The sequence below is a fragment of the Halorubrum sp. GN11_10-6_MGM genome (genome assembly GCF_005435165.1).
Lineage (GTDB): Archaea > Halobacteriota > Halobacteria > Halobacteriales > Haloferacaceae > Halorubrum.
Genome location: NZ_SGUC01000001.1, coordinates 55,183 through 111,681, shown reverse-complemented (window position 1 = coordinate 111,681; position 56,499 = coordinate 55,183). Strand labels below are relative to the sequence as shown.

The window sequence follows — 56,499 nt, the reverse complement described above, 5'->3', positions numbered from 1 at the left end:
GGTCCACTCGTAGATGTCCTCCGGCGGCTCGTAGTCCGGGTTCTCCAGCTCCCCGCCTTCGACCGCGCGCGACCAGATGTTCTCGTCGATGGACCAGACGCCGCCGTCGCCGGCCTCGACGGGCAGGTCCTTCTCGGCGGCGTAGTCGATCTCCCACTCGCGGGTGAGGCCGAGCTCGCGCACGGGGGCGATCACTTCGAGGTCGGAGCCGCGCCAGACGGCCTCGAAGCGGAGCTGGTCGTTGCCCTTGCCCGTACAGCCGTGGGCGATGGCGTCACAGCCCTCCTCCTCGGCGACCTCCAGAATGGCCTCGGCGATGACCGGGCGCGCGAGGGCGGTGCCGAGCGGGTAGCCCTGATAGCTGGCGTTCGCTTTCACCGCGTCGAAGCAGAGGTCCGCGAACTCCGCTTTCGCGTCCACGACGTGGATGTCGAGCCCCAGCGCCTCGGCGGTCTCTTCCGCCTCGTCGAACTCCTCCGTCGGCTGGCCGACGTCGACGTTGACGCCGATGACCTCGTCGTAGCCGTACTCCTCTTTCAGTAGCGGTACGCAGACCGTGGTGTCGAGTCCCCCGCTGAACGCGAGTGCAACGCTCGTCATTACCAGTGTACACCCGGCCTACGCCCTTAAATTCAGCGGTTTAGATTTTGTAACAAAATGGCGGCGCGGCCGCTCGCGGAACGCGGAGTCGAGACTCTTCGGAACGAAACGGCGCGAACGCGACGAGAGGTGAAAGATTACTGGCCCGAAGGGCCTCGTCGTCGCGCCGCGCCGGAAGCCGGTCGCGGCGGTCGGACGTCTCGTCGCGGTCGCAGGGCTCGTCGGCCTCGGAAGAGGGCGGCGTCGAGACGAGCCGCTGCGGTCATCACCTCTACGTACCGATCTCCGATATAAAACTGTTGCGCACCGCCCGGCGCGCGCAACACTTGCCGAGCGGTTCGCGGGACGGCGCCTGCGGGGGTTACAGTGCCTCGCGGTACGCCTCCAGCGTCTCCTCGACGTCCTCCTCGGTGTGCGCGTAGGAGGTGAACTGGCACTCGAACTGGTTCGCGGTGAGGAACACGCCGCGGTCTTTCATCTCCTGCCAGAACACGCGTTCCCAGCGGTCGGTCGCGGCCGCGGCGACGTCGGCGCCCGTCTTCGGACACGAGTCGTACCGGTCGCAGTCGGGGTCCTGTCGACAGCCGCCCGCGCAGCAGGCGTCGACGTCGTCGGGCGCCTCGCGGGTAAACACCGTTTTGAACATCGAGTCGGTGCCGACGACGGTGTACTCCGGCGCGCGCTCCGCGCAGATCTCGGCGATCCCCTCGCGGAGCTTCCGGCCGAGCCGGTTGACGTGTTCGTACACGTCGTTCTCGGCCGCGTACTCCAGTCCGGCCTTCCCGGCCGCCATCGTCACCGGGTGGCCGGAGAACGTGCCCGACTGGAACACGTCGCCCGCGGGCGTGAACCCCTCGATGATCTCCGCTTTCCCGCCGATCGCGCCGACCGGGAAGCCGCCGCCGACGATCTTGCCGAACGTCGTCACGTCGGGGGTGACGCCGAACTTCGACTGCGCGCAGCCGAGCCCGCCGACCCGAAACCCGGTGATCACCTCGTCGAAGATCAGCAGCGAGCCGTGATCGTCACAGAGGTCCCGGAGCGTCTCGTGGTAGCCGTCGATCGGCATCACGATCCCCATGTTGGCTAAGATCGGCTCGACGAGGACGGCCGCGATCTCGTCGCCGTGCTCGGCGAACACCTCCTTGGCCGCCTGCGGGTCGTTGAACGGGACCGGCAGGGTGTGTTCGGCGAACGCCTCCGGAATCCCCTTCGTCGAGGGGTGGTGGTCCTCGGGCGACCCCTCCACCAGCGTCGACTCCTGTGCGCCGTGGTAGCCGCCCTGCATCACGACGATCTTGTCGCGGTCGGTGTGGCCCCGCGCCAGCCGCACTGCCGATACGGTCGCCTCCGTGCCGGAGTTGACGAACCGGATCGACTCCACGCTCGGGACGTGTCGCGCCACGAACTCGGCGTGTTCGACCTCGACCTCCGTCGGCGCGCCGTACATCGGCCCCTCCGCGACGTGCGACTGGACCGCCGCCTCGACCGGGTCCGGGAGGTCGTGGCCGTAGAGGAGGGGTCCGTACCCCATCACCCAGTCGACGTAGCGGTTCCCGTCGGCGTCGATCACGTGACCGCCGTCGCCGCGCTCGATAAAGAACGGATGCGGCATCGTCGCCCGCACCGAGGAGTTGACGCCGCCCGGCATGACCGACAGCGCGCGGTCGTACAGGCCGCGCGAGCGCTCGTGGTTCATACCGACCGGTTGGAGCGTCGGGCTGAAAGTAGTTGCCGAACCGCCGCCGGTTCGGACGGTGAAAAACTGACCGCGTTCGTTCGTTCCGTCGCGTCCGTTCGCTACCGCTGCGTCCGTCCGCTTACACTGCCTCCGGGCCGGTCGTACCCGTGCGCACTTGGAGCGCGTCCTCTACCGGCATGATGAACACCTTGCCGTCGCCGGGCTCGCCGGTCTCGGCGGCGTCGGCGATCGCCTCCGCCACCTCGTCGGCCGGGATGTCGGCGACGACGACGTCGATCTTCACCTTCTGGTGGAGGTCGACGGTGAACTCCTCGCCGCGCCACTGGCCCTTCTTGGCGGGCTGGCTGCCGCGGCCGGAGACGTTCGTCACCGTCAGCGAGGGCGCGTTGATCTCCGCGAGCGCCTGCTTGATGGCCCCGAGCTTGTCGGGGCGGACGACCGCGGTGACCATCTTGATCTCCGCGCCCTCCTCCTCGCCGCCGTCGGCGCGGGGAGAACCCTCGTTCGCGTCGCCGACCACGCGACCGCCGTCGGTGGTGACCGAGGGCTTACCGAACTCGGGGTACGTCTCGACGCCGTGTTCGCTGACGTCGAGGCCGTCGCGCTCGTGTTCGGGGGTGACGCGGGCCTGTCCGGCTGCCTTGAACAGGCCGAAGACGACGGCCGTCGCGACCACGGTCCACGCCGCGATGACGACCACGCCGATCACCTGCGAGACGAGCAGGTCGACGGAGAAGCCGTTGATGCTGACGAACGGCAGCGCGAGGACGCCCAGTACCCCGGCCGAACCGTGGACGGGGAACACCGCGCAGACGTCGTCGATCTTCATCCGGTCGGCGACGAACTCGAAGACGAGCGGGAGCTGGAGACCGCAGACCAGCCCGACCGCGATGGCGCCCCACCATGTGGCGAGGTTCGCGATGCCGGTCACGCCGACCAGCCCCGCGAGGAGCCCGTTCGCGACGTACAGCGTGTCGACCTTCTTCGAGAGCCCGACCGAGGCCAGCGCGGCGCCGACTCCGCCCGCAGCCATACCGAGGGTCGTGGTGAGCGAGACGCGGCCGACCGACGCGTAGCCGCCGAGCGCGAGCTCGCCGGACTCCGTGACCGAGAACACGGTCGCGGTCGTGCCGACGTTGAACCCGTACCAGCCGAACGCGAGGATGAGGGTGCCGAGCACCGCGAACGTCATCGAGTGACCGGGGATGACGTTCGTCGAGCCGTCCTCGGCGTAGCGGTCCATCCGCGGACCGAGCACGTACGCCGCCGTGAGACCGGCGATACCGCCCATGCCGTGGACGATCATCCCGCCCGCGAAGTCGGAGAACCCGAGGCCGGCCCCGCCGAGGAAGCCGCCGCCCCAGGTGATCCCCGCGACGACCGGGTAGATGACCGCCGAGATGGCGATCGTGTACGCCACGTACGCGCGGAGCTTCGCGCGTCCGGCGACCGCGCCGGAGACGATCGTCGCCGCCGTCATCGCGAAGACGGCGCCGAACAGCCAACTGTTGACCCAGCCGCCGTCACCGAGCGCGGCGGCCGCCGAGAAGCCGGCACCGCCGGCGATCCCTTCGACGCCGAACCCGACCAGGAAGTAGAACAGCACGCCGACGCTCCACGTCAGCAGGTTCTTGGTGAGCTGGTTGGCCACGTTCTTCGCGCGCACCTGGCCCGCTTCGAGCATCGCGAAGCCGGCGTGCATGAAGAAGATGAGGAAACACACCACCGCGACCCACATCAGGTTCACGCCCTCGGCGAGGACGCTCGGATCGATCGAGGCGAGGATGCCGCCCGTCACGCGTTATCCACCTCTACTGAACGCTCGTCCGATTCGTACCGCGCTTCGCTCGTGTTCATGTGCTGAATCACGTTTCGACACCGGGGAACGACTATACATAAACGTTAGAGTTGAGTTTCACAAAAAACACGCTTGATAATACGGCGGTCGTCCGATATAAGGACGTGGCTATGGAATATAAGGACGTTTTCCCGGGTATTTCGCGGCAATCGTTGCGACCGAAGCGCACGATCGTTGTGTAAGTATTCTGTCTGTTTTGTCGTTAATCCCGGCCGACGCCGGTCCCTGCGCCGTGCGCGGCCCGGATCGGCGAGTATTGCCGCCCCGTTTTCGGGGGATCGATCGACAGACGGCCCGTTACTGTCGAATTCGGACGTTTCCGGGTTCGTCGAGAGAAATTGACGTTCGTCAACCGGTGTCGCGGTCGAGCGCTCCGTCCGTCAGTTTGCCGACCGATTCCACCCGGATCGCCGAGCGAGGCCGCGTCGATCGGTCGGTTACTCCGGCTTCAGTCCCTCGTTCTGGACGCGCATCACGGCCTCGCCGTCGGCGAGGTTCGGCGCGTCGACGAGCCGGACGATCCGCTTGTTCCCCTTCGACTTCCGGAGGTAGATCCGGAAGGTGGAGGCGTGCCCGAGGATGTTCCCCCCGATCGCCTGCGTCGGATCGCCGAAGTAGGAGTCGGGATTCGACGCGACCTGGTTGGTGACGAGGATGGCGGTGTTGTACAGGTCGCCGAGCCGCATCAGGTCGTGGAGGTGCTTGTTGAGCTTCTGCTGTCGCTCGGCGAGCTCGCCCCGGCCGACGTACTCCGCGCGGAAGTGGGCGGTCAGGGAGTCAACGCAGACGATCCGGATCGGCCACTCCGTCTCCTCGTGTTCGCCCGCCAGCTCCTTCGCCTTCTCGGCGAGGAGGATCTGGTGATTGGAGTTGAACGCCTTCGCGACGTGGATCTGGTCCAAGAACGCCTCGACGAGCTCTTCGAGCGCCTCTTCGTTCGAGGGCGTCCCCTCGATCTCGCGCCGCTCCATCTCGTCGGCGAGGATCTCGTCGTCGAGCCCGCGGACCATGTCGTCGATCCGCTCCGGTCGGAACGTGTCCTCGGAGTCGACGAAGATACAGCCGCCGTCGAGGCCGCCGTTCTCCGGCTCCAGCTGGACGTTGACCGCCATCTGGTGGGTGACCTGCGACTTCCCGGACCCGAACTCGCCGTACACCTCGGTGATCGACTGCGTCTCGATACCGCCGCCGAGCAGGTCGTCGACCTCGTCTATCTGCCAGGAGAGCTTGCCGATCTCTTGGCGGCGCTCCAGCACGCTCGCGCCCGTCTCGAACCCGCCCACGTCGGCGGCGTCGCGGGCGGCGTTGATGATGTCCGCGGCGGACGACTCCCCGATGTCGGCGGTGTTCGACATCTCGCCGGGGCTCGCGACCGCGATCGACTGGTAGCTCTCGAATCCGTTGTCCACGAGCTTGTCCGCGGTCGCCGGGCCGACGCCGGGGAGGTCCTCGAGTTCGTCTTCAGGCATGTACACGACCCTTGTTCGCCATCGGGTATAAAGACTGGTTTACACCCTAGTGAAAGTGAAATCCGATCCGCGTCGGCGCTCGGTCGCGGCTCGTTATCTCTCGAAGGGATCTGCCGGCACGCGCGGACAGACCGCGCGGTGAAACTGATCGACGGACCGCCGCCGCGACGGGAGCGCGAGCCGACGCGGCGGGGATTCTGAGGGGAATGCGACGGGGCTCAGAAGGGGATTCGGTGAGGCCTCAAAAACGGATGCGACGGCGGTTCAGAAGCCGACGCGGCGGACGTAGTCGAGCTCGCGGATCTCGACGAGTAGGTCGCCCGACAGCTCGGCGTCGGTGATCACGTACAGCTTGGGGTCGTCGGTGAACTCGGGGTCCTCGCTCAGCACCTGCCGGATCGAGACGCCGCGGTCGGCTAATATCGAGGTCACCTCGGCGACGATCCCGGTCTCGTCGGCGGCCGCGACCTCGATGGTGAGGACCGTGAGATCGAGGACCGGTGCCAGATCCATCAGGCTCGGGATCGACGAGATGTTGGTGAAGATGCGCTTCAACTCGGGGTCGGCGAGGATCGCGTCCGTCGTCGAGTCCACGACGCGCCGGTCGACGTCGAGTTCGCGCGCGATCCCGGTGTACGGGATCTCGATCCCGCCGGAGACGACCCGTCCCTCCTCGTTGACGGAGAAGCCGCGCTCTAAGAACAGCCGGATCACCGCCTGCTGGCTGGGTGACCCCTCGAACTTCTCGAGGATCTCGTCGAACATTCGTCTCCGGATGCTCGCCGCGCGCTGTTAAATTAGCGGGTGCGTCGCGGGCAGTCGCGTCTCGGGAGAGTGCGTCGCGGGTGACAACGCCTCGAACGGGTCGCGCCGCGCCCCTCCGTGACGGCCGTCGACGCGGACCACTTCCGCCACGCCACCCGACTCCTTTTAGCCGACGCCGTCGAACCTCTCCCCGTGTCAGAGCCGCCGCACCTGCGGTTCTTCCCCTACGAGGAGCCGTACCCCAACCAGCGCGAGGCGATGGACAGGGTCGCCAACGCGCTGGACCGCGGACAGGACGTGCTGTTCGAGGGGGCGCCCGGCACGGGGAAGACCCTCTCCGCGCTCGTGCCAGCCCTCGAACACGCCCGCGAGCACGACCGCACGGTCGTCATCACGACCAACGTCCACCAGCAGATGCGGCAGTTCGTCGAGGACGCCCGCGCGATCACCCGCGAGGAGCCGATCCGCGCGGTCGTCTTCAAGGGGAAGTCGTCGATGTGTCACATCGACGTCGACTATCAGGAGTGTCAGACCCTCCGCGACACCACCCGCGAGATGGTCGAGACGGAGAGCGAGGTCCGCGAGCTGGAGTCGCGCCAGCGCGAGCTGCTGGCCGAGAGCCGCGAGGGCGACGCGGGCGCGGCCGAGGCCCGCGAGGCGATCATGGAGGAGCTCGACGAGCTGGAAGCAGAGATCGACGAGTACGAGGCCGCAAACGTCTGTGAACACTACCGGAACAACCTCACCCGCGACACCGACGAGTTCTTCTCGTGGCTCTTCGAAGACGTTCGGACGCCCGAGGACGTGTACGCGTACGCCGACGAACGGGAGCTGTGCGGCTACGAGCTGCTGAAGGAGGGGATGGAGGGCGTCGACCTCGTCGTCTGTAACTACCACCACCTCCTCGACCCGAACATCCGCGAGCAGTTCTTCCGCTGGATCGACCGCGACCCGAGCGAGATAATCACCGTCTTCGACGAGGCGCACAACATCGAGGACGCCGCCCGCGACCACGCCACCCGGACGCTGACGGAGAACACCCTCGACGCCGCGCTCGACGAACTGGACGACAGCGACGACTCCCGCGCCGAGCCCGCCGAGAACGTGCTCCGTGCGTTCCGCGACGCCCTCGTCGAGACGTACGAGGACGCGCTCGGCTTCGGGGGCTCGGAGTCGGTGACGGAGAGCTGGGAGGACGTCTCGATCGCCAACGACGACCGCCGCGACGACCTCACGCTGGCGTTCCTCCGCAACTACGAAGGGAAGGGGATCGACACTGAGACCGAGCTCGCCGTCCAGCTCGGGCAGGCGATAGACGAGGAGTACGAGCGCCGCTACCGCGACGGGGAGGCGACGACCCGGTCGGAGTCGCAGACGCTCGCGGCCGCCCGATTCGTCGCGACGTGGATGGACGAGGGGGCCGAGTTCGGCCAGTACCCGGTGGTCTCCGTCCGGCGCGACGCCGGCACCGACGAGGCCTACGGGCGGGCGGAGCTGTACACCTGTATCCCCCGGAACGTCACCGGCGAGCTGTTCGACGAGGTGGCCGCCTCCGTCCTGATGAGCGCGACGCTGCGCCCGTTCGACGTGACCGAGGACGTGCTCGGGCTGGAGGACGCGGCGTCGATGGCCTACGGGATGGGGTACCCCGAGGCGAACCGGCGGACGTTCGCGGCCGACGTGCCGCCGCTTTTCGCCTCGGACCGCAACGACCCGGAGACGCAAGAGGCGGTGTCCTCGCTGCTCCGCGACGCGATCCGGTTTACGCCCGGCAACATGCTCGCCTTCTTCCCCTCGTACGCCGAGGCCGAGCGCTACCACGAGCGGCTCACGGGGTCGGGCGGAGGCGTCGACCCCGGGGGCAGCGGCGCCGGGGACGCTGCGGGGCGACCCGACGCGGCCGCCTCCGACCTCGGCCCGATCTACCTCGACGGCCCGGGCAAGGACGAGGAACGCCTCCGCAGCGAGTTCGTGGAGAGCGACGGCGCCGCGCTGTTCACGTCGCTGTGGGGCACGCTCGGCGAGGGGGTGAGCTTCGACGGCGACGACGCCCGCACGGTCGTCGTGGTGGGCGTCCCGTACCCGCACCTCTCGGACCGAACCGAGGCGGTTCAGGACGCCTACGACCGGGCGTTCGCGGACCGCGACCGCGCCCGCGACCCGGGGTGGACGTACGCGGTCGAGATCCCGACGATCCGCAAGACGCGGCAGGCGCTCGGCCGGGTGATCCGCGGCCCGGACGACTTCGGTGTGCGGATCCTCGCCGACCGCCGCTACACGACCGCCGACATGGGGAAGTACTCGGTCCGGTCCGCCTTCCCGCCGGAGGAGCGCGAGGAACTGCTGGACGTCGCCCCCGAGAAGCTGAAGTTCGCGACCCTCAACTTCTATCAGGACCACGACGCGTACGACGGACCGCCGCCGTCGCCGTGACCGGAGGGCGCGCCGAGGACCGTTCCAGTCGGCCTACCCCGGCATCGACGCGAGCAGAACCGAGATCAGGAGCAGAAGCCCGCTGAGCAGCGTCGTGACCACGGCGTGGATCAGCGTCATCACGGCGACGACCCGCCGCGGCTGCTCGTAGCTCCACCAGAACATCGTCCCGTCGATGAGGAGCGCGGCGAGGAGGATGAGCGCCCCCGAGAGGTCGAACGCGTTGCCGACGACGCTTATCACCGCGGGCAGGGGCCCGACGTAGAGGGCGCGCCGCGGGTCGACGTCGCCGAGGACGTTTCGGGCCGCGACGTGTGCGGTGATAGAGAGGAACAGCGCCAACAGGACGGTCGTCCCGAGCACGGAGACCGGCGTCACCGTCTGTAAGAGCATGGTTCACCTACGGGGGCGGGGATAAAAGTGGCCGCGGAACGCGCCCGGGTCGAACGAGCGTCGCAGCGCCCCGTCCGTCGCGTCAGTCCAACAGACCGAGCCCGTTCAGCTCCTCGACGATCACGTCGACGGCGGCGGCGGCGTCTTCGGGGGTCGTGCCGCCGGTGACGACGACCTTCCCGCTGCCGAACAGGAGCGCGACGACCTCCGGCTCGTCGAGCCGGTAGACGAGGCCGGGGAACTGCTCCGGCTCGTACTCGATGTGTTCCAAGCCGAGGCCGATCGCGATCGCGTTCAGATTGAGGCTCTCGCCGAGGTCGGCCGACGTGACGATGTTCTGGACCGTCACCTCCGGGTCCTCGATCGGGATCTGAAGCGCGCGGAGCTCGCCGAAGACGATGTCGAGGCTCTCGTGGACCGCCTCGATCGAGTTCGCGCCGGTACAGACGATCTTCCCCGAACGGAAGATCAGCGCGGCCGACTTCGGGTCCGTGGTGCGGTAGACGAGGCCGGGGAACTGCTCGGGGTCGTAGTCGGCGCCTTCGAGGTCCATCGCGACGCTCTGGAGATCGAGCTCCTGTCCGATCCCCGTGGAAGCGACGACGTTCTCTACGGTGATCGTCTCCTTCGGGTCGGCCGTCATCACCTCGATTCTCGCCCGGACGCACTTAAATGGTAGCCGGTCGGAACCGCCACGCTATTGCCGCCGCCGCGCGGAGCGGTCGGCGTGTACTGGCTCGAACTCGCCGGCGAGACCGACGCCTTCGCCGCCCGCGAGGCGGCGACCGCCGCGACCGGCGTCGACCTCCTCGCACCGGGGGTCGCGCGTACCGGCGGCGTCGACCGGTCCGGGATACGGCGGCTCGCCTACACCCGCGCCGCGCACGAGGCGGTCGCGCGGACGGACGCCGACGTCGACGCCGCGGTCGCCGCGCTCCGGGCCGCGTCGCTCGACCGCTCCGGGACGGTCGCGGTCCGCGCCCGCGACGTCCGGGGCACGTCCGGCGTCTCGACGGAGGAAGCCGAGCGCGAACTCGGCGGCGTCCTCGTCGACCGCGGGTTCGACGTCGACCTCGACGACCCCGACCACGTCCTCCGCGCGCTGTTTTCGGCCGGCCCGCGCGCCGACCACGACGCCGTCGCGGGCGCGGACGGCGGCGACGCGGACCTGTGCGCACTCGGCTGGGTCGCCGTCGAGGCCGCCCGCGACTTCGCGCCGAACCCCACCGAGCGCCCCTTCTTCCAGCCCGGGAGCATGGCGCCGGCGGACGCCCGCGCGTACGCCAACCTCGCCGGCGCCGCTCCGGGTCGGACGCTGCTCGATCCGATGTGCGGCACCGGCGGACTCCCGCTGGAGGCCGGCCTCGTCGGCGCCGACGCCGTCGCCTGCGACGCGCAGGCCAAGATGGTCCGCGGCGCGCGGGAGAACTTCCGCGAGTATCTGGGAAGCGAGGGATCCCCGGAGTGGCACGTCGCTCGCGCGGACGCGACCGCGCTCCCGCTCCCGGACGACGCCCTCGACGGCGTCGCGTTCGACGCGCCGTACGGCCGGCAGTCGAAGATCGCGCGCCACGAGCTCGCGGACCTCGTCGCGGGCGCGCTCGCCGAGGCGGCCCGGGTCGCGCCGCGCGCGGTGCTGGTCGCGGATCGCGACTGGCGCGGGCCGGCGCGCGAGGCCGGCTGGACGGTCGACGCGGCGTTCGAGCGGCGCGTCCATCGGTCGCTGACGCGCCACGTGCTGGTGTTGCGCCGCGGAGACGCGTCGGGGAACGCGGGGGCCGATCGGCCGGACGACCCCGCCTCTCCGCCGGACCGAGAGTGAACGAGCGATCGGCGTAATCGCTTCCATCGGGCGCTCGTGCGACACGTTTCAGTTTCGCCCCGGCGCCGGGCAACGGTTAAGTGCGCGGCCTCTCGTGGTACTCGCATGACCGGGGACGGCGGGGACATGCTCTCGTGGGACGAGTCCGTGTTCCGCGACGAGTCGGTGTTCGAGATCGACCACGTCCCCGAGACGTTCCGCCACCGCGAGAGCCAGCTGGAGAACCTCAAGTACGCACTCCGCCCCGCCGTCCGCGGCTCCCGCCCGCTCAACACGATGGTCCGCGGCCCGCCGGGAACCGGCAAGACCACCGCGGTCCAGAAGCTGTTCGGCGAGCTGGGTGCCCGCACGGAAGTCCGGACGGTGCGCGTCAACTGTCAGGTCGACTCGACGCGCTACGCGGTGTTCTCCCGGCTGTTCGAGGGGATATTCGAGTACGAACCCCCCTCGTCCGGCATCTCGTTCAAGAAGCTGTTCGGCCAGATCACCGACCGGCTCGTCGAGGAGGACGAGGTGTTGGTCGTCGCCCTCGACGACGTGAACTACCTCTTCTACGAGAACGAGGCGTCCGACACGCTGTACTCGCTGCTTCGCGCCCACGAGGCCCACTCCGGCGCGAAGATCGGCGTCATCGTCGTCTCCTCCGATCTGGGCCTCGACGTGATCGACGACCTCGACACCCGCGTCCAGTCCGTCTTCCGGCCCGAGGAGGTGTACTTCCCCGTCTACGACGCCACCGAGATATACGACATCCTCGCCGAGCGCGCCAAGCGCGGCTTTCACGAGGGCGTCATCGGCGACGTCGAACTGGAGCGCGTCGCCGACCTCACCGCCGACAGCGGCGACCTCCGGGTCGGCATCGATCTCCTGCGCCGGGCCGGACTCAACGCCGAGATGCGCGCCTCGAAGACGATCTCGGATGAGGACGTCGAGGAGGCGTACGACAAGTCGAAACACGTCCACCTCTCGCGGTCGCTCCGCGGGCTCTCCGACTCCGAGCGCGACCTCGTCCGCGTCCTCGCCGAGCACGACGGCGAGCGCGCCGGGACGGTGTACGACGCGTTCAACGACGAGACCGACCTCGGCTACACCCGCTACTCGGAGATCATCAACAAGCTCGACCAGCTCGGCGTGATCGACGCCGAGTACGCCGACGTCGACGGCCGCGGCCGCTCCCGCGAGCTCACCCTCGCGTACGACGCGGAGGCGGTGTTGGACCGACTGGAGTGACGCCACCGGGCGCGTCCCGCCCCGCCGCCGCTCGCGCGCCGACGCCTTTTCAACCGCCGCGCGCGCACTCGGTCTCATGAAGACCAGCGGCGGGAGCGACGCGGCGAAGCGCCGGGCGGGCGAGTCGGCGGCCGAGGCGGTGACCGACGGCGACGTGGTCGGCCTCGGAACCGGCTCGACCGCGGCGCACGCGATCCGGCGGCTCGGCGATCGAGTCGACGCGGGTCTCGACGTCCGCGGCGTCCCCACCTCGTTCGCGAGCCGCGAGCTCGCGGCCGAGGAGGGGATTCCCTGCCTCGACCTCCCCGAGGCGGTCGGCCCCGACGGACCGGGGATTGACCTCGCCATCGACGGGGCGGATCAGGTGGCGACCGGGCGCGACGGATCGCCGGGTCCCGTCCCCGGCGGCGCGCTGATCAAGGGCGGCGGCGCGGCCCACGCCCGCGAGAAGCTCGTCGACGCCGCGGCCGACCGGTTCCTCGTGGTCGCCGACCCCTCGAAGGAGTTGCCGCGGTTGGACCGCTCCGTCCCGGTCGAGGTCCTGCCGGCGGGGCGGACCGCGGTCGCCGCGGCGGTCCGGGAGGCCGGCGGAGAGCCGACGCTGCGGCGCGCGGAGCGGAAGGACGGTCCCGTGGTGACGGACAACGGGAACCTCGTGCTGGACTGCGCGTTCGGCGCGATCGACGACCCCGCGGCGCTGTCGACGACGCTCGCCGAGGTCCCCGGCGCCGTCGAACACGGCCTGTTTGTCGGGCTCGCGGACGAGGTCCACGTCGGCACCGAGTCGGGGGTCCGAGTCGAGGATATCTGACACCGCCGGAAGAGACGGAGGTGGCCGACAGCGCCGCCGCTCGGCGGGTAACGCGGAAATAAAACGGAACGGAAACGGGTCCGCCTTACAGGTCGCGCGGCTGGACCGTCTTCCGGTCGTTAGCCTCGGCGCGGCGCGCGGCGTCTTCGAGCAGCTCGTCCACTTCGTCGTCCAGCGCGTCGTAGAAGTCCGAAGCGACGTTCTTGTCGTCCAGGGCTTCCTTGACGGCCGCTTTGACAATGAGGTCTGCCATGCGACCGGCTCTACCCGGTGATGGTTAATAAGAGTTCCTGAATTCGACCGCGAGGGGCGCCGTGGCGCCGGTTCGCGGGGGGCCGCGAAGATAGTGACTTATAAATCTTGTGAGATTCACGTCGCCGCGCTGTTCCGAACGCGCTCCGACCCCGTCCCGCACTCGCTTCGCTCGGGCGGCGGCACCGTCGCGTGACGCTCACCGGTGCGCTCGGGCCTCCGGTCGGCGTCGCGCGCGCCGGCGACCGCGTCGCGGTCGGCGCCGGCCGTGCCGAACCGACAGGTACGACTCGGCTCGCCTCTCACGACTGCCCATGCGAGAGACGTTAGCGGCGCTCGAAGCGGGCGAGATCGGCGTCGAGCAGGCGGAGTCACGGCTCGCGGGCTACGCGACCACCGACGCCGGGCGGTTCGACGCCGACCGGGAGCGGCGACGCGGGATACCCGAGGCGATCCTCGCGGAGGGGAAGACGCCCGCGGAGGTCGCCGCGCTGGCGACGACGGCGGTCGAGACCACGGGGCGGGCGCTGGTGACGCGCGCGGACGGGGCGACGGCGTCGGCGGTCGCGGCGGCGGTCGGCGACCTCGACGCCGACGCGACGGTCGACCGCGACGACCGCACGGGAACGGTGGTCGCGCGCGCCGCCGACTTCGAGCCGCCGTCGCTCGACGCCACGGTCGCGATCGTGGCCGCCGGCACCGCGGACGCCCCGGTCGCCGGCGAGGCGGCGGTCGTCGCCAGCGAGATCGGCGCGACGGTCGACCGGGTCGACGACGTCGGCGTCGCGAACCTCGACCGAATCCTCGATCAGATCGACCGGGTCCGCGAGGCCGACGCCGTCGTCGTCGCCGCGGGCCGCGAGGGCGCCCTGCCGACCGTCGTCGCGGGGCTCGTCGACGCCCCCGTGATCGCCCTCCCCGTCTCGACCGGCTACGGCGTCGGCGGCGACGGCGTCGCGGCGCTGGAGGGCGCGCTCCAGTCGTGTTCCGTGCTCGCGACCGTCAACGTGGACGCCGGCTTCGTCGCCGGGGCGCAGGCCGGGCTGATCGCTCGCGCGGTCGACGCGGCGCGCGCCGAGTGAGCGGCCCGGTTCACGGCGGTCGCGGACCCGGCTCGGCGGCCGCGATCGACCCGGCCGTCTCGGGGGGCCTCCGATCCGCTTAAACCCGCGAACACCGGCAGTCGACGGGGCCGAGAAAGGGTATTAGTTTGTCGAGTTCCTACCGATCTTGCCGACGTACACGTCGGTACCACATGCCACGCTGTGACCACTGCGGGTCGCACGTCTCGGACCGCTTTGCGCGCGTCTTCGCGGACGAGCGCGGCGACCTGAACGCGTGCCCGAAGTGCTCCGCGAACGCGGGCATCGCCGAGGTGTCTCGCGAGCGGACTCGAACCGGGGACTGACCGGCGAAACGCCGTTCGAATGCCGAGCGCACGGAGAGCCGCTGCTCCGTCTCGCCCCCGCCTCGGGCACATCCGCACACATTTTGCGCTCGCGCTCGCACGCACCCCCGTGGCCGACCACCACGTGTACGTGATCGAGTGCGCCGACGACACCCTCTACACCGGGTATACGACCGACGTCGAGCGACGCGTCGCCGAACACGACGCGGGCGAGGGCGCGAAGTACACCCGCGGCCGGACCCCCGTCGCCCTGCGCCACGTCGAGTCGTTCGACTCGAAGTCGGCCGCGATGTCGCGGGAGTACGCGATCAAATCGCTCTCGCGAGCCGAGAAGGAGAGCCTGATCGGCGATGATAAAGTCCGCGACGGCGGTCCCGAACCGCGGTGAGTCGGCCTCACTCCACGAGGCGTTCGATCTCCGTGACGAGGATGCCGGTCGCGCCGACCGACCGCAGCTCGGAGATGGTTTCGAACACGTCGCGCTCGTCGACGACGGCGTGGACCGCGACCATCCCGTTGCCGTTCTCGTCGGCCTCGACGTCCATCACGGTCGGCCCGCCGAGCCCGGGGATCACGTCCTTCACGTCGTCGAGCCGCGCCGTCGGCGCGTTCATCATCAGGTAGCGGCGGCCGTCCGCCGCGAGCACGGACTCGAAGGCCGTCACCACCTGCTCGACCTTCGGGTCGCCGACGACGTCGGGACGGGCGAACAGCCGGACCGAGGAGGCGAGCACGTCGTCGATCACCGCCAGTCGGTTCACCTTCAGCGTCGTCCCCGTCGAGGTGATGTCGACGATGGCGTCGGCCATGTCGACGTGGGGGGTCAGCTCCGTCGCGCCCGTCACGGTGACCACGTCGGCGTCGACCCCCACGCGGTCGAGGTAGTCGCGGGTGACGTTCGGGAACTCGGTGGCGATCGTCTTCCCGGCGAGGTCCTCGACGGCCTCGATCCCGCCGTCCTCCGGCGCGGCGAGGACGAGTTTACAGGAGCCGTACCCCAGATCGAGCAGGTCGACGAGGTCGTCGCCGGCGGCCGCGCTCGCGTCGTCGGCGACGCCGCCGGACTCGGCCGCCTGATCGAGGCCGGTGACGCCGAGGTCCGCGGCGCCGTCGCGGACGTACTCGGGGATGTCGGCCGCCCGCGCGAACAGCACCGTCACGTCCTCGTCGACGGTGTCGGCGTACAGCTGGCGGTCGGCGGTCTCCTCGACGTGGAGCCCGGCGCGCTCTAAGAGCGAGAGCGTCGGCTCGTGTAGACGACCCTTGTTGGGGACGGCGATGCGCATACCGAGAGCGTCGCGGGGATAGGGGGAAACGTTTTCGTCCGGCGAGCGGCGGGGTCGTCGATGCGGACACGCGAAACGATGAAAATGCGGTGGCGCGTGCCGACGAGCGGCCTGAGGCCGCGAGTCGCACGCGCGAGGGACGCCGCGAACGCCCGCTAGGGCGTGAGCGGCGAGGCTGGGGGGGCGTGAGGTGCGGTCGCCGTGCGGGGATTCGGTGGTGCTCGTCACCGCGCCGATCGCTGCGGACTTTACTGAACGTCGGACTCGGAGTCTTCCGCGCCGAATCTCTTCCGAACCCCCCAGTACGCGACGGGGAGACAGCCGGCGAACGCGATCGGCCACGTGGTCAGCTGTGAAGCCGGGTCGGGCGGCGACACGAGACTTCCGACGAGCAGCCCGCCGAGTCCGGCGACGACGACGACCGCCGTGGCCCGCTCCACTCGTCCCGGCGGCCACTCGCGGGGGCGCCCGCGACGCCACCACAGGAGGTAATAGAACAGCACGAATCCCGAAAGCGGCGTGAGAATGCCCCAAATCGTGGGGTGGCGGCTGCCGCGAGCACGCGAGTCGAAGTTGACCCAGACGCCGGAGGCGATCCAGACGAACAGCACGAGGGCCGCGCCGACCGCGACGCCGGGCGTGAGGGCGGGGAACACTCCCGGGCGTTCCACCGCACCGGTTGTCAGTCTTCTCCCGCCGCGGCCGGCGGGTCAGGCGAGGACGAGGATTTCCGCCGACCCCGGTCGACCCGAAGACATATTACCGCCCCGCGAGCAGCCCGCGGCATGCTGACAGCCCTCCTCTCCCGCCTCTGGGAACACTACGACCCGGACCTCCGAGCGGCGGCAATCTGCCTGTTCGGGTCCGCGTTCACGCTGGCGATGATGCTGCCGATCGCCGACCTCGCGAACCCGTACCACGCGTTCGGCGCCGCCGGGACGACGCTGGCGCTCCTCGGTTCGATCGCGACCCTCGTCGACCACCGGCGACGGCGGGAGACGCCGGCCGACTGATCGCCGGGGTCACCGACGAACCCCGCGCGCGCCGCGCCGCTCAAGTGTCTCGCCGCCCAACGACGGGTATCGTGAGCGACGCCGACTCCCCCCTCTCGGAGGACCGCCCGACCGTCGACCGCCCCCTCCGCGTCGACGCCCCGTTCGAGCCCGCGGGCGACCAGCCCGAGGCGATCGAGGGGCTCGTCGAGGGGTTCGAGTCGGGCGCGAAAAAGCAGACGCTGCTCGGTGTCACCGGGTCCGGGAAGACGAACACCGTCTCGTGGGTCGCCGAGGAGCTCGATCAGCCGACGCTCGTCTTGGCCCACAACAAGACGCTCGCGGCCCAGCTGTACGAGGAGTTCCGCGAGCTGTTCCCGGACAACGCGGTGGAGTACTTCGTCTCCTACTACGACTACTACCAGCCGGAGGCGTACGTCGAGCAGACGGACACGTTCATCGACAAGGAGATGTCGATCAACGAGGAGATCGACCGCCTCCGCCACTCCGCGACGCGCTCGCTGCTGACCAGAGACGACGTGATCGTCGTGGCCTCCGTCTCGGCCATCTACGGGCTGGGTGACCCGGGGAACTACCGCGACATGGCGCTCCGCCTCGAAGTCGGCGAGGAGGTCGGCCGGGAGGAACTGCTCACGCGGCTCGTCGACCTGAACTACGAGCGCAACGACGTGGACTTCACGCAGGGCACCTTTCGCGTGCGCGGCGACACCGTCGAGATCTACCCGATGTACGGGCGGTACGCGGTGCGCGTCGAACTCTGGGGCGACGAGATCGACCGGATGATCAAGGTCGACCCGATGCAGGGCGAGGTGGTGAGCGAGGAGCCCGCGGTAATGCTCCATCCCGCGGAGCACTACTCGATCCCGGACGACAAGCTCGAACAGGCGGTCGCGGAGATCGAGGACCTGATGGAGAAACGCGTCAGCTACTTCGAGCGGCAGGGCGACCTCGTGGCCGCCCAGCGCATCGAGGAGCGCACCACCTTCGACCTGGAGATGCTTCGAGAGGCCGGATACTGCTCGGGGATCGAGAACTACTCGGTCCACATGGACGACCGCCAGTCGGGCGACGCCCCCTACACCCTGCTCGACTACTTCCCGGACGACTTCCTCACGGTCGTCGACGAGTCCCACCAGACGATCCCCCAGATCAAAGGGCAGTACGAGGGGGACAAGTCGCGGAAGGACTCGCTCGTCGAGAACGGGTTCCGGCTGCCGACCGCCTACGACAACCGCCCGCTCACCTTCGAGGAGTTCGAGGAGAAGACCGACCGCACGCTCTACGTCTCGGCGACGCCGGGCGACTACGAGCGCGAGACCTCCGACCGGATCGTCGAACAGATCGTCCGCCCGACCCACCTCGTCGACCCGAAAGTGGAGGTGACGGGCGCGACGGGGCAGGTCGACGACCTCCTCGAACGCGTCGACGACCGGATCGAGCGCGACGAGCGCGTCCTCGTCACCACGCTCACGAAGCGCATGGCCGAGGACCTCACCGAGTACCTCGAAGAGGCGGGCGTCGACGTGGCGTACATGCACGACGAGACGGACACCCTCGAACGCCACGAGATCATCCGGGACCTCCGCCTCGGCAACATCGACGTGCTCGTCGGCATCAACCTGCTGCGCGAGGGGCTCGACATCCCGGAGGTCTCGCTCGTCGCCATCCTCGACGCCGACCAGGAGGGATTCTTACGCTCCACTACCACCCTCGTCCAGACGATGGGACGGGCCGCCCGCAACGTCAACGGGGAAGTCGTCCTCTACGCCGACGAGACCACCGACTCGATGCGGGAAGCGATCGAGGAGACCCAGCGCCGCCGCGAGATCCAGCTCGAATACAACCGGGAACACGGCTACGAGGCGACCACCATCGACAAGCCGGTCAGCGAGACGAACCTCCCCGGGTCGAAGACGGACACCTCGAACGTCAGCGTCGGCGACGTGGAGAGCGAAGACGAGGCGAAAGCGCAGATCGAGGCGCTCGAAGACCGCATGGACGAGGCCGCGAGCAACTTGGAGTTCGAGCTGGCGGCGGACATCCGCGACCGGATCGCGGAGCTGCGACGCGCCTTCGAGATCGACGCGGGCGACGACGGCGTCCCGGCGCCCGCGATGGAGGAGTAGCGGCCGGGGGTCCCGGCGCCGTCGCCCGCACCGCGACCGTCGCCCGCACCGCGACCGCCGCTCCGATTCTCAGTCCGCGTCACCGTGACGGCGGGGTTTTTACGTCGGTGCGTCACAGTCGAGGCCGTGTACCGTCGCGCGGTGGTCGCCGGCGCGCTCGCACTCGCCACCGCCGGGTGCGTCGACCGCCTCCACGACGTCGCCGCCTCGACCCCGCGCGATCTCGGCGTGCGGAGCCGGTACGTCGACGGCAATCCGATGGTCGACGCGCGCAGCGTCCTCGCGCGCCCCGAGGAGCTACTGACGCACGCGGCCTCCTTCCAATCGGCCGCGTCGGCCCTGGGCGCGCTCAAGCCCGACGCGACCGAGTCCCGCGAGTTCGTCGAGCGCACCGACTTCGTCGACGACGGCGGCGATGCGATCCTCGTGATCGCCCAGCGGCTCACCGCGCCCGAGGTCGAACTCCGCCTCGGCGGGGTCAGCCGCACCGGCGACCACTCGCTCCGGATCGCCGTCGATCAGGCCGGCGTCCGCGGCGAGATCGAGACCGACGACCCGGTCGTGAAGACGCTCCTCCTCCGGCTCACCGACGAGCGCGGGCCGCCGGAGCGCGTGATCGTCACAATCGGCGGCCAGCGCGCCGGAATCACGGTGTGAGGGCGGCCGCTCCGGGACACCTCACCCCACTCCGTCCCGCGATCGTTTTGTGATCGGAACGCGTCCGACCGCCCATGGCACTCCGCAGTCGTCTCCTCGGATCGGCCCTCCTCGTCGTCGGCGTTGCCGCGATCGCTCTCGCCGGAACGGTCTCCATCGGACTCGTGCCCTCGTCGTCCGCGCCCGACGGAATCGCGTTCGTTACCCCCTCGCCCGTCTCGCTGCTCGCCACTCCCGCGCTCCTCGCGGTCGGTTCGGTCCTGCTCGTCGGCGGTACGGCCGCCGCGGGCGGCACCGACGCCTCCGCCCGCGCCGCGCTGGTCGCGCCCGCACTCAGCATCGTGGCCGCGCTCGCGTTCGGCGCTGGTCTCTTTCTTGCGCCCGAATCCGTTCCCGAAACGGTGACGAACCCGGCGGCACGGACGGCGCTCCTCTCCGAATTTTCTCCCCGGATCGTCGCCGGCGCGGTCGTCGGTAGCGCCGTCGCGCCGGTGGTTCAGGCGACGGTCACCGAGGACACCCCAGTCCTCCTTGCGGGATCGATCCTGCTCCTCGTCGCGCTGGCGCTGGGAGCGTCTAATCCCCTCTCGCTCGCCGCCGGCGGGGTCGGCGGCGCGGTCGCCGTCGCCCTCCTCTGGGCGGTCGACCCCGAGCGCTGGCGGCCCTGAGTGGATTCTCTGCCGTCGTCCTTTCCGCGCCCGATCGCTCGACGCCGATCGGCTCATCGGCTTCGCGCTTCTCGCCGAACCGCCCGACTGAGCCCCCGCGATTGGACCCGCGTGGAGCTTGACGCCGTCAGTTGGGCACCGTAGCGACCACTCGTAACCGGAGATCACCGCTCAGCCCCCGCCTCGGAACCGTCCGTTCGCGGATCGGAGGGACGGCTCCGAACCCCCGCTATGAAAGTGAATTTGCCATACTACAACTTTGTTGGTAATACTTATACCAGTGGAGTCTGTGTGGTCCGATACGGTTCACACGGCTACACTCGCACTACGCTGTAAGACCGTCTCCCGAGCGACACGACTGCGGCCGGACTCACTGGACTGATGCGAAACAGTGGCAGCGGCGATCCAAGCGATCGGTCACGTTCGAGCTGACCAACGATGAGTGAAAGCGAAAACGCAAAGACGAACGCGAGTACGGGAACAGAGGCAGAGACGGACATCTTCTCGGAGAGAACACAGCTGAAGCCCTACGAGTACAGCGAGTTCCTCGACTACGTCGAGGCGATCCGGAACAGCTACTGGGTACACACGGAGTTCAACTTCGACGGAGACGTCCAAGACTTCAAGGTCAACACGACTCCCGCCGAGCAGACCGTCATCAAGCGGACGATGCTGGCTATCGCGCAGATCGAGGTGCAGGTGAAGACGTTCTGGTCGGACATCTACGAGGAGATGCCCAAAGCCGAGGTCGGGAACGTGGGTATGACCTTCGCGGAAAGCGAAGTGCGGCACATGGACGCCTACAGTCATCTGCTCGACGTCTTAGGAATCACGGACGATTTCGAACAGGTGACTGCGGAGCCGGCGATCGAAGAGCGGATCGAGTATCTCGACGAGTATCTGGAGAAGAGCGAGAGCGACGACGAACGGGAGTACGTGATGAGCATCCTGCTGTTCAGCACGTTCGTCGAACACGTGTCGCTGTTCAGCCAGTTCCTCATCATGACGAGCTTCGACAAGCACGAAAAGAAGTTCACGGGGATAGCGAACGCCGTCGAAGCGACCAGCAAGGAAGAGCAGATACACGGGCTGTTCGGGGTCGAGCTGGTGGAGACGATCAGAGCGGAGAACCCGGACCTCTTCGATGACGGTTTCGAGGAAGAGGTTCAGGATGCCTGTCAGCGCGCCTACGAGGCGGAGACGGAGATCCTGGACTGGATATTCGCTGACGGCGAACTGGAGTTCCTTCCCCGGGCGCACGTCGACGCGTTCCTGCGGGACCGGTTCAATCGGAGTCTCGAAAACGTCGGCGTGGAACCGATATTCGAGACGGACGACGACCTGCTCGAAGAGACGCGCTGGTTCGACGAGGACATCATGATGACGAAGGATAACGACTTCTTCAGCAAGCGGTCGACCACGTACAACAAACACACGCAGAGCGTTACCGCCGAGGACATGTTCTAACAATGGCACAAACAGCACTCGACAGCGTCGCGGAACGACACGACGAACCGTTCTATTGGCTGAACGAGGACAGCAGGGAGTTTCTCAGAGAGGGATACCTGATCGACGGCGTCGACGCGGAGGAGAGAGTCAGACAGATAGCGGAGCGCGCCGAGGAGATTCTGGGCGAAGAGGGGTTCGCGGACAAGTTCTACGAGTACATGAGCCGCGGCTACTACAGTCTCGCGAGCCCGGTCTGGTCCAACTTCGGACTGGACAGGGGCCTCCCTATCAGCTGCTTCGGCAGCTACATGGAGGACAACATCGAGAGCATCCTCTACACCCAAGCCGAGGTGGGCGAGATGACCAAGCAGGGCGGGGGCACGAGCGGGTACTTCGGCGAGCTGCGGCCGCGGGGCAGTCCGATAACGAACAACGGCAAGAGCAACGGGAGCTACAGCTTCACGGAGCTGTTCGATACGATCATCAACGTCATCAGTCAGGGCGAAACCCGTCGGGGGCAGTTCGCGGGCTACATCGACGTCGAACACGACGACTTAGAGGAGTGGCTCAACATCAAGACCGAAGGCGATCCGGTTCAGGATATCTACTACGGCGTCATCATCGGCGACGACTGGTTTCAGGCGATGATCGACGGCGACGAAGAGAAGCGAGAGACCTGGGCGGACATCATCGAGACCCGGATCAACATCGGCGTCCCGTACATCATCTTCCGGGGTAACATGAACGAGGGGAAGCCACAGGTGTACAAGGACAAGGGGTACCAGATAAACGCGTCCAACCTGTGCACCGAGATCGCGCTGCCGGCCACGGCCGACGAGAGCTTCGTCTGCTGTCTCTCGAGCATGAACGCGCTCCACTACGACGAGTGGAAGGACACCGACGCGGTGGAGACGCTGACGCGGTTCCTCGACGCGGTGATGGAGGAGTTCATCCAGCGCACGGAGGGCGTCCGGTTCATGGAGCGGGCCGTGCGGTTCGCGAAGCGACACAGGGCGATAGGGATCGGCGTCCTCGGGTGGCACAGCTACCTCCAGAGCAACATGATCCCCTTCGACAGCATGGAGGCGATGGAGAAGAACGAAGAGCTGTTCCGGACGATCAAAGAGCGGAGCTACGAGGCGAGCGAGGCGCTCGCCGACGAGTTCGGGGAGCCGGAGGTTCTCGAGGGGTACGGCAGGCGGAACGCGACGACGATGAGCGTGGCGCCGACGAAATCGAGCAGCGTCATTCTGGGTCAGGTCAGTCCGAGCATCGAGCCGCTGAAATCGAACTACTTCGTGCGAGACGGGGCGAAGCTGAAGTCGACGCAGAAGAACAGGTTCCTTCAGGCGAGACTGGCGGAGCGGGGCAAAGACACCCGCGAAGTCTGGGACAGCATCGCGAACAAAGACGGGAGCGTCCAACATCTCGACTGTCTGACTGACGAAGAGAAGGACGTGTTCAAGACCTTCGCGGAGATCCCGCAGATGGCGATCATAAATCAGGCGGCACAGAGACAGAAACACATCGACCAGGCACAGAGCGTGAACGTCTCGATCGACCCGAGCGAAGTGAGCGTCAAGGAGATCAATCAGCTCTACATAGAGGCTTGGAAGAAGGGAGTCAAGAGCCTCTACTATCAGCACAGCGTGAACGCCGCACAGAAATTCAGTCGAGACATCCTCGACTGTCGGGCCTGTGAGAGCTGATCGCTACTCGTAGTCGAGTCGCCGGCCCCGACCGCTGGCGGCCCTGAGAATACGCGCCGTCGCGCGCCCGCCACCCCGACCGCGGCCTAGTCGCTCGGCCGCTCCGTCTCCGTTTCGAGGTCGATGTCGGCCTCGTCGACCTCGAACTCCTCTATCTCGGCGTCCGGGACGTCCTCGCCGTCGCGGCTCGCCGAGAGGTTCCCGTCGGAGTAGCTGTCGAGCTCCTCTAACGCGGACTCGATGTCCTCCAAGCCGAGCAGCTGTTCCGTCTCCTCGTCGAACTCCTTGCCCTCCAGTCCCTCCATCTGCTGGACGTCGGAGCCGGAGAGCGCCTTGCCGTAGCGCCCCACGAGGCTGGTGAGCTCCTGCGGGAGGACGAAGGTGGTCGATTCGCCCTTCCCGATCTCCTCTAAGGTCTCCATGCCGCGCTCGATGATGGCGCGCTCGCCCATCGACTCGGCCGAGCGGGCGCGGAGAACGGTGGAGATCGCGTCCCCCTGCGCTTCGAGGATCTGGGACTGCTTTTCCCCCTGCGCGCGGATGATGTTGGACTGCTTGTCACCTTCCGCCTGCTCGACGGCGGAGCGGCGTTCCCCCTGCGCTTCGAGGATCATCGCGCGCCGACGGCGCTCGGCGCCCGTCTGCTGCTCCATGGCGCGCTGGACCTCCTGTGAGGGGCTCACCTCGCGGACTTCGACGGCCTCGACGCGGATCCCCCACTCGTCGGTCGGCTCGTCCAGCTCCTCGTTGATCCGGTCGTTGATCAGCTCCCGCTTCGAGAGCGTGTCGTCGAGCTCCATGTCGCCGATGACCGCGCGGAGGGTGGTCTGCGCGAGGTTCGAGACGGCGTTCTTGTAGTCGTCCACTTCGAGGAACGCCTTCTTGGCGTCCATCACCTTGATGTAGACGACCGCGTCGGCGGTCACCGGCGAGTTGTCTCGCGTGATCGCCGACTGGCTCGGCACGTCGATCGTCTGGGTCCGCATGTCGAACGCGTACGTCCGGGAGACGAACGGCGGGATGAGGTGGACGCCGGGCTGGAGGAGCTTCCGGTACTCGCCGAAGACGGTGAGCGCCTCCTTGTCGTAGGCGTCGACGATCTCGACGGCGCTGACGACCGTGACGGCCGCCACCAGCACCGCGAGCGCCGCGACGCCGTAGACGAGGCTCTGGCTGAGGAGGGCGAAGCCGACGAGGAGAGCGACGCCGAGCGCGAGGTACTGCCAGACCCCGTCCGGGATCGCCGCCAGCAGCTCCTCCATCTCGGCGGATTCGCCGCGCGGACCTTGTGTTCCCATACGCGAGGTTACGGCCCGACGCTGTTAACCGTTGTCACGAGCTCGGCACCGCGGCGCGTCCCGCGCCTCGCCCCGCCCCCCGCGAAGGCGATATCAGAGATACCGGAAACGTCCGCGTACGCCGGTCGGCTTTAAATACGCGGCGACGGAATGCCGACGTATGCCATCCGACGAGGGGGACGACGGGCCGAAGTTCAGCACGCGAAGCGTTCACGCCGGGTCGGACCCGGACCCGGCGACGGGCGCCCGCGCGACGCCGATCTATCAGACGACCGCCTACCAGTTCGACGACGCCGACCACGCCGCGGATCTCTTCGCCCTAGAGGAGGCCGGCAACGTCTACTCCCGACTGATGAACCCGACGAACGCCGCCCTCGAAGAGCGGATCGCCTCGCTGGAAGGGGGCGTCGGCGCGGTCGCGACCGCCTCGGGCATGGCCGCGCTCGACGTGACGACGTTCCTGCTCGCCTCCGCGGGCGACAACATCGTCACCTCCTCCGCGCTGTACGGCGGCACCTACACCTACCTCACCCACTCCGTCGAGCGCCGGGGCGTCACGACGCGGTTCGTGGACCCGCTCGACTACGAGGGGTACGCCGAGGCGATCGACGAGGACACCGCCTACGTCCACCTCGAAACGATCGGGAACCCCGCCCTCGTCACGCCGGACATCCAGCGGATCGCCGACATCGCCCACGACCACGGCGCCCCGCTGTTCGTCGACAACACGTTCGCGACGCCGTACCTCTGCCGGCCGCTCGAACACGGCGCCGACCTCGTCTGGGAGTCGACGACGAAGTGGCTCACCGGCAACGGCACCACCGTCGGCGGCGTCGTCGTCGACGGCGGCTCGTTCCCGTGGGCCGAGCACGCCGAGAAATACCCCGAGATCGCACAGGACAACCCCGCCTACCACGGGATCAACTTCGCCGAACGGTTCGGTGACGCCGCCTTCACCTTCGCCGCGATCACCCGCGGGCTCCGCGACCTCGGCGACCAGCAGTCGCCGTTCGACGCGTGGAACACGCTCCAGCAGACCGAGTCGCTCCCGCTGCGGATGGACCGCCACTGCGAGAACGCCGGGATCGTCGCCGAGTACCTCGACGACCACGACGATATCGCGTGGGTGAACTACCCCGGCTTGGAGAGCCACGAGACCCACGAGGAGGCGAGCGAGTACCTCGACGGCGGCTACGGCGGGATGCTCACCTTCGGACTCGAGGCGGGCTACGAGGCCGCGCGCGCGACCGTCGAGGAGGCGGACCTCGCCTCGCTCGTCGCGAACGTCGGCGACTCGAAGACGCTCGTCATCCACCCGGCGTCGACCACGCACCAGCAGCTGACGGAGGAAGAACAGGAGGCCGCGGGCGTCACCGCCGACATGGTCCGCCTGTCGGTCGGCATCGAGGACCCCGCGGACATCGTCGCCGACCTGGAGGCCGCCATCGAGGCGGCGACGGCGTAAGGAAACCGGCCGTCTCTCAGTCCGCTTCCTCGAACCCCTCTTCCCACCGGAACGTCCCGTTCCGCTGAACCACGTCGCCGTCGACCTCCATCCGAGAGTCGGCGCTCACGTCGGTGATCATGTCGACGTGGACCGCGCTGTCGTTGCCGGTCTCGCCCTCGGGGAGGCAGGCGTCGTAGGCGCGGCCGACCGCGAGGTGGACGGTGTCGCCCATCTTCTCGTCGAAGAGGATCGAGTCGGTGAACCGGTCGATGCCGCGGTTCATCCCGATCCCCAGTTCGCCGAGCCGCCGCGCGCCGGGGTCGGTGTCGAGGATGTCCGCGAGCGCGTCCTCGCCCGCCTCGGCCGAGAAGTCGACGACCTCGCCGCCCTCGAACGTGAGGTGGACGTTCCGGACGCGGGTCGCGTCGATCGTCATCGGCACGTCGAAGAACACCTCCCCTTCGGTGTCGTACGGCGCCGTGAACACCTCGCCCGATGGGAGGTTGTGCGAGTCGTACGCGACCGAGGCGGCGGAGTTGACGGCGGTCCGGCCCGCGATCGACATCCGAACGTCGGTGTCGGGCGCGCCGTCGCGCTCGGTGACGATCCGGACCTCGTCGCCGTCGTCGAGGACATCCTTCATCTTCGCCATCTCCTCGGCAAGCGCCTCCCAGTCGCGGAGGACGGCGTCGTAGACGAAGTCGGCGTACTCCTCGTAGGCCATTCCCGCCTGCTGGGCGAGGCTCCGCGTCGGATGGACCGTCGACACCCAGTCGGTGTCCATCCGCGCCTCGCGGACGCCCTTGCGCGCTTTCGCGTGCGCCTGTCGAGTCGCGCGGTCGACGTCCGCGGTCGCGGTGGTGTTGCGCCCGCCGCCGATCCGGAGGTAGGCGTCGGCGGCCTCGAACATCGCGCGCTCGACGTCGGGGGCCGAATCGAAGTCGTCGGCCTCCACGTCACCGTCGGTTCCGGCCTCGACGCCTTTTAAATATGCGCGGGAGACCTCGTCGGAGCCGTACAGCGTCGTGACGTTCGCCCCGCGCTCGCCGAGCGCCTCGGCGACCGCGACGCCCAGCTCGTGGGCGTCCTCCGCGACGCTGACGACGACGTCGTCGCCGGCTTCCACCCGGGCGCTCCAGTCGACGAGCACCTCGGCGTGCTCGCGTACGCGTTCGTCCATCGTCCGGTGTGTCGTCGGGGAGCGGTAAATCGGTGCCGGGACGGTCGAACCGGTCATTCCGGACCGGTCAGATCAACACCTCGGCGTCGGTGAGGAGGGTTCGCTTCGCTCGTTTCGCCTCCGGCCCCTCCGAGACGATGCTTGGCCTCGCGGCCGGTTCGTCGAACCGGTCCGGATCCGGAGCGCAGGAGTCGAGCAGCTCCGCGAACGTCGGTCCCTGCCGTCCGGTGAGATGGACGAACCCGCCGTAACGCCGCCGTTCGACCGACGTCGTGTCCGGGTCCGGGAACGCCTCGCGGATGCTGCCGACCCTCTCGCGGAGGTACTCCGCGGCCTCGTGCTGGGAGTACTGGCTGTCTGCGTAGTACTGTTCCCGACCGCGGTCGGTGAGGTCCGCGTCCGCGAGCGCGGGCGACTCGTACCGAACCGCGTCTCCCTCTATCCCGCCGCTGAGGAAACTGAGGTTCACCGTGAAACAGTCCGGGTATCGCAGGATCAACAAGAAGAATATCTGCTCGTCGACGGTGTACCGCTCCTGTAACCGGTAGTAACACTCCAGGTAATACGCCGCCAACGCCCCGACCCAGTCGTCGCGTTCCCCGTCGAGATAGGCGGTCGCGACCTCGTAGTACTCCTCGCCGGCGACCTGCTGGAGGCGGTACTCGAAGCTCCGTCGCATCTCGTCTAACTCGTCCTCGTACACCTCCGTCAGCGGGACGTCCGGGTCGTCGAGTAGCCGGCTCTTTCGCTCGCCGGCGTCCGCGATCCGCGCCATGTTCTCGTGGAGGTCCCGCTCCGCCTCCGTGTCGGGGAGCGGAATTCGAACCGCCTGCCGACGCAGCATGTCCGCCCCGACGTCTAATCGGTCGCGCCATTCCATGCCGTCGCCATCGGGGCAGACAGATAATAAAATCGGAGGGTGGGTGGGTCGAACCGTCTACTCCAGGTCGAGCAGGGCCGCGATCTCACCGAGGTACTCGTCGTAGACGCCGACGGCGGACTCGATCGGGTCGGGCGACGCCATGTCGATGCCGGCGAGCTCGACGACGTCGAGCGGGTACTCCGAGCCGCCCGCCTTCAGCATCTCGCGGTAGTCGGCGGCGGCGGACTCGCCCTCGTCGAGAATCCGCTCGACGATGGCGGCCGCGGCGGAGATGCCCGTCGCGTACTGGTAGACGTAGAAGTCGTAGTAGAAGTGCGGGATGCGCTGCCACTCGCGCTCGATGCCGCCGGTGAGCTCCGCCGGCGCGTAGTAGTCGCCCTTCAGGTCGGCGTACATCTCGTCGAAGGCGTCGGGCGTGAGCGCGTCGCCGGCCTCCACGCGCTCGTGGATACGCTGTTCGAACGTCGCGAACATCGTCTGCCGGAAGAGGGTGGAGCGGAAGCGTTCGAGGTACTCGTCGAGGATGTGCGTCCGCAGCTCGTCGTCCTCGACCGTGTCGAGCAGGTGGTGGGTGAGGAGGGTCTCGTTGACGGTGGAGGCGATCTCCGCGACGAAGATCTCGTAGCTCGCGTCGTGCCACGGCTGGGCGTCGCCCGCCAGCTCCGAGTGCATCGAGTGGCCCAGCTCGTGGGCCAGCGTGAACATCGAGGCGATGTCGTCCTGGTAGTTCATCATGATGTACGGCTGCGTGTCGTACGTGCCCGAGGAGAACGCGCCGGAGCGCTTCCCGCGGTTCTCGTACACGTCGACCCACCGCGAGTCGAGCCCCTCGGCCATGCGCTCCTGATACGCGTCGCCGAGCGGTGCGACCGCCTCGATCACCCACTCGCGGGCCTGCTCGTACTCCACGTCGGGGCCCTGATCGCCCGTCAGCGACATGTAGAGGTCGTGGCTCTGGAGCTGGTCGACGCCCAGCGCCGCCTCCTTCAACTCGGCGTGCCGGTGGAGCACCCCGAGGTTGTCGTCGACCGCCTCGACGAGCGTGTCGTACACCTCGACGGGGACGTTCGAGCCGTCGAGCGCGGCGGCGCGCGCCGAGTCGTAGTCGCGGATCTCGGCGCTCGTGACGTGTTCGCGGACGGCCTTCTCAAGCGAGGTGCCGACGGTGTTGCGCACGCTTTCCCACTCGTCGTAGAACGTCTCGTGGACGCGCTCGCGGAACTCGCGGTCCGGGTTCGTCTGGAGCTTCGTGAAGTTCGACTGCGTGATCTCCACCGCCTCGCCGTCGGGGTCCTCGACGACGCCGTAGGTCATGTCCGCGTTCGTCAGCATCGAGTAGATCTCGCTCGGCGCGTCGGTGACCTCCGAGAGGTCCGCGAGCACCTCCTCGACCTCGCTCGACCGCGTGTGCGGCTTCTTTCGCAGGACGTCGTCGAGGTAGTGCTCGTACTCGGCGAGCGCGGGCTCGTCGTCGACGAAGGCTTCCACGTCCGACTCCGTCAGCGACTGGATCTCCGGTTCGAGGTAGGAGACCGCGCTCGACGCCTCGGAACCGAGCGACGACGCCCTCGCGGACATCGCCTGATACTCTTGGTTCCGGGTGTCCTCGGCGCTGCGCAGGCGGGCGTACGTCATCACCTGTCGGAGTTCGCGGAAGATTTCCTCGCGAAGCTCCAGCAGTTCGAGCAGGGTGCCGGCGTCCTCGACGGCCCGCCCCTCGTAGGCGGCCAGCTCGTCGATCCGGCCGGCCACCTCCTCGTAGGCCGACTCCCACGCCTCGTCGTCGGCGTAGATGCCGTCGAGGTCCCACTTGTACTCGGCGTCGATCTCGGACCGCTCGGGAACCGAACTCATACCACTTGAGTGGCTCTCGCTCACACTAAGCCTTGTCAAACCCCGCGCCGCGGGCCGATAGGCGTGCGGCTCGTTATCGTTCTCCACTGACGCCGCCGTCGCCGCCGCTCGACGCCTCTCCATCGGCCCACGCCGCGAGGTCGACGACCAAGACGAGCGCGTCCTCGCCGTCGCGGTAGTACCCGCCCACGCGCCGGATCGGCTCGAACCCCTCGTCGGCGTACAGCGACCGGGCGGGGTCGTTCCCCTCGCGCACTTCCAGCCGGACGACGGCCACGCCGGTCGAGCGGAGCCGGACCAGCGCCGACCGCAGGAGCGTCCGTCCGATCCCCTCGCCGCGGGCGTCGGGGTGGACGGCGAGGTCCTTGACGTGGCCGATGTCGCGCCCGTGGTTCGGCGTCCGGTCGGCGACGACGAACCCGACGACCGCGCCCGCCCGCTCCGCCACGAGGAACGCCGGCTCGTCCAGCAGCCGCTCGAAGGCGTCGTAGGGCCACGGGTCCGAGAAGCAGGCGCGCTCGATCCGGACCACCGCGAGGAGGTCGGCGCGCTCGGCCACTCGGACCCTGACGTCGGCGGCGTTCACGGCCCGGATTGGCGGTCGCCGGGAATAAACGCGCCGGCTCACCGGAGGGACCCACGACGACGCGCCGTTCTCTCAGCCGTCGATCCAGGGCTCCTCGGGGTCGGCGTCGGCCGGACCGGGGGCGCACACCTCGAAACACGCGCCGTCCGGCAGCCGGAGCCGTCGCCCGTCCGGCAGCCCGATCGGGCCGTCGGCGTCGCGGCGGAGTTCGACCGTCCACCCGTGCGACTCGACGACCTCGCGGACGATGTCGAGGCCGTATCCCGTCCCGTCCGCCTGCGTCGTGAACCCCGAGTCGAACACCGAGTCCCGGTCGCCGGGGTCGATCCCGCTCCCGTCGTCGGCGACGAGGAAGCCGGCGTCGGTGGCGGTGACGAGAACGCTGAGGCCGTCGTCGGTGCCGTCTCGCCCGGCGGCGTCCGATTCGCCGGTCTCGGCGTCCGATCCCTCAGCCTCGGCGTCCGGCTCGCTGCCCCCACCGTTCGGTCGGTCGGCCTCTCCGTCCCCCGTCACCGCGTGTTCGCTCGCGTTGCGGAACAGGTTCTCGAAGGCCTGTCGGAGGCGCCCGCGGTCCCCGTACACTCGCGCGTCGCCGGCGACGACCAGCTCCGGCCCGGCGTCGTCGTTCCCCGCGGTTGTCTCCCAGGCGTCGCGGGCGACGCTCGCGAGCGCGAACTCGGTCGGCTCGTCCATCCCGCTCCCCTGCCGCGCGAGAGTGAGCAGCTCCGAGACGAGCCGGTCGATCCGATCGACGGCGCGTTCGCCGCGTTCGAGGGGGTCGGTGTCCTCCTTCACCTGCGCCATCTCGATGGACCCGCGGATCACCGACAGCGGGTTCCGCAGGTCGTGCGAGACGATGCTCGCGAAGCGGTCGAGCCGCTCGTTCCGGTCGGTGAGCCGGCGCTCGCGCGCCTTCCGCGCGCTGACGTCCCGGGAGTTGATCAGCAGTTCGCCCACGGGGCTGTCAGTCGGCAGCGACCGAGTGCGCGACTCAAGCCACACCCAGTCGCCGTCGGCGGTGCGGTAGCGGTACTCCAGCGTGGGTGCCGCGGTCGACTCGTCGAGCGCGCGGTAGAACCGCTCCGTCACCCGCTCGCGGTCGTCGGGGTGGACGTAGCCGAGCGGGGAGCGCCCGACTGTCGACCCCTGCTCGTAGCCGAGCACCTCCTCGATCGAGGGACTCTCGTAGACGACGAGGCCGTCGCCGTCGACGACGGTGACGAGGTCGCTGCCGTACTCCAAGAAGGCGCGGTAGCGCTCCGGGAAGGTGCGGTCAACGTCGACGCGGCGGACCGTGACGATCCGGCCGCCGAACTCGGACGCGAGCTCCTCGTCGACGACCGACTCGACCCACGCGTACCCCCCGCTCGCGCGGCGGATGCGGTGCGTGACCGTGCGGGTCGTCGCGACGGCCGACAGCGCGTCGGCCACCGGTTCGCGGTCGCTCGGGTGGACGCGGTCGAGGAGGTCGCTCCCGACGAACGCGTCGCGCGCCACGCCGACCACGTCGGGCACGGACGGCCCGGCGAACAGCACCTCGCCGTCGACCGCGACCGCGAGGAGGAACCGGTCGGTCTCGGGGAGCTTCGACTCTCCCTCCCCCGGCGTCGCGTCGAGGGGCTCCGGCGCCCGGTCGGCGTCGGCGACACTCGGGGACCGATCGTCGCCGACGCGCTCTCCCGATCGGGCCGCCCGCTCCGCGTCGTCGGTCGGCGCGTCGGCCGCGGATCGCTCGTCGGTCTCGCTGGCGTCGCCCTCGCCGGCGCCGCGAGCCGGCGTCGACGTATCGGATGGCCGGAGGGTCACAGTGAGTTCTACCGACCGTACGGACCCGAGATGATAAAACCGCGCGCCGGAAGAATCAAAAGAGATAATTGGCCATAGAAAACGCACGTCTGCGCGGTCACACCTCGTCGGCGCCGAGCCCGTCTGCGACGCCTCCGAGCGGCAGGCCGACCCGGATAACGAGCCGAGTCAGAAGCGTTAAACGCTCGCCGCGGGTACGCCGTCGTGAGGGCGCGTAGCTCAGCGGACAGAGCACTTGGTTCCGGACCAAGATGCCGCGGGTTCAAATCCCGTCGCGCCCGTTACGTTTTCTGACGGGGTGAATTGACAGGACTGCGGCCCGATGTATATAAGGCAACCCCCGGTGACGGTTTTGAGTTCGTCACGCAGCGTAACGGGGGTCGTCGCCTTCGTGCGGTTCGCGAAATACACGTAACGGAGTCGGGGTAAAATCCTTGGGGTGGGTGATTTCGTTGAGCACGTCGATATATTTCAACTGATAGTTGGTAAGAAAGATATTTGATTGGCGTCGGTGACATTCAGTTCATGTATCGTTTCACGCCGGACGAAGTCGATCACGAACGCGCCCACCACCAGGCGGTCATTCAGGGAGCCGACAACTTGGACGTCAAGCGGATCGGCAATCTCGGCGGCCGCCGCCCGCGAACTCGGCGTCGAGTAGCGCAGACGGGCCGCCTCGGCTCTTCTCCCCTCGTCGTTGGAGGGGTCGTCCCCGTCGACCTCGCCGAGGGACACAAACCACTTGACCGGGGGGTACGTCGCTCCGCGCATGAGCACTCCGGCAACTGACTCGTCTGGCCTCGAATTCGGCGTCCTCGGCACCGCGGGGATCGCCCGCAAAGCGGTGATCCCGGCGATCGCTGCCAGCGACCACGCGGTCGGCGCGGTGGCGTCCCGCGACGCCGCCCGCGCGGAGCGGTTCGCGGCCGAGACCGACATCCCCCGCAGCTACGGCTCCTACGAGGCGCTGCTCGACGACGACGCCCTCGACGCGGTGTACGTCCCGCTCCCCAACGGGCGCCACGCCGAGTGGACGAAACGCGCCGCGGACGCCGGGTTAGACGTCCTCTGCGAGAAGCCGCTGGCCGCCGACGCCGACGAGGCGCGGGCGGTGGTCGACCACTGCGACCGGCGGGGCGTCACGCTGATGGAGGCGTTCATGTACCGCTACCACCCCCGAACCGAGCGCGCCGTCGCGCTCGCGGCGACCGAGCTCGACGACGTCCGAACGGTGACAGCCACCTTCCGGTTCCCGCTGTACGACCGGCCGAACGACGTGCGGCTCGACCCCGACCTCGCCGGCGGGTCGCTGATGGACGTCGGCTGCTACCCCGTCTCGCTCGCCCGGACGATACTCGGCGAGCCCGACCGCGCCTCCGCCCACGTCGGCGACACCCGGGACGCGGGGGTCGACACGGAGGTCGCGGGCGTGTTGGCGTACGACGACGGGCGGTCGGCGCGGGTCGCGTCCGGCTTCGACACGCAGCTGGTCCAGCGGTACCGCGTCGACGCGACGAACGGGTGGATCGAGGTCGAGCGGGCGTTCGACGCCCCGACGGACGAGCCCGTCGAGCTGGAGTACGAGATCGACGGGCGGCACGGCGTCGAGACGTTCCCCGCGGTCGACCAGTACCGGCTCCAGATCGAGCACTTCGCCGAGCGCGTCGCCGACGGGACCGCCCCCCTGACCGACGGCGAGGAAGCGATCACGAACATGGAAGTCATCGACGCGCTCGCTCAGAGCGCCGCCGACGGCGGTCCCGTCGACCTCTGAACGCGGTCGCCGGGTCGCGGGCGCCGCATCTCATCCGCTCGGCACCCCTCAGAACGGTCGGAGTGCCGTCTCCTCGTTTACCGGTCGATCCCGCCCTCGCCGTCGATGACGTCGCGGACCTCCGCCCGGGTCGTCACCGCGAGGTCGCCGTCCGTGGTGCGTTTCAGCGCCGCGGTCGCCGACCCCCACCGGAGCGCCGCGGGGAGGTCCGCGCCGCGCAGCCGCTCCGCGACGAAACCGGCGACGAACGCGTCGCCGGTGCCGATCGCGTCGAACGTCTCCGCCTCGTACACCTCCTGTTCGTACACCGAGCCGTCGTGGAGCGCGATCGCCCCCTCCAGCCCGCGGGTGACGACCACCGTATCGAACCCGAACTCCGTGGCGAGGCCGTGCGCGATCTCGACGGCGCCGCCCTCGCGGTCGAGCACCTCGCGGGCGTCGCGCCGGGGGACGAACAGGGTGTCCACGTGTTCGAACAGGTCCTCGTAGGCTGCCCGCGCCGTCTCCGGTTCCCAGAGCTTCGCCCGGTAGTTCAGGTCGAACGAGCGCGTGGTCCCCGCCTCGCCGGCGGTCCGCAGCAGCGCGGCCGTCGTCTCCGCGGTCGTCTCCGAGAGCGCGGGCGTGATCCCGGTCGTGTGAAACCAGTCCGCCTCCGCGACCGCGTCCGTCGGGAGTTCCTCGGGCTCGACGGTCGTGATCGCCGCGTCGGCGCGGTCGTAGATCACGTTCGTCCCGCGCGGTTCGCCGCCGTGTTCGAGGTAGTAGGTCCCCACCCGGCTCGCGTCCGGGTCGGCCCACGCGACGCCCGGGCGGACGCCGTGGCTCCGCAGTTCGGTCACGATCCGCCGGCCGAGCGGCGAGTCGGGGAGCTTCGAGAGCCAGCGGGCGTCGGCGCCGAGCCGCGCGGCCCCGACCGCGACGTTGCTCTCCGCGCCGCCGGCCTGAACGGTCAGGTCGCGGGTCGTCTCCAGCCGCTCGCCGCGCGGCGGCGACAGCCGGAGCATCGTCTCGCCGAACGTGACGAGGTCGGTCATCGGGGCCACCCCGCGCCGCAGGTCTCGAACGCGTTCATACTCGGTGCTACGCTCGGCCAATTATAAGAACGGGTGATCGCCGTCGGCCGGCGAGCGACGGACCCGTGCGTCTCTCGCGTCGCGGCGGCAGTCCGTCCCGTGCTGTGTCGCGGCGGCGGTCCGCCCCGTGCCGCGTCTTGGCGGCAGTCCGCCCCGTGCCGTGTCGCGCCGGCCTACTCCGAGCGCTCTCGCGCCCGGTAGTCCGGGAGCACGTCGTCTTGCATCACCGCGCCGCGGCCGCCGTCGACGAGCAGCGCGGCTCCGGTGACGAAGGCGGCGTCCTCGCTCGCGAGGAAGGAGACGGCGCCGGCGACGTCGGCGGGCGTCCCGATCCGCCCGGTCGGGTGGATCGACTCGACCTCCTCCAGCCGTCCCTCGGGGAGCTCCTCCCGCGTCCGCTCGACCTCCACCCAGCCGGGGACGACCGTGTTCACCCGGACGCGGGGACCGAAGTCGACCGCGAGCGACCGCGTCATCCCGTTGATCCCCGCCTTCACGGCGTTGTACGGGAAGTGCGCCGGCATAGTCGCGTACGCGTGGTTCGACGAGACGTTCACGATCGCCCCGCGGTCCATGTGTTCGAGGGCGGCCCGCGCGGCGAGCCAGTACGCCCGGAAGTCCGTCTCGACGACGAACGCCCAGTCATCGAGCGTCGCCTCGTCGGCGGCCGTCTCGGTCTGGACGCCCGCGTTGTTCACGAGCACGTCGATCGAGCCGTACCGCTCCGCGGCCGCCTCCGCGAGCGCGGCCACGTCGTCGGGGTCGCGCATGTCGGCGCGGACGAACGTCGCGTCGCCGGACGGCGAGCCGTCGCCCGACTCACCGTCCCCGCCCGCGATCCGGTCGACGACGGCCTCTCCCGCCGTCTCGGAGCGCCCGCTGACCACGACGTTCGCGCCCTCGGCGGCCAGCCGCTCCGCGATCCCGGCGCCGATCCCGCGGGTCGACCCGGTGACGATGGCCGTCTCGCCGGCGAAGCGCCCGGGAACCGCGCCCTCGGTCGGCGACTCGCGCCGGCGGGTCATCGGCTCCCCCCCTGTCGTCCGGTCTCGGTCGCCATCCGGATCACCACTCCGCGACCGAGCCGTCGTCGTGGCGCCAGACGGGGTTGTGCCAGTCGACGTCTCTCTCGGCCTGCTCGCGCACGTGTTCCTCGTCGATCTCGATCCCGAGCCCGTCGCCGTCCGGGATGTCCACGAACCCGTCGCGGTACTCGAACACCGACGGGTCGGCGAGGTAGTCCAACACGTCGCTCGTCTCGTTGTAGTGGATGTCGAGCGACTGCTCTTGGATGAGCGCGTTCGGCGTACAGGCGTCGACCTGGATACAGGAGGCGAGCGCGATCGGCCCGAGCGGGCAGTGCGGCGCGACCGACACGTCGTACGCCTCGGCCATCGACGCGATCTTCTTCAGCTCGGTGATGCCGCCGGCGTGCGAGACGTCCGGCTGGATCAGGTCTACCGCGTCCGCCTCCAGCACCTCCTTGAAGTCCCACCGCGAGTACATCCGCTCGCCGGTCGCGATCGGGATCGTCGTCGACGCCCGGATCGCCGGGAGCGCGTCGTTGTTCTCGGGTAACACCGGCTCCTCGATGAACATCGGGTCGTACGGCTCCAGCGCCGACGCGAGCCGCCGGACCATCGGCTTCGCCACCCGGCCGTGGAAGTCGACGCCGATGTCGACCTCGTCGCCGACCGCCTCCCGAACGGCCGCGATCCGGTCGGCCGCGGCGGCCACCGCGGCCGGGGTGTCGATCGACTCCAGCTCCGCGGTGGCGTTCATCTTCAGCGCCGAGAAGCCCGCGTCGACCTTCTCGCGGGCGGCCTCGCCGACGTCCGCCGGTCGGTCCCCGCCGATCCACTGGTAGACGCGGACCCGGTCGCGCGCGCGACCGCCGAGCAGCTCGTGGACGGGCGCGCCGAACCCCTTCCCTTTGATGTCCCACAGCGCCTGGTCGATCCCGGCGATGGCGCTCATCAGGACGGGACCGCCGCGGTAGAACCCGCCGCGGTACATCGTCTGCCAGTGGTCCTCGATCCGCGCCGGGTCCTCGCCGAGCAGGTAGCCGTCGAGCAGCTCCTCGACCGCCGCGACGACCGTGTGAGAGCGCCCCTCCACGATCGGCTCCCCCCAGCCGACGGTGCCGTCGCTCGTCGTGAGCTTCAGGAACAGCCAGCGGGGCGGCACTTCGAACAGCTCGTAGTCGGTGATGTGCATGGTGAGATGGGTAACTCCGAACCGGTCCGGCGGCCGCGGGACTCGCGCACCGAGATCACCGAGCGGCGCGTCGTCGCGGCGTCCGGCGCGGACCGGTCCGTCGCCACGGTCGTACTTGCCCGTCCGTCGCTTAAATAGCGGCTGGGTGACGGCGCGCCACCGCCGTCCCCGACACGGTCCGATTTAATACCCCTGGCGGGCAGATACCACGCATGCGAACCGACCGACTCGACCGGATCACGGACGGCGGGGTGATCGCGATCCTCCGCGGCGTGGCACGGGACGACGCCGTGGCGGTCGCGGACGCGGTCGTCGACGCCGGCGTGACGGCGCTGGAGGTGACGGCGGACACGCCGAACGCGACGGGGTCGATCGCGGCGATAACCGACTGCGTCGACGACGCCTTGGTCGGCGCCGGAACCGTCCTCGACGCCGAGACCGCGCGCGCGGCGCAGCTCGCCGGCGCGGAGTTCCTCGTGACGCCGACGGTGAACCGCGACGTGATCCGCACGGCGAACCGCTACGGGACGCCGATTGCGGTCGGCGCGTACACGCCGACCGAGGCGATCGAGGCGTACGAGGCCGGCGCCGACGCGGTGAAGGTGTTCCCGGCGAAGACCGGCGGCCCCGAACACGTCGCGGCGATCGGCGGCCCGCTCCCGCAGATCCCGCTCGTCCCGACCGGCGGCGTCGGCGCGGACAACGCGGGCGAGTACGTCCGCGCCGGCGCCGTCGCGGTCGGCGTCGGGAGTTCGATCGTCGACGACGCGGCGATCGCCGACGGCGACTTCGACGCGATCCGATCGAACGCGCGCGCGGTCGTCGAGGCGGTCGACGCGGCCCGGGAGTGATCGCGTCGGTTCCCGACGCACCGGTCGTCGCCGTCCACGGCGCGGCCGCTATCGCGCGGGCGACCGAGGCCCCTCGGCGGCGTCGGGCGACGACCCACGGATCGCGTCCCACCCGTCGATACAGGTCTCACAGAGGTAGTACGCGAACCCGTCGACGTCCCGGTGCGCGAGCGAGGCGTCGACGCCGCATCTCTCACAGTTCATAGCCGGTCACTGCTCTATGAGAGATATAGGTCTTCTGCTCGCAGTCGGACCCGTGATAATTCGCGGTAGAGCCGACGAAACGGGTGTTCCGCCGACTCGCGTCTCGCCCGCTCTGCCGGTCAGCGTAACGCGTCGAGGTCGAACTCGAAGGCCGCGACCGGCACTTCGAGGTCGTGTTCGACGAGCACCGCGGGGTGGAGCTCGCCGATCACGCCGACGCGCTCGCCGTCGATCTCGACGGCGGCGGCGCGCCCCTCGATGAACGAGGGGTGTTCCGTCCGGGGGGTCGCCAGCTCGACGCCGAAGTCGTCACAGAGCGCCTGAAGGCGCCCCTTCGCGGCCTCGTAGGAAGCGTCTCGGCGGGCGACCGCGCCGGCGACGCGTCTGGACTCGGCGACGCCGGCGTCCGCGTCGTCGTCGCGCTCGGCGACGAAGCCGACCTCGGCGACGTCCTGCGGGTAGGCGTTGTGGGTGTTCCGCTCCAACAGCATGACGAGCGACGGGAGCGCCCAGGTGCGGAGCTGGGTGTACTCCTCGCTGTACGGCTCCGTGATCTCGACGGGGTCGCCGCCGCCGAAGACGCCGGCGCTCGCGTTCGACTCCTCCTCCTCGGCGATCGCGGCGCCGCCGGTGCCGGGTTCGACGTTCATCCGGTCGTAGTTCTCCGTCCCGCTCGTCATGTGGAAGTTCAGCAGGTCCTCGAACCCGAGCCCCACGAGGCTCGTCCGGACCGCGTCCTCCAGCCGCGAACGCTCGTGGCGCCCGCCGACCGTCCCCACGTCGGGGTAGCGCGGCTCCAGGTTGTCGAAGCCGTACGCCCGCCCCACGTCGTCGACGAGGTCGAGCGGGTGGAGCACGTCGACGCGGTACGGCGGAATCGAAACCTCGTAGCGCACGTCCTCGCCGAGGGTGTAGTCGGCGTCGAGCCCGGCTCGCTCGAAGCAGTCGACGACCTCCTCGGGTTCGAAATCGACTCCGAGCAGCGTCTCGATCCGGTCGTGCGAGACGGCCTTCTCGTCGGTGTCGAGGTTCGGGCGAACGAGCTCCGGCCCGTACTCGCTCGGGTGCGTCGCGCCGTCGGCGTAGTTCACCTCGACCTCCTCGATCGTCGCGCCGCGGGCCGACAGCGCGTAACAGATAATCGTACACATCCGGTCGATCGTCCACTGGTCCGTGCCGGTGAGCTCGACGAGCAGCTCGCGGGAGCCGGTCGTCACCTCGGTGCGCTTCCCGTTGATCACCGGCGGGAACGAGAAGAGGCCGAGCTCGTCGTAGATCGCCGGGTAGCGGTCGAGGTCCGCGACGAGGTCGGCGTAGGTCGTCCCCGTGTCGTGCTCCGACAGGACCTCGGCGGGCGTCAGCTTGTCGTTCGAGTCGAGCGGGACGAACGCCTCGCCGTCGGGGTCGACGCCGCGGTAGGTGACCGACGGTTCCGCGCCCTCCTGAAGCGGCGCGCCCTTCACCATCGCGAGGTCGTGGATGCCGATGGCGCCCTTCGCGCGGCCGCGGCCCATCGTCGCGTGGAGCTTCTCTTGGAGCTGGATCAGCGACTCCAGCGCCGCCTCGTCGAGGTCGACGCCGCGGACCACGGCGCCCGTGACGTACGGGCGCTCCTCCGGCACCGACTCGTCGACCTCGATGGTCCACTCGGGGTCGTTCGTGCTCGGTACGTACACGCCGCGGGCGTCGCCGTAGTGGTAGCGCAGCGAGCGCGCGACGCCCTCGACCGAGAGCCGGTCGAGGCGGTCGGGCGCGAACTCGAACTGGAACATCCCGTCGTCGGTCTCCCCTTCGAACTCCAAGCCGAGCCCGAACAGGTCGTCTTTGAGCGCCGCGTCCTCCTTCTCCTCGTGGCCGGTGAGCTCGCGGAGCTCGTCGGGGTCGATGTCGACGACGGGCATCAGTAGCTCACCTCCGCGTTCCGCAGGAAGTCGATGTCGGCCAAGGTCCCGTGGAGGTCGCGGATGTCCTCCGCGCCGGTGGTCAACATCGCGAGCCGTTCGAGGGCGAGCCCCCACGCCATCACGTCGCAGTCGACGCCGAGCGGGCCGGTGACCTCCTCGCGGAAGACGCCGGAGTTGCCGATCTCGATCTCCTCGCCCGTCTCCGGGTGCTCGCCGAACAGCTCGAAGGAGGGCTCGGTGTAGGGGTTATAATGCGGTTTGAACCGGATGTCCGTGATCCCGAACTGGCGGTAGAACTCCTCGAAGGTGCCCATCAGATCTCGGACCGAGAGGTCCTCGGCCATCACCCACCCTTCGATCTGGAAGAACTCCAAGAGGTGCGTCGGGTCGAGCGTGTCGTTCCGGTACACCTTCTCGACGGAGAAGTAGCGCTGCGGCGGCTCCAGTTCGGCGCCGGCGACCCCGGAGAGGTAGCGCATCGACAGCGACGTGGTGTGGCCGCGGAGCGCGACCTCGCGCGCGAAGTCGGCCGACCACGGCGAGTGGTAGCCGTCGCCGTCGATCCCCCACCCGTCGCGGTGGGCCGCCTCGACGCGGGCCATCAGCTCGTCCGGAATTCCCTCCATCGGGTCCACGTCGAGCGCGAACCGGTCCCAGTGGGTCCGCGCCGGGTGGTCCTGCGGCATGAACAGGCAGTCGTTGATCCAGAAGTCGGCGTCGGCGTGGGGGCCCTCCATCTCCTGGAACCCCATGCCGACGAGGACGTCCTTCACGCGGTCGGCGGTCCGGCGGAGGACGTGCTTTCGGCCCCCTCGGGCCGTCTCCGCCTCGGCCTCGACGTTGTACTCGGCGAACTCGGCGTCGCGCCACTCGCCGCTCGCGAGGAGTTCGGGCGTGAGCGCCCCGACCGTCTCGGTCGCCTCCACGCCGGTCATCAGCGCGTCGACGCCGTCGTCCGTGAGCCGAACCGTCCGCGTGACCGACTCGCCGCGGTCGACAAGTCCCCGGGAGGCCAACTGGTCGAGGACGTCTCCGTCGACGGCGGGGTCGTCGCCGTCGGCCAGCGCCGCGAGCGCCGTCGCCTCGGCGTCGGCGTCCGGGTCGGCGTCGGGATCGACCGATAGCTCGCCGCTCTCGACCGTTCCGAACCCCTTGCGCGCGAAGTTCGCGAGCGCGATGTCGACCTCGGGGCCCTCTAGCCCCGCCTCGCCGATGACCGCGCCCATCGAGACTGGTTTGGCGTCGGCGCCGGCGTCGAGTCCGGCCCGGTAGAGCCGCGTCTCGGGAAGCCCCGCCTCGACGTAACTCCGCCCCTCGTCGGTGAGTTCGAGGGTTTCGTCGGTCGCCGAGCCGACCGCGACGAGCCCCTCGTCGGCGAGGTCGAAGGCCGCGCCGGCGACCGTCTCCGGCTTCAGGCCGGTCTCCGCGGCTATCTCCGCCACCGTTCGTTCGTCCGTCGCGCTCGCGGCCTCGAGGACCGCGAGCTGTCGTTCCGGGAGTCGCATTCGAGTTATCTCTACACGCGTGCGGCTGATTGGTAACGGTTCCGGGACCGTGCCGCGACCGCGGCCGCGGTTCAGCGCAGTCGTCACGCCCGAACATCATGTTTGATAAATTGAACGATTGGGTTATATACTGCGTCGGAGTAGGGCGGGTATGAGCAGCGCAACGACCGGATCGAGTGATTCCGGTTCGGTACCGGAGACGGTCCGAATCCCTCACGGCGGCGACGGCCCCGCCCCCAGCCTCGCAGTCGTCGAGGCGATCGCCGAACTCGCCGGCGTCGACCCGGCCGACCTCCCCGAGGAAGGCGTGGTGCTGTACGACCACGTCGACCCAGACGCGCTGAACGAACTCGCCTCCGGCCGCTCGGACAGCAACGTCGACATCTCGCTCACGGTCGCGGGTTACGACGTCCGCGTCGGCCCCGACTCCGCGGTCGCCCGCCACTCGCGGAACTGAGCCGTCGCCGGTTCGGTTCGTTCTCCCCCTTACTCCTCGCCCGCCGATCGTCCGCGGAGCCGCTCGACCCGATCGCCGAGCGGCGGCTGGACCTCGAACCACGTCGACCAGTCGCCGGTCTCCGGTTCGACGCCGCGCCGCTCCGCGACGCGCTCGAACGCGTCGGCGACGCGGTCGGCACCGACCGCGTCCGCCGCACGCGCGTCGGCCGCGTACTGGACCCGCCGACCGGCCCAGAAGGAGACGAGTCCCACCGCGACGACGGCGGCGAAGCCGGACTCGAACGGGACGAGCGCCGTGACGACCGCCGCCAGCGCCGCCAGCACGGCGCCGACGGCGACGGCGCGAAACTCGGCGTAGTACGTCGCGACCCGCCCGGCCTCCGCCGCGAACAGCCCGACCGCGACGTCCTCGTCGAGGTCGGTCAACACGTCTTCCGTGAGGAACAACACCCGACGACGAGGCGGCCCCCGGACCGCGACCTCGGCGGGCCCCCGCTCCCCGCCGTCGCCCTCGTCGCCGGTCGACTCGATCGCGATCCGCTCGACGCCGAGCCCGCCCGGCTCCGCCAGCGCCGCGATCTGCGCGCGTTCCGCCTCTGTCGGCTCCCGCAGGTCACGGAAGCGGTCGGCCGCGTACAGCGGTCCCACCGAGACCGCGAGCGCGGCGACGACGGCGACCCCGAGGACGAACGCGACTCCGAGCATGGGTCTCGCCGACGGGACGGCCGGAGTAAAAAGACCCGGTGTCGCGTCTCCCGCGTTCGCGGTCGTTCGATCTCCGTCTCGCCCGTCCCCTGCTTCACTCGGGAACGCGCCGCGCGAGCGCCCGGACCGCCGCGGCGGCCTCGCTGTCGGGCGCGGCGGTCGCGACCGGCTCCTCCGCGGCGACGGACCGCCCGACGCGCGGGTCGGCCGGGACCACCTCGACCGGCGCGCCGAGCGCGTCGCCGATCGCGTCGATCGGCGGCGGCTCGGTCACGCGGTTGACCGCGCAGCCGACCAGCCCGGCGTCGAGTTCGCGGGCGAGCTCCCGGGTGCGGATCGCGTCGGCAAGCGCGAACGCCCGGGGCGAGACGACGAGGAGACAGGCGTCTGCGACCGCCAGCGGCACGCCCGCGTCCGCGCGCCGCCCCGCGGGACAGTCGACGACCACGGTCCCGAACTCGCGCTCGACCGCGGCGACCGCTTCCTCGAGTCGGGTCAGGTCGGCCGCCCGCGCGCCGGCCAGCGTCCGCCCGCACGGGACGACGTCGACCGGACCGGGGCGGACCGTCTCGATCGGGTCCGCCGCGCCGGCGAGGACGTCGTGGAGGTCGGGGCCGCGGCCGTTCGGGAGGTCCGCCATGCCGAGGTCGGCGTCGACGACGACCCCGCCGAGCTCGGCGGCGAGGTTGTACGCGAGGGTCGTCTTTCCCACGCCGCCCTTCCCGCCCGCGACCGCGAGGATCACGCGAGCCGCTCCAGCGCCCCGGTCGGGGCCTCGCTCTCCTCGGCGCGCTCGGCCAGCGCCGCGGCACGGTCCCGGACCGCCCGCAGGCGCTCGGCGTCGGCCGCGACGCGCTCGTCGAGCTCCGCGACCGCGTCGAGGCCGCCGGCTTCCTCGACGACACCCGCCGCCGTCGCGAGGTCGGCGTCGGTCAGCCGCTCCGCCCGCTCGATCCGCGCCTCGACGGCCGCGAACCACGCGTCGATCGCGTCGCGGTCCGTCTCGCTCGGCGACGGCTCGACGGTCCCGGACCGACCCGCGTCGCCGCGCCGGCCGCCCTCGTTCGCGTCGCCGTCGGTCGTTCCCCCGCCGTCTCCTCTCCCGTCGGCCGAGCCCCCGTCGCCTTCATCGTCCCCTTCGCCGCCGTCGCGGTCGCCCGCTTCACCCCCGGTGACTGCTCGTCGCGGCGGACGATGCGATTCGAGGTCGCGCACCGCCGACAGCGCGACGTTCTCGCTCCCGGCGTCCGCCGTGGGATCGCCGTCCGCGGCCGCCGGCACGGGCTCGACGCTCGCGATTTCGACCGGCGGCTCGACCGGCTCGGCGAGCGCCGCGAACCCGAACGCCCTGCGTTCGCCCGAGTCGATCACCGCGGTCACACTCTCGGCGTCCCATCCGGATTCGGGGACGCCTCCGCGCCGCGGGGGAAGCACCGGACCGTCCAGCCGGCTCTCGATCCGGACGCGCCGCGGTACCGTTCCGTCGTTGCGCACCCGGACGCCGACGAGCGAGGCGCCCCCCTCGCGGTCGACCGACCAGTCGAGTTCCATGCGCCGGGTCCCGCGGAATCGTATTTAAGCGTCGGGGGACCTCCGGCTCGGTGTCAGCGCTCGCCGGATGCCTCGGATTCAGCCGACGGATCCACGACGCGGACCGCGGCCGTCCGAAGCAGCGACCTCGCGCTCCGCTCGGACGCCGCGACCGCTCGGGCCGCGTCGCCGCGCAGCTCCACGGCGCCGTCGATCGCCGCGATCCTGACCGCCGCGAGCGACGCCGCGACCGGGTCCCCGTCGTACGCGCCCGGTTCCTCGCCGGCCGCGCTCGGATCGCCGCCCGGAACGACCGCGAGCGCGCGCCGGAACGCCGGGTACACCGCTTCAGCGAGCTCTCGGCGGGCGGTCCGGCGCCGGTTTCGAAGCCGGTCGCGGAGCCGCAGCCGTCGCCGGCGCTCGTCGCGGTTCCGGGCCGCCTCGGTCCGCGCGCGTTCGAGCGCTTGCTCGGCGGCGATCGCCTCCGTCTGCGCGGCCGACAGCTCCGCTGCCGCCGCCTCCAGGTCGTCGATCGTCTCCCCCGCCTCGGCGTCGACCGCGCGGCGCGCTTGCGCGTCGCCGCGCAGCGCCGCGACCCGTTCCTTCAGCCGCGCTATCTCTCCGGTCGTCTCGGCGACTCGCCGTCGGGCCTCCGTCAGGTCGACCGGGTCGATCTCGATCGCCGCGAGCTCGGCCTCGATCTCGTCGATCTCCGCCGCGACCGACGCGCTCCGTCCCCGGGAGCGCGCGGCCGCCGCGAGCTGTGGTCTGACCCCGGCGTCGGTCGGCAGGCAGCCGAGCACCGAACTCGGTTCCGGACGCTCTTCGACGGGAGCGCTCCCGCTTTTCTGGGGGTCCGATCCCGACGATGTCGACATCGCGTCGGTCACAGCTCTCGGTCGCGCATGTCGTCCGGGTCCGGGTGCTCCGTCCCCGCCGCGAAGGCGGCGTACGGCGTCGACTTCGCGGACCGGTCCGCGTAGGCGGCGGCGGCCGTGCGAACCGCGTCGTCGACGGCGACGAACTCGTTGAACGGCTCGGTGCGCTCTATCTGAACGTCTCCGCCGTGCGACTCCCGCAGCCGCAGGGCGAGGAACGCGGCGTACACCGTCTCGTCGAACAGCGCGGCGCGACCGAACCGCCGGGCGACGACCGACTCGTGGCGGCGACACAGGTTTCGGAGGCCGGTTCTGGCGGCCGCCGAATACGTCACGACCAGCAGCACGCCCGCCGCTGGTCGATTTTGGAATTTAGCCGTTCCGGACCGGAACGTTTCAGTCGTCGTTAGCGACGGCGGACCGGCCTCCGCGCTCGGCGCCGACCGAAGCGGTCAGAACCGCTCGACCTCGAACTCGGGGTCGTCGCCGCCGGTGGAACTCCCATCGCTGGCGACGTCGCTGGTGTCTCCCCCGCCGTCGACGTCGCTGGCCGCGAGGACGCGCTCGCGTGCGGCCGGTTCCGAGGGCGCGACGACGACGGTCCCGTCGACGGGGTCGTCGCCGACCGCGCGGTACACGTCGCCGTCGCCGTCGAACTCGGTCGCGTACGTCCGCAGCACGGCCGCGACGCGCCGCTCGGTGGCCGCGAGGTCGGCATCGCCGTTCTCGAACTCGCGGAGCGCGTCCTCGACGTTCCGTATCGCGGAGATGCGGTCCATCTACGTCGTCCGGAGGTGGCCCTGCTTGGGCTCGTACACTTCCCCCTTCGTGCGGAGCTTCTCGATCTCCCCTTCCGCCTTCCCCGGGTCCATCCCGACCTCGCCCGCGCGGTCGAGCACCTCGTCGACCGGGGCGCCGTCCTCGTACTCCTCCTCGATGTCGGCGATGAGCGCCTTGATGTTCTTGATGCGGTCGCGCTGGCTCTTCGAGGTGCCCGTCTCGACCACGTCGGCGTCGAACTGCCCCGTCTCCGGGTCGACGCCGATGTCCTTGAGACACGACTCGACGATGTCCGTCGCGCGGTCCGCGTCCTCGCGCTCGACGGTGTCCGAGAGCCGCACCCGCGCGCTGGCCTCCGAGAGCCGCACCATCGCCTCCAGCTTCCGGGCGGTGACCGGCACCGGCGCGTCCTCGTCGGCGCCCTTCGAGCGCAGGTCGACGTAGAACTCCTCTATCACCTCCTTCGCCGCCTCCGTCATCGTTGGGAAGCAGGACCGCTTCGCGTGGGCGATGTACTTGCGCAGCAGCTCCGCGTCGATCTCCGGCGCGACCTCCTCGGTCACCTCCGCCACCTGCTCCGAGGTGAACTCCGAGCTCGCCAGCTCCTCGCGCTGGGTGTTGAGCTCGCCGGCGTAGTTCGTCTTGATGATGTGTTTGGCCAGCCGGGAGTCGTGCTCCGGGTCCGGGCTGTCCGTCACGGTGAAGATCAGGTCGAACCGCGAGATGAGCGCGGGCTCTAAGTCGATCTGCTCGCCGATCGGCTCGTACTGATCGAAGCGGCCGTACTTCGGGTTCGCCGCGCCGAGCAGCGAGCAGCGAGCCTTCAGCGTCGCGTTGATACCCGCCTTCGAGACGCTGATCTTCTGCTGTTCGAGGCCCTCATGGAGGGCACTGCGGTCGCTCGAATCCATCTTGTCCAGCTCGTCGACAGCGGCTATGCCTTTGTCTGCGAGGACGAGAGCCCCGGCTTCGAGCGACCACTGCTGGCCGTCGCCGAAGTCGTCGCGGACGGCCGCGGCGGTCAGGCCCGCCGCGGACGACCCCTTCCCAGACGTGTACACAGAGCGCGGTGCGATATTTTCTACATACGAAATCATTTGAGATTTACCCGTTCCGGGGTCGCCAATAAGGAGCATGTGGAGGTCTCCGCGGATCCGCGAGCCGTCGGGGAGGTGTTTGGTGACGCCGGAGAACAGCTGGAGGATCATCGCGAGCTTCTCCTCCTCGTAGCCGTAGATAGCGGGCGCGATGGAGTCGACCATCGCCTCGTAGATGTCGTCGCGCTCGGAGAGCTCGATGATCTCGCGTTTGTCCGCGTCGGTGATGTCCATGTCCTCGAACTCCTCGTCCTCGATGGAGATGGAGACGCCGTCCATGTACAGGTCGAAGATGGCGGACTTCTCGTTGCCCTGTTCGACCTGCTCGATGTGGAGGACGCCGACGCAGGTGACGTGGTCGCCCGGGCTCACCTTCCCCGTGATGTCGTCGACGATGTCGACGTCGAGCGACTGCGGCGTCTCGCCGCCGCGCAGCCCCTCGGGCGACTCCTGAATCCGGAGCTTCTGGGAGTCGACGAACTCGGACTGATCGAAGTTGACGCGGAACGGGCCCTGCCGTTCGCAGCCCTGACACTCGTGGGGTTCCTGAAAGCCGCCGTCCGACTGGGGGATGTACGTCATCGTGCCGCAGCGCTGGCACTCGAAGGCGGCCTCGGTCACCTTCGGGCGGACGTCCGTGGCCTTGCGGACGATCCCCTGGACCGAGACGAGCTTGCCGATGTGGTCGTCGTGGACGCGGATTCCGCGGATGTCGACGCTCTCGGGGAGCTCCTCGATGCGGACGTGCGCGCGGCCGAGGCTGACGTCGGCGGGGAGGTCGTAGAGCCGCAGCGCCTCCTCGGCGTACTCGCGCATCTGGTCCGGCTTGTTGAGGAAGTCCTCGGCGAGGTCGCGGTCGAACTGAAAGAGGTCGTCGTAGGAGATGTACAGCGAGCGCTGCTCGTTGGGGTACCGCTGGGCGAGTTGGCCGATATCCTCTCTGTAGTAGTTACGATAGAACTGAATGAACCGCTCCGTGAGGTCCTGGGTGCCGGCCTGAGCCATTGCGACACCACTTCGTCGGCATCACGTATGAACCTCCGGTTCGGAGCGGACGTGGTCGTGCGGGGGTGTGTGAAGGCCCGCCGTGCCCCCTACGCCCGCCCGACGAACGTCGCGTCGGCCGAGGTGCGTCCCTCGTTGAACGAGAGCACCTTCGCGCGGATCACGTCGCCCGGTTCGAGCCCGCTCGGGATGCCCTCGGTGAAGAGGACGAATCCCTCGACCTTCCCGACGGCGACCTCCTCGCCGGAGTGGTGGTCGGTGAGCTCGGTGACGCCGAACTCGTACGTCTCGCCGATCTCGACCGGCGGCTCGCGCTCCTGTGCCGCCTCGTGCGCGCGCTTCGACTCGCGCGCCTCGCTCGACGGTCCGCGAAGTCGGCGGGCGAGCACGAACAGCGCGAGCAGCGCGACCGCGACGGCGATACCGACGACGACCGGCGAGGTGGGAATCATACCCACCCGGTCGGCCGCTGCCACCTAAACGGTGTGGGTCCGCGGCGGCGCGTCGCCGTCCGACGGTCGCGAGGCGGCGGCGCCGGTGACGACACGCCGCCTCGCGACCGAGTCGATCGCGGCGCGGCCGCATGAGAAACGCCTTTGCCCTCGAAGCCCCCGTCTCGATCCGATGCGACACAGCCGCGGTTCCCGACGACTCGCGCACGGGTGTGGTGTGCCGTGAAGGTCGCGGACGCGGTGCCGGAGTTCGCCGACGCCTTCGGGTTCGACGAGTTCAATCGGATGCAACGCGAGGCGCTGCCGGGAATTCTGGAGACCGACCACAACGTCGTCGCGTCGGCGCCGACCGCCTCGGGGAAGACCGCGCTCGCCGAACTCGCCATCTGTAAGACGCTCTCGGAGGGCGGCACCGCCCTGTTCGTCGCGCCGCTGCGCGCGCTCACCAACGAGAAGGAGAGCGAGTGGGAGCGGTTCGAGGAGCTGGGCTACTCCGTCTACGTCGTCTCCGGGGAACGCGACCTGAACCCGCGGCGCGCCGAGCGCGCCGACGTGCTGGTGACGACGCCGGAGAAGGCCGACAGCGCGACCCGGAAGCACGACTCCGCGCGCTACTCCTTTATCACCGACGTGGACTGCGTCGTCATCGACGAGGTTCACCTGCTCGACTCCGAGAAGCGCGGCGCGGTGCTGGAGGTCACGGTCTCGCGGCTCCGCCGGCTCCAGGACCCCCGCGTCGTGGCGCTGTCGGCGACGATGCCGAACATCGACGACGTCGCGGAGTGGCTCGACGCGCCCGCGGAGACGACGTACGCCTTCGGCGACGAGTACCGCCCCGTCGATCTGGAGACCGGCGTGAAGACGTACTCGCACGGCTCGAACGCGTTCGCCGACAAGTACCGCCGGCTCTACCGCGCGCTCGATCTGGCCGAGCCGCACGTCCGCGAGGACGGGCAGGCCCTCGTCTTCGTCTCCTCCCGGCAGGACACGGTTCAGGCCGCCAAGAAGGCGCGCGACGAGATCACGGAGCGCGACATCCCGATCGACTCGCGGGGCGACTACGACTTCCACAACGAGGCGAAGGAACTGACCAACGACACCCTCAGACAGTCGGTCACCGACGGCGTCGGCTTCCACCACGCCGGACTCGGAAAGGAGGACCGCGACCGCGTCGAGGAGTGGTTCAAGCAGGGGAAGATCAAGTTCCTCTTCTCGACGTCGACGCTCGCGTGGGGGGTGAACCTCCCCGCGCGCTGCGTCGTCATCCGCGACACGAAGTACCACGACCCGCTGGAGGGCGAGACCGACATCTCGCCGCTGGACGTGCTCCAGATGCTCGGACGCGCCGGTCGGCCGGAGTACGACGACGTGGGATACGGCTGGGTCGTCTGCGACCGCGCGGACGCGGACAAGTACCGGAAACTGCTCCGCGAGGGCAAGGCGATCGAGTCGCGGCTCGCGGCCGACCTCAAGTCCCACCTCAACGCCGAGATCGCGATGGGAACGATCCGCGGGCTCGAAGACGTGATGGCGTGGCTGGAGACGACCTTCTACTACGTCCGAGCACGGTCGAAGCCCGACCAGTACGACTTCCCGACGCTGCGCGACCGCGTGCGCGACCACTTGGACTCGCTCGTCGACGACGGGTTCGTCGCGGCCGGCGACGACCTCGCGGTCGAGCCGACCGCGCTCGGGCGCCTCGCCTCGAAGTACTACCTCCGCCTGGACACCGCGCGGCGCTTCCGACGGCTCGCGGACCGCGAGACGCTCACGGTCGACGGGGTGTTGGAGACGGTCGCGGCCGCCGGCGAGTTCGACTCCGTCTCCGCGCGCTCGGCCGAGTCGGACGCGATCGACCGGATCCTCGACGGCCGCGACACCGACCTCGAAGACGGCCATCGCAAGGTGTTCGCCATCCTGCTCGCCGGGATGGCCGACTCGATCCCCTCGGACCTCCGGTCGGACGCGTGGGTGATCCGGCAGAACGCGCTCCGCCTGCTCGCCGCGCTCGCGGAGTTCCTCGACCGTTTCGCCGGTCCCCGCGCCGCCAACCTCGCGCGCCGCGTCGAGGCCCGCGTCGAACACGGCGTCTCCCGCGAAGCCGTCGCGCTCACGGCGATCGAGGGGGTCGGCTCCGGCCGCGCCGAGCGCCTCGCGGACGCCGGTCTCACCTCGCCCGCCGACGTCGTCGACGCCGGCGCGGACGAACTCGAACGCGCCGGCATGAGCGGCTCCGTCGCGGAGCGGATCGTCGAGGCCGCGCGCGACTGTCCACGGATCGACGTCGACTGGGGGGAGTTCCCGGACGCCATCGCAGTCGGCGAGAACGAGCTGTGCGAGGTCGCCGTCGCGGCCGTCTCCGGGAGCGCTCGTGCCGGCATCCGCGTCACCGTCAACGACGTGGAGATGACCGCGACGACGACGTACCTCGACGGCGAGACGGCCGTCCCGGTCGGCGTGTTCGGTCCACCCGACGCCGACGAGCTGGAGTTCACTGTCGCGGTCGTCTTCCCCGACCTCCCGCTGCTGCCGGTCACGGCGACGCGAACGGTTCGCGTCGACTAACGGTGATAAACCTCCGTGACGACCGCTTAACACCGATGCCGCGGCCAGCCGTCGTATGCCGCAACGACTCCGCGTGCTGGCCGGCGACTGCGAGGTAATCGACCGCGGCGATCGCACCCGCACCCACCGCGGGCGCGTCGTCGTCCTGATAAAACCCGACGACACGACGCTCGTCCACGACGCCGACGGCTACCAGCCCGTCGCGTGGCTCACCCGCCCCGAGAGCGTCGTCGTCGAGGGCGACGGCGACGGGTTCACCGTCACCGCCCGCGACGGCTCCCGGCAGCTCCGGGTGGTCGCCACGGAGGCGACCGCGAGCCGCGCGCTCCCCGTCACCGAGGCGGGCGTCCCCGTCGGGACCTGCCCCGAGGACGGCGGATCGCTCGTTCGCTCGCGGGGCGACGTGGTGTGTCTCGACTGCGAGACGCGCTGGGGACTGCCGGCGGGCGCGAGCGTCACGGACGCGACCTGCGACGACTGCGGCCTCCCGAAGATCCGCGTCGAGCGCGGCGAGCCGTTTCACCTCTGTCTCGACCCTGCCTGCGACCCGATGGAAGACGCCGTCAGCGAGCGATTCGACGGGATTTGGGACTGCCCGGACTGCGAGGGCGACCTGCGGGTCCGCTTCGCGCCCGGCCGGGTGTACCTCGGCTGCGAGAACGACCCCGACTGCGAGACCACCTTCTCGTTCCCGGCCGGCGTCGTCGTCGGCGAGTGCGACTGCGGGCTCCCCCTCTTCGAGACGGCGGCGGGGCTCGGCTGTCTGGACGGGACCTGTCCGCTCGACGGGCACGCGGTGAGAGAAAACGCGGAGACCGGAACGACGGGCCGGCCGGATTCGAACGTCTGATACCGGCGACTACTCCGCGAGCTGCTGGCGCCCCGGCGCGATGAGGCGGTCGAGGTACTCCGCGAGCGCGCCCTTCGCGTCCGCGGGGTGAAGCTCGCCGGCCTCCAGCTCGGCCTCCAGCTCGTCGTAGGTGTCGTACTCCAGATCCCCGCCGTACTCCTCGGGGCGCTCGACGACGATCGACTCGAACCGCGGGAACACGTGGTACTCGAACACCTGAAGGACGGGGTTCTCGCGCGACTCGCCGTCGTCGGTCGGCTCGGGGTCGGCCGTCGGCGGGCAGTAGGCGTTGTTCACCTTCGACTCGATCTCCTCGCGGGAGTCCTCCATCGAGATCGTGACGCCCTCGCTGGAGGACATCTTCCCGCGGCCGGTCGCGAGATCGGCGATGAGCGGCGTGTGAAGGCTCGTCGGCGGCTCGCGGTCGATGCTCGGGAGCACGTCGCGCGCGAGCATGTGGACCTTGCGCTGCTCCATCCCGCCGACCGCGAGGTCGACGCCGAGGTACGGGATGTCGAGCGCCTGCATCAGCGGGTAGACGGCCTGCGACACCTTCACCGAGTCCCCCGACGTGATCTCGGCCATCGCGCGCTCGGCGCGGGCGAGGGTGGTCTCCAGTTCGAGGGCGTGGAGGTCGAGGGTGTAGTCGTCGTCGAGCTGGAAGTCGGAGCCGAGGACGAACTGCGTGTTCGACTCGTCGAGCCCGTAGGCGATGAACTGGTCGCGCATCCGTTCGGCGGTGTGGCGGATCTCCTCGAACGACCCCTTGTCGTTGAGGTAGGCGTGTACGTCGGCCAACAGGACCGTCACCTCGAAGCCGGCCTCTTGGAGGTCGATGAGCTTGTTCGCGGTGAGCATGTGACCGATGTGGAGCACGCCCGAGGGCTCGTAGCCGACGTACGCCCGCTTGCCCTCGGGGTCGTCGGCCAGCGCCTCGATCTCCGCCTCGGTGACCACCTCGGCCGCGTTCCGGGTGATCAGCTCGTGAGCGTCCATACCTCCGACTGTGCGCTCCCGGACATATGACTTCTGGATGCGTGCCGACGACTCACGCGGACCGTCCCGGCGCGCGGACCGCCGACGAGTCCCTCAGTCGGTCTCCTCGGTCTCGGGCAGCGTCCGCCCCGCCCGGTGTTCGGAGATGATCCGGTCGATCCGCTCGGCCTTCTCGTCGCGCCGGCGCTGTTCGGCGCGCTCCTCCCAGTCGTCGACGGCGGCGGCGAGGTCCTCCTCGCTCGCGACCGCCAGCTCGTCGACCTCGCGGACCGGGACGGCGTCGGCGGCCACCACCGGAACCCCCCGCTCGAACAGCACCGCGTCGGCGACGTCCGAGAGGTTGCCCTCGCCGCGTATCACCGCCCGCGGCTCCGCCTCGGCGAGCCGCTCCGCGGTCCGGCGGCCGGCCCCGGACGCGTCCCGGAGGAACACCACGTCCCCCGCGACGAGCCCGTACGCATCGTCGGCGGCGTCGAGCGCGTCGAGCGTGAACTGCTCGACCACCTTCACGCTCACGAGCCCTCGCCCCTCCGCGACGTCGCCGAAGTTCGAGTGGTCGAGCCGCCACAGCTCCTTTAGCGTCTCCACCTTCCGTTCGAGGTCTTCGACGCGCTCCTGCGCCTCGTCGCGCTCGCGCTCCAGCCGGTCCGTCTCGCGCTCCAGCCGCGACACCGCCCGTCGCGTGCGCGCCTCGATGCGCTCCTCGCGTTTCGACTCCTCTAACTCCCCCTCCAGCTCGTCGATTCGGTCGTCGCGCTCGTCGAGGTCGTCTTCGAGCGACTCGGCGTGCGACTCCAGCCGGTCGACGCGCTCGCGGAGTCGCCGGATCGTCTCCTCCTCCTCGGTGCGCTCCGGCTCCGTGGGATCCGTCCCGTCCGCGTCGCCGTCGCCGCTCCCGCCGCCACCGTCGCCGTCGTCCTCGCTCAGGTCGTCGACGACGGCCTCGACCGACGACCCGCCCGCGACGACGCCGGCGATCACCGCCTCGCGGTCGAGCCGCGGCGGGGTCTTCGCCGCGATCCGCTCGAACTGGTCCTCGTGGTCGTCGTAGGCGTACAGTGCCGCCGCGAGCGCGTCGCGCTCGTGGTCGTTGGCGTAGCTCGCCTCGCGGGTCCGGTGGAGCTTCTCGTCGACCGGGAGGTCCGTGGTAGGGCGCCAGCCGGCGGCGTCGAACGAGCGCCGGAACTTCTCGACCGTCTCCGGCATCGGCTCGACGTCGGCGGCGACGATGATCGGCCGGCCCTGCTCGACGATCCACTCCGTCACCTCGGCGGTGTCGCCGGTCCGCGAGGAGTACAACGCGTGGACGGTGCCGTCGAGGCCGACGACCGCGGCCGCGGTGGTGGTGCCGGGGTCGATGCCGACGATGACGCGGTCGCGGCGCTTGACCAACGGCTCGTACTCGATCCCGTCGCGACGCTCGCGCTCGACCTCGACGCGTACGTCGCCCGCCCGCGAGTTCGAGACGGGGATCTCCTCCGGGCGGGCCGCGACCGTGAACGTCGCGTTCGCGTAGCCGCCGTACTTCTCGGTCACGTCGCGCTCGAAGTCGAGGTTCGCCTCCTTCAGCTTCGACTGGACCTGCCGCGTCCGCTTCCTGACGTTGCCGTGGATGCGGCGCGTGTACCGGTCCTGACTCCACCCGCCCTTTCCGGTCGAGCGCCCTCGGGACACCTTTACCCGCGTCTCGTCGGTGAACGCGGTCACCTCGTGGCCGACGTTCGCGGCCGCGAGCCGGGCGGCCGCCTCGGCCTCCTTCATCGGTTTCTTTCCGTACGGAATCCCGTGTCTGGAGGCGACTCTGGAGAGCGGCTCCGGCCGCTCCGCGCCGGTTACCTGAACGAGTCGGGTGCCGTCGGGTAGCGACCGGAGGAACCCCACGAGCTCCCCCTTGTCCGCCGCCAGCTCGTAGGCGTTGTCGGTGGCGACGTACAGCGGTTCGCGGTCGTCGATCAGGCGGCAGAGCTTCCGGAAGGAGACGACGTCGCGGGTCACTCGGGCCATCGGGCCGTCGGCGTCCGGGGCGTCCGGGTCGTCCTCGTCGACCGGGTCGAGTATCACGAGCGCGTAGGAGGGACTGTCGCCGCGGACGTCGCCGCTGTGGACGTCGACGCCGAACACCGGCCGGTCGCGGGCGCGGATGGTCCGGGTTGTCACGCACCGAGGTAAGTCGTTGCCGCGTATATACCCCACGCCGGGGGCGATGACGCCGACGCGGCGGCCGATCGCGACTCAGATCGCCGGCCGAGCGGCCTCAGAACACGCCGGGACCCTCGTCCGGCTGCGCGCGCCGCCCGCCGATGACCCGCGGCGTCCCGCCGGTCTGGATGATGTTGAACGCGGTCATCAGGTCCGACCGCGAGATGAGGCCGACGAGCTCACCGTCGGCGTCGACCACCGGCAGGCGTCCGACGCCGTGCTCCTGCATGGTCTGGAGGGCGCTCAGGGCGTCTGCCTCCGGGGCGACCCCGACGACGTCGGTCGCCATCACGTCGTCGACGCGGTAGGCGTCGCGCTCCACCTCGCGGACCGACCGGGCGTCCTCTAAGGTGACCATCCCGACGAGGTCGTCGCCGGCGAGGACCGGGTAGCCGGTGTGGCGCTCCTCGAACATCCGGCTCATCAGGTCGGCGACCGAGGTGTCCTCCGTCACCGTGTGGAGGTTCTCGCGCGGCGTCATCACGTCGCCGACGGTGACGTCTTCGAAGGCGGCCTTCAGGGTGGTCTGTTGGGCCTCCCCGGAGGCGGCGATGTAGACGAAGAAGGCGAGCACGATGAGCAGCAGCTGGAAGGTGAACAGGCCGACGATCCCCATCAGGAACGCGAACACCTTTCCGACCGAGGCGGCCCGCTGGGTCGCCTGCGCGTGCGGCTGGTTCCGCGCGAGCAGCGCCCGGAGGACGCGCCCGCCGTCCATCGGGAACGCCGGGAGCATGTTGAACACCGCGA

Annotated in this window: 53 protein-coding genes and 1 tRNA gene (2 of these 54 cut by a window edge); 20 read left to right on the top strand and 34 right to left on the bottom strand. The window is 69.7% G+C overall.

Going from position 1 to position 56,499, the window contains the following annotated elements; all coding sequences use genetic code 11:
- From EXE46_RS00545 to EXE46_RS00525, 5 genes are all read right to left on the bottom strand, one after another.
- A protein-coding gene (locus EXE46_RS00545) for an argininosuccinate synthase (RefSeq protein ID WP_137686555.1) crosses the window boundary here: on the bottom strand, positions 1-600 show its beginning. The gene continues 639 nt to the left of window position 1, outside the view; the window shows 600 of its 1,239 coding nt (coding positions 1-600); the start codon lies at positions 598-600; its stop codon lies off the left edge, out of view.
- Positions 601-961: 361 nt separating this feature from the next.
- The gene (locus EXE46_RS00540) at positions 962-2,299 is read right to left on the bottom strand and encodes a glutamate-1-semialdehyde 2,1-aminomutase (protein ID WP_137686554.1); all 1,338 of its coding nucleotides are present in this window, start codon (positions 2,297-2,299) and stop codon (positions 962-964) included.
- Between the two features lie 121 nt (positions 2,300-2,420).
- Positions 2,421-4,100: an ammonium transporter gene (locus EXE46_RS00535; protein WP_137686553.1), complete on the bottom strand. Its 1,680-nt coding sequence runs from the start codon at positions 4,098-4,100 to the stop codon at positions 2,421-2,423.
- 497 nt (positions 4,101-4,597) lie between these two features.
- Positions 4,598-5,629, bottom strand: coding sequence for a DNA repair and recombination protein RadA (gene radA / locus EXE46_RS00530; RefSeq protein WP_137686552.1), 1,032 nt, complete (start codon positions 5,627-5,629; stop codon positions 4,598-4,600).
- 264 nt (positions 5,630-5,893) lie between these two features.
- Positions 5,894-6,394, bottom strand: coding sequence for an ACT domain-containing protein (locus tag EXE46_RS00525; protein WP_137686551.1), 501 nt, complete (start codon positions 6,392-6,394; stop codon positions 5,894-5,896).
- 192 nt (positions 6,395-6,586) lie between these two features.
- Here EXE46_RS00525 and EXE46_RS00520 point away from each other — a divergent pair, with 192 nt between their 5' ends.
- Positions 6,587-8,827 carry an ATP-dependent DNA helicase gene (locus tag EXE46_RS00520; protein WP_137686550.1) on the top strand — a complete coding sequence of 747 codons (2,241 nt, stop codon included), beginning with the start codon at positions 6,587-6,589 and terminating at the stop codon, positions 8,825-8,827.
- A 33-nt stretch (positions 8,828-8,860) separates the two neighbouring features.
- Here EXE46_RS00520 and EXE46_RS00515 read toward each other — a convergent pair whose 3' ends face one another.
- Entirely contained in the window at positions 8,861-9,220 is a 360-nt protein-coding gene (locus EXE46_RS00515) for a hypothetical protein (protein ID WP_137686549.1), read from the bottom strand.
- A gap of 82 nt (positions 9,221-9,302) precedes the next feature.
- Positions 9,303-9,863, bottom strand: coding sequence for a TATA-box-binding protein (locus EXE46_RS00510; protein WP_137686548.1), 561 nt, complete (start codon positions 9,861-9,863; stop codon positions 9,303-9,305).
- 84 nt (positions 9,864-9,947) lie between these two features.
- Between EXE46_RS00510 and EXE46_RS00505 the strand changes: the two genes are divergently transcribed.
- From EXE46_RS00505 to rpiA, 3 genes are all read left to right on the top strand, one after another.
- A complete protein-coding gene (locus EXE46_RS00505) occupies positions 9,948-11,042 on the top strand; it encodes a methyltransferase domain-containing protein (RefSeq protein ID WP_137686547.1) in 1,095 nt (364 codons plus the stop codon).
- 105 nt (positions 11,043-11,147) lie between these two features.
- The gene (locus tag EXE46_RS00500) at positions 11,148-12,272 is read left to right on the top strand and encodes an ORC1-type DNA replication protein (RefSeq protein ID WP_137686546.1); all 1,125 of its coding nucleotides are present in this window, start codon (positions 11,148-11,150) and stop codon (positions 12,270-12,272) included.
- A 76-nt stretch (positions 12,273-12,348) separates the two neighbouring features.
- Positions 12,349-13,083, top strand: a complete 735-nt coding sequence (gene rpiA, locus EXE46_RS00495) for a ribose-5-phosphate isomerase RpiA (protein ID WP_137686545.1) — start codon at positions 12,349-12,351, stop codon at positions 13,081-13,083.
- An 85-nt stretch (positions 13,084-13,168) separates the two neighbouring features.
- On the opposite strand, the gene EXE46_RS00490 is transcribed toward rpiA, so the two are convergent.
- On the bottom strand, positions 13,169-13,336 hold the full coding sequence (locus tag EXE46_RS00490) for a DUF1931 family protein (protein WP_004047560.1): 168 nt from the start codon (positions 13,334-13,336) through the stop codon (positions 13,169-13,171).
- Between the two features lie 313 nt (positions 13,337-13,649).
- Between EXE46_RS00490 and larB the strand changes: the two genes are divergently transcribed.
- From larB to EXE46_RS00480, 3 genes are all read left to right on the top strand, one after another.
- Positions 13,650-14,417, top strand: a complete 768-nt coding sequence (larB, locus tag EXE46_RS00485; protein WP_137686544.1) for a nickel pincer cofactor biosynthesis protein LarB — start codon at positions 13,650-13,652, stop codon at positions 14,415-14,417.
- Positions 14,418-14,590: 173 nt separating this feature from the next.
- Positions 14,591-14,743: a hypothetical protein gene (locus EXE46_RS16955; RefSeq protein WP_008440770.1), complete on the top strand. Its 153-nt coding sequence runs from the start codon at positions 14,591-14,593 to the stop codon at positions 14,741-14,743.
- Positions 14,744-14,852: 109 nt separating this feature from the next.
- Entirely contained in the window at positions 14,853-15,131 is a 279-nt protein-coding gene (locus EXE46_RS00480) for a GIY-YIG nuclease family protein (RefSeq protein ID WP_137686543.1), read from the top strand.
- Positions 15,132-15,138: 7 nt separating this feature from the next.
- Here the strand turns inward: EXE46_RS00480 and hisG are convergent, their stop codons facing one another.
- A complete protein-coding gene (gene hisG / locus EXE46_RS00475; RefSeq protein WP_137686542.1) occupies positions 15,139-16,029 on the bottom strand; it encodes an ATP phosphoribosyltransferase in 891 nt (296 codons plus the stop codon).
- A 248-nt stretch (positions 16,030-16,277) separates the two neighbouring features.
- The gene (locus EXE46_RS00470) at positions 16,278-16,685 is read right to left on the bottom strand and encodes a hypothetical protein (RefSeq protein WP_137686541.1); all 408 of its coding nucleotides are present in this window, start codon (positions 16,683-16,685) and stop codon (positions 16,278-16,280) included.
- A gap of 129 nt (positions 16,686-16,814) precedes the next feature.
- Between EXE46_RS00470 and EXE46_RS00465 the strand changes: the two genes are divergently transcribed.
- The 6 genes from EXE46_RS00465 (at position 16,815) to EXE46_RS00440 (ending at position 23,651) form a co-directional block, all read left to right on the top strand.
- Positions 16,815-17,042, top strand: a complete 228-nt coding sequence (locus EXE46_RS00465) for a hypothetical protein (RefSeq protein ID WP_137686540.1) — start codon at positions 16,815-16,817, stop codon at positions 17,040-17,042.
- Between the two features lie 71 nt (positions 17,043-17,113).
- Positions 17,114-19,168 (top strand): excinuclease ABC subunit UvrB, encoded by a 2,055-nt coding sequence (gene uvrB, locus EXE46_RS00460; protein ID WP_137686539.1) that lies wholly within the window; start codon positions 17,114-17,116, stop codon positions 19,166-19,168.
- Positions 19,169-19,294: 126 nt separating this feature from the next.
- Positions 19,295-19,825 carry a hypothetical protein gene (locus EXE46_RS00455; RefSeq protein ID WP_137686538.1) on the top strand — a complete coding sequence of 177 codons (531 nt, stop codon included), beginning with the start codon at positions 19,295-19,297 and terminating at the stop codon, positions 19,823-19,825.
- Positions 19,826-19,899: 74 nt separating this feature from the next.
- Positions 19,900-20,493 (top strand): hypothetical protein, encoded by a 594-nt coding sequence (locus EXE46_RS00450; RefSeq protein ID WP_137686537.1) that lies wholly within the window; start codon positions 19,900-19,902, stop codon positions 20,491-20,493.
- Between the two features lie 438 nt (positions 20,494-20,931).
- Complete coding sequence (locus tag EXE46_RS00445) at positions 20,932-21,960, top strand: ribonucleotide-diphosphate reductase subunit beta (RefSeq protein WP_137686536.1); 1,029 nt, start codon at positions 20,932-20,934, stop codon at positions 21,958-21,960.
- Positions 21,961-21,962: 2 nt separating this feature from the next.
- Positions 21,963-23,651, top strand: coding sequence for a ribonucleoside-diphosphate reductase subunit alpha (locus EXE46_RS00440; RefSeq protein WP_137686535.1), 1,689 nt, complete (start codon positions 21,963-21,965; stop codon positions 23,649-23,651).
- A gap of 86 nt (positions 23,652-23,737) precedes the next feature.
- Here EXE46_RS00440 and EXE46_RS00435 read toward each other — a convergent pair whose 3' ends face one another.
- On the bottom strand, positions 23,738-24,949 hold the full coding sequence (locus EXE46_RS00435) for an SPFH domain-containing protein (protein WP_137686534.1): 1,212 nt from the start codon (positions 24,947-24,949) through the stop codon (positions 23,738-23,740).
- Positions 24,950-25,109: 160 nt separating this feature from the next.
- Here EXE46_RS00435 and EXE46_RS00430 point away from each other — a divergent pair, with 160 nt between their 5' ends.
- Complete coding sequence (locus EXE46_RS00430; RefSeq protein WP_137686533.1) at positions 25,110-26,414, top strand: O-acetylhomoserine aminocarboxypropyltransferase/cysteine synthase family protein; 1,305 nt, start codon at positions 25,110-25,112, stop codon at positions 26,412-26,414.
- Positions 26,415-26,430: 16 nt separating this feature from the next.
- Here EXE46_RS00430 and EXE46_RS00425 read toward each other — a convergent pair whose 3' ends face one another.
- The 5 genes from EXE46_RS00425 to EXE46_RS00405 form a co-directional block, all read right to left on the bottom strand.
- The gene (locus EXE46_RS00425; RefSeq protein ID WP_137686532.1) at positions 26,431-27,576 is read right to left on the bottom strand and encodes an aminopeptidase; all 1,146 of its coding nucleotides are present in this window, start codon (positions 27,574-27,576) and stop codon (positions 26,431-26,433) included.
- Positions 27,577-27,643: 67 nt separating this feature from the next.
- Entirely contained in the window at positions 27,644-28,456 is an 813-nt protein-coding gene (locus EXE46_RS00420; protein WP_137686531.1) for a hypothetical protein, read from the bottom strand.
- 57 nt (positions 28,457-28,513) lie between these two features.
- Positions 28,514-30,313 (bottom strand): oligoendopeptidase F, encoded by a 1,800-nt coding sequence (pepF, locus tag EXE46_RS00415; protein WP_137686530.1) that lies wholly within the window; start codon positions 30,311-30,313, stop codon positions 28,514-28,516.
- 73 nt (positions 30,314-30,386) lie between these two features.
- A complete protein-coding gene (rimI, locus tag EXE46_RS00410; RefSeq protein ID WP_137686529.1) occupies positions 30,387-30,899 on the bottom strand; it encodes a ribosomal protein S18-alanine N-acetyltransferase in 513 nt (170 codons plus the stop codon).
- A 72-nt stretch (positions 30,900-30,971) separates the two neighbouring features.
- Positions 30,972-32,705 (bottom strand): PAS domain-containing protein, encoded by a 1,734-nt coding sequence (locus tag EXE46_RS00405; RefSeq protein WP_137686528.1) that lies wholly within the window; start codon positions 32,703-32,705, stop codon positions 30,972-30,974.
- 208 nt (positions 32,706-32,913) lie between these two features.
- Here EXE46_RS00405 and EXE46_RS00395 point away from each other — a divergent pair.
- A tRNA-Arg gene (locus tag EXE46_RS00395) sits at positions 32,914-32,986 on the top strand.
- A 190-nt stretch (positions 32,987-33,176) separates the two neighbouring features.
- On the opposite strand, the gene EXE46_RS16950 is transcribed toward EXE46_RS00395, so the two are convergent.
- Positions 33,177-33,476, bottom strand: a complete 300-nt coding sequence (locus EXE46_RS16950; RefSeq protein ID WP_199234082.1) for a hypothetical protein — start codon at positions 33,474-33,476, stop codon at positions 33,177-33,179.
- Between EXE46_RS16950 and EXE46_RS00385 the strand changes: the two genes are divergently transcribed.
- Entirely contained in the window at positions 33,475-34,479 is a 1,005-nt protein-coding gene (locus tag EXE46_RS00385) for a Gfo/Idh/MocA family protein (protein WP_137686526.1), read from the top strand. The two genes, EXE46_RS16950 and EXE46_RS00385, sit on opposite strands and share 2 nt — an antisense overlap.
- A gap of 77 nt (positions 34,480-34,556) precedes the next feature.
- On the opposite strand, the gene kdgK1 is transcribed toward EXE46_RS00385, so the two are convergent.
- From kdgK1 to dgoD, 3 genes are all read right to left on the bottom strand, one after another.
- Positions 34,557-35,513, bottom strand: a complete 957-nt coding sequence (gene kdgK1 / locus EXE46_RS00380; protein WP_137686525.1) for a bifunctional 2-dehydro-3-deoxygluconokinase/2-dehydro-3-deoxygalactonokinase — start codon at positions 35,511-35,513, stop codon at positions 34,557-34,559.
- Positions 35,514-35,725: 212 nt separating this feature from the next.
- The gene (locus EXE46_RS00375; RefSeq protein WP_137686524.1) at positions 35,726-36,577 is read right to left on the bottom strand and encodes an SDR family NAD(P)-dependent oxidoreductase; all 852 of its coding nucleotides are present in this window, start codon (positions 36,575-36,577) and stop codon (positions 35,726-35,728) included.
- 40 nt (positions 36,578-36,617) lie between these two features.
- Positions 36,618-37,769 carry a galactonate dehydratase gene (gene dgoD / locus EXE46_RS00370; protein WP_137686523.1) on the bottom strand — a complete coding sequence of 384 codons (1,152 nt, stop codon included), beginning with the start codon at positions 37,767-37,769 and terminating at the stop codon, positions 36,618-36,620.
- Positions 37,770-37,981: 212 nt separating this feature from the next.
- Between dgoD and EXE46_RS00365 the strand changes: the two genes are divergently transcribed.
- Positions 37,982-38,620 carry a bifunctional 4-hydroxy-2-oxoglutarate aldolase/2-dehydro-3-deoxy-phosphogluconate aldolase gene (locus tag EXE46_RS00365; RefSeq protein ID WP_137686522.1) on the top strand — a complete coding sequence of 213 codons (639 nt, stop codon included), beginning with the start codon at positions 37,982-37,984 and terminating at the stop codon, positions 38,618-38,620.
- 48 nt (positions 38,621-38,668) lie between these two features.
- Here the strand turns inward: EXE46_RS00365 and EXE46_RS16735 are convergent, their stop codons facing one another.
- The 3 genes from EXE46_RS16735 to EXE46_RS00355 all read right to left on the bottom strand — a co-directional run bounded on the left by EXE46_RS16735 (position 38,669) and on the right by EXE46_RS00355 (position 42,233).
- Complete coding sequence (locus tag EXE46_RS16735) at positions 38,669-38,824, bottom strand: hypothetical protein (protein ID WP_158413917.1); 156 nt, start codon at positions 38,822-38,824, stop codon at positions 38,669-38,671.
- Positions 38,825-38,943: 119 nt separating this feature from the next.
- Complete coding sequence (gene pheT, locus EXE46_RS00360; protein WP_137686521.1) at positions 38,944-40,725, bottom strand: phenylalanine--tRNA ligase subunit beta; 1,782 nt, start codon at positions 40,723-40,725, stop codon at positions 38,944-38,946.
- On the bottom strand, positions 40,725-42,233 hold the full coding sequence (locus EXE46_RS00355; RefSeq protein ID WP_137686520.1) for a phenylalanine--tRNA ligase subunit alpha: 1,509 nt from the start codon (positions 42,231-42,233) through the stop codon (positions 40,725-40,727). The genes pheT and EXE46_RS00355 overlap by 1 nt, the downstream gene beginning before the upstream one ends.
- Before the next feature lie 151 nt (positions 42,234-42,384).
- Here EXE46_RS00355 and EXE46_RS00350 point away from each other — a divergent pair, with 151 nt between their 5' ends.
- A complete protein-coding gene (locus tag EXE46_RS00350; protein WP_137686519.1) occupies positions 42,385-42,690 on the top strand; it encodes a HalOD1 output domain-containing protein in 306 nt (101 codons plus the stop codon).
- Between the two features lie 29 nt (positions 42,691-42,719).
- Here EXE46_RS00350 and EXE46_RS00345 read toward each other — a convergent pair whose 3' ends face one another.
- The 8 genes from EXE46_RS00345 to EXE46_RS00310 all read right to left on the bottom strand — a co-directional run bounded on the left by EXE46_RS00345 (position 42,720) and on the right by EXE46_RS00310 (position 49,139).
- Positions 42,720-43,397 (bottom strand): peptidase, encoded by a 678-nt coding sequence (locus EXE46_RS00345; protein ID WP_137686518.1) that lies wholly within the window; start codon positions 43,395-43,397, stop codon positions 42,720-42,722.
- Between the two features lie 94 nt (positions 43,398-43,491).
- Entirely contained in the window at positions 43,492-44,142 is a 651-nt protein-coding gene (locus EXE46_RS00340) for a chromosome partitioning protein ParA (RefSeq protein WP_137686517.1), read from the bottom strand.
- Positions 44,139-44,948 (bottom strand): hypothetical protein, encoded by an 810-nt coding sequence (locus tag EXE46_RS00335; protein ID WP_137686516.1) that lies wholly within the window; start codon positions 44,946-44,948, stop codon positions 44,139-44,141. The genes EXE46_RS00340 and EXE46_RS00335 overlap by 4 nt, the downstream gene beginning before the upstream one ends.
- A gap of 53 nt (positions 44,949-45,001) precedes the next feature.
- Positions 45,002-45,817 (bottom strand): hypothetical protein, encoded by an 816-nt coding sequence (locus EXE46_RS00330; RefSeq protein ID WP_394348172.1) that lies wholly within the window; start codon positions 45,815-45,817, stop codon positions 45,002-45,004.
- Positions 45,814-46,152: a hypothetical protein gene (locus EXE46_RS00325; protein ID WP_137686514.1), complete on the bottom strand. Its 339-nt coding sequence runs from the start codon at positions 46,150-46,152 to the stop codon at positions 45,814-45,816. The genes EXE46_RS00330 and EXE46_RS00325 overlap by 4 nt, the downstream gene beginning before the upstream one ends.
- Before the next feature lie 105 nt (positions 46,153-46,257).
- Entirely contained in the window at positions 46,258-46,584 is a 327-nt protein-coding gene (locus EXE46_RS00320; protein WP_137686513.1) for a hypothetical protein, read from the bottom strand.
- Complete coding sequence (locus tag EXE46_RS00315) at positions 46,585-48,687, bottom strand: minichromosome maintenance protein MCM (protein WP_137686512.1); 2,103 nt, start codon at positions 48,685-48,687, stop codon at positions 46,585-46,587.
- Between the two features lie 89 nt (positions 48,688-48,776).
- Positions 48,777-49,139, bottom strand: a complete 363-nt coding sequence (locus EXE46_RS00310) for a TRAM domain-containing protein (protein WP_137686511.1) — start codon at positions 49,137-49,139, stop codon at positions 48,777-48,779.
- A 222-nt stretch (positions 49,140-49,361) separates the two neighbouring features.
- On the opposite strand from EXE46_RS00310, the gene EXE46_RS00305 reads away from it, so the two are divergent.
- Positions 49,362-51,704, top strand: a complete 2,343-nt coding sequence (locus tag EXE46_RS00305; RefSeq protein ID WP_137686510.1) for a DEAD/DEAH box helicase — start codon at positions 49,362-49,364, stop codon at positions 51,702-51,704.
- A 55-nt stretch (positions 51,705-51,759) separates the two neighbouring features.
- A complete protein-coding gene (locus EXE46_RS00300; RefSeq protein WP_199234081.1) occupies positions 51,760-52,554 on the top strand; it encodes an endonuclease NucS domain-containing protein in 795 nt (264 codons plus the stop codon).
- Positions 52,555-52,563: 9 nt separating this feature from the next.
- Here the strand turns inward: EXE46_RS00300 and EXE46_RS00295 are convergent, their stop codons facing one another.
- The 3 genes from EXE46_RS00295 to EXE46_RS00285 form a co-directional block, all read right to left on the bottom strand.
- Entirely contained in the window at positions 52,564-53,550 is a 987-nt protein-coding gene (locus EXE46_RS00295; protein ID WP_137686509.1) for a tyrosine--tRNA ligase, read from the bottom strand.
- Positions 53,551-53,643: 93 nt separating this feature from the next.
- Positions 53,644-55,707 (bottom strand): DUF460 domain-containing protein, encoded by a 2,064-nt coding sequence (locus EXE46_RS00290; RefSeq protein WP_137686508.1) that lies wholly within the window; start codon positions 55,705-55,707, stop codon positions 53,644-53,646.
- Positions 55,708-55,804: 97 nt separating this feature from the next.
- Positions 55,805-56,499, bottom strand: partial view of a CBS domain-containing protein gene (locus EXE46_RS00285; protein WP_137686507.1) — the 3' portion only. The gene runs 508 nt beyond the window's last position; 695 of the gene's 1,203 nt are visible here — the last part of the coding sequence; its start codon lies beyond the right edge, outside the window — the gene reads right to left on this strand; its stop codon occupies positions 55,805-55,807.

Excerpts from the sequence above, each read along its gene's own strand:
- EXE46_RS00540 (WP_137686554.1), bottom strand. The coding sequence starts at position 2,299 with ATGAACCACGAGCGCTCGCGCGGCCTGTACGACCGCGCGCTGTCGGTC.
- radA (WP_137686552.1), bottom strand. The coding sequence starts at position 5,629 with ATGCCTGAAGACGAACTCGAGGACCTCCCCGGCGTCGGCCCGGCGACC.
- EXE46_RS00525 (WP_137686551.1), bottom strand. The coding sequence starts at position 6,394 with ATGTTCGACGAGATCCTCGAGAAGTTCGAGGGGTCACCCAGCCAGCAG.
- EXE46_RS00515 (WP_137686549.1), bottom strand. The coding sequence starts at position 9,220 with ATGCTCTTACAGACGGTGACGCCGGTCTCCGTGCTCGGGACGACCGTC.
- EXE46_RS00510 (WP_137686548.1), bottom strand. The coding sequence starts at position 9,863 with ATGACGGCCGACCCGAAGGAGACGATCACCGTAGAGAACGTCGTCGCT.
- EXE46_RS00500 (WP_137686546.1), top strand. The coding sequence starts at position 11,148 with ATGACCGGGGACGGCGGGGACATGCTCTCGTGGGACGAGTCCGTGTTC.
- rpiA (WP_137686545.1), top strand. The coding sequence starts at position 12,349 with ATGAAGACCAGCGGCGGGAGCGACGCGGCGAAGCGCCGGGCGGGCGAG.
- EXE46_RS00490 (WP_004047560.1), bottom strand. The coding sequence starts at position 13,336 with ATGGCAGACCTCATTGTCAAAGCGGCCGTCAAGGAAGCCCTGGACGAC.
- larB (WP_137686544.1), top strand. The coding sequence starts at position 13,650 with ATGCGAGAGACGTTAGCGGCGCTCGAAGCGGGCGAGATCGGCGTCGAG.
- EXE46_RS16955 (WP_008440770.1), top strand. The coding sequence starts at position 14,591 with ATGCCACGCTGTGACCACTGCGGGTCGCACGTCTCGGACCGCTTTGCG.
- hisG (WP_137686542.1), bottom strand. The coding sequence starts at position 16,029 with ATGCGCATCGCCGTCCCCAACAAGGGTCGTCTACACGAGCCGACGCTC.
- EXE46_RS00465 (WP_137686540.1), top strand. The coding sequence starts at position 16,815 with ATGCTGACAGCCCTCCTCTCCCGCCTCTGGGAACACTACGACCCGGAC.
- EXE46_RS00450 (WP_137686537.1), top strand. The coding sequence starts at position 19,900 with ATGGCACTCCGCAGTCGTCTCCTCGGATCGGCCCTCCTCGTCGTCGGC.
- EXE46_RS00445 (WP_137686536.1), top strand. The coding sequence starts at position 20,932 with ATGAGTGAAAGCGAAAACGCAAAGACGAACGCGAGTACGGGAACAGAG.
- EXE46_RS00440 (WP_137686535.1), top strand. The coding sequence starts at position 21,963 with ATGGCACAAACAGCACTCGACAGCGTCGCGGAACGACACGACGAACCG.
- EXE46_RS00435 (WP_137686534.1), bottom strand. The coding sequence starts at position 24,949 with ATGGGAACACAAGGTCCGCGCGGCGAATCCGCCGAGATGGAGGAGCTG.
- EXE46_RS00430 (WP_137686533.1), top strand. The coding sequence starts at position 25,110 with ATGCCATCCGACGAGGGGGACGACGGGCCGAAGTTCAGCACGCGAAGC.
- EXE46_RS00425 (WP_137686532.1), bottom strand. The coding sequence starts at position 27,576 with ATGGACGAACGCGTACGCGAGCACGCCGAGGTGCTCGTCGACTGGAGC.
- EXE46_RS00420 (WP_137686531.1), bottom strand. The coding sequence starts at position 28,456 with ATGGAATGGCGCGACCGATTAGACGTCGGGGCGGACATGCTGCGTCGG.
- pepF (WP_137686530.1), bottom strand. The coding sequence starts at position 30,313 with ATGAGTTCGGTTCCCGAGCGGTCCGAGATCGACGCCGAGTACAAGTGG.
- EXE46_RS00385 (WP_137686526.1), top strand. The coding sequence starts at position 33,475 with ATGAGCACTCCGGCAACTGACTCGTCTGGCCTCGAATTCGGCGTCCTC.
- EXE46_RS16950 (WP_199234082.1), bottom strand. The coding sequence starts at position 33,476 with ATGCGCGGAGCGACGTACCCCCCGGTCAAGTGGTTTGTGTCCCTCGGC.
- kdgK1 (WP_137686525.1), bottom strand. The coding sequence starts at position 35,513 with ATGACCGACCTCGTCACGTTCGGCGAGACGATGCTCCGGCTGTCGCCG.
- EXE46_RS00375 (WP_137686524.1), bottom strand. The coding sequence starts at position 36,577 with ATGACCCGCCGGCGCGAGTCGCCGACCGAGGGCGCGGTTCCCGGGCGC.
- dgoD (WP_137686523.1), bottom strand. The coding sequence starts at position 37,769 with ATGCACATCACCGACTACGAGCTGTTCGAAGTGCCGCCCCGCTGGCTG.
- EXE46_RS00365 (WP_137686522.1), top strand. The coding sequence starts at position 37,982 with ATGCGAACCGACCGACTCGACCGGATCACGGACGGCGGGGTGATCGCG.
- EXE46_RS16735 (WP_158413917.1), bottom strand. The coding sequence starts at position 38,824 with ATGAACTGTGAGAGATGCGGCGTCGACGCCTCGCTCGCGCACCGGGAC.
- pheT (WP_137686521.1), bottom strand. The coding sequence starts at position 40,725 with ATGCCCGTCGTCGACATCGACCCCGACGAGCTCCGCGAGCTCACCGGC.
- EXE46_RS00355 (WP_137686520.1), bottom strand. The coding sequence starts at position 42,233 with ATGCGACTCCCGGAACGACAGCTCGCGGTCCTCGAGGCCGCGAGCGCG.
- EXE46_RS00350 (WP_137686519.1), top strand. The coding sequence starts at position 42,385 with ATGAGCAGCGCAACGACCGGATCGAGTGATTCCGGTTCGGTACCGGAG.
- EXE46_RS00345 (WP_137686518.1), bottom strand. The coding sequence starts at position 43,397 with ATGCTCGGAGTCGCGTTCGTCCTCGGGGTCGCCGTCGTCGCCGCGCTC.
- EXE46_RS00335 (WP_137686516.1), bottom strand. The coding sequence starts at position 44,948 with ATGGAACTCGACTGGTCGGTCGACCGCGAGGGGGGCGCCTCGCTCGTC.
- EXE46_RS00320 (WP_137686513.1), bottom strand. The coding sequence starts at position 46,584 with ATGGACCGCATCTCCGCGATACGGAACGTCGAGGACGCGCTCCGCGAG.
- EXE46_RS00315 (WP_137686512.1), bottom strand. The coding sequence starts at position 48,687 with ATGGCTCAGGCCGGCACCCAGGACCTCACGGAGCGGTTCATTCAGTTC.
- EXE46_RS00310 (WP_137686511.1), bottom strand. The coding sequence starts at position 49,139 with ATGATTCCCACCTCGCCGGTCGTCGTCGGTATCGCCGTCGCGGTCGCG.
- EXE46_RS00300 (WP_199234081.1), top strand. The coding sequence starts at position 51,760 with ATGCCGCAACGACTCCGCGTGCTGGCCGGCGACTGCGAGGTAATCGAC.
- EXE46_RS00295 (WP_137686509.1), bottom strand. The coding sequence starts at position 53,550 with ATGGACGCTCACGAGCTGATCACCCGGAACGCGGCCGAGGTGGTCACC.